The organism is Siccibacter turicensis LMG 23730 (assembly GCF_000463155.2).
Classification (GTDB): Bacteria; Pseudomonadota; Gammaproteobacteria; order Enterobacterales; family Enterobacteriaceae; genus Siccibacter; species Siccibacter turicensis.
This window is the reverse complement of record NZ_AWFZ01000028.1, coordinates 453,881-508,349: the sequence shown is the minus strand read 5'-3', so window position 1 is coordinate 508,349 and position 54,469 is coordinate 453,881. Positions and strand designations below refer to the sequence as shown.

The window sequence follows — 54,469 nt, the reverse complement described above, 5'->3', positions numbered from 1 at the left end:
CCCGCAAAACCGCCGGTGTAGGAGAAGCAGTTCAGCACGCGCTTATCCTTAACGTAGCGGCGGGTGGCGAAGCGGCTGTCGCGCTGGTCAAGGTAGTAGCCGGTTTTATGGCCCGCCTTGATATCCACCAGCAGCTTCATGCCGTGCTCTTCAATCGGCAGCAGATCCGGCGGCAGCTCGCCGCTAATCGGACCCTGCGTCAGCTCCATGCCCTCTTTTTTACGTACCGCCACATCGGAGCGATCGTAGATGGCACACTCCGGGTAGAGGTTGCCCAGCGCGCTGAGCAGGGCCGGACGCTGGTATTCCGCACCGGCGGAGAGCAGTTGCAACACCAGGAAGTTGCCAAAGCGGTCAATGGTGACGCCCGGCAGGCCGTCGGATTCGCCGGCGATAAGACGGTAGCTGTCCAGACCGTCCTGGGCTGCGAGCCAGTCGCGCCACTGCTGGGCCTGCTGTAACCGACGGGTAAAGAAATCGATATCAATGGTTTCATCGCGGTTGAAGGTCCAGACGCGGGCCCGGATCTGCGACGCGGGGGAGTAAGCGCCGCGTGCCAGCCACTTACCCTGATGGTCAACGATATCGACGGTCTCACCGAGGCCTGCTTTACCTTCCAGACGGGTGACGGCACCAGAAAATACCCACGGGTGACGGCGCAGTAACGACTTTTCGCGCCCTTTGGCTAACACTAAACGTACACTCATAATTTGCTATGCTGCTCTTTATCGAAAATGGGCGCCATTCTCCCGAGTTCAGCCGGGAAATGCAACGCAGCCCGACAATCGGGAGGAAACGAGATGTCTACAGTATGCACTATTGCATGGGTTCATGGTCGCGTGCAGGGCGTGGGGTTTCGCTACAGCACCCAGCACGAAGCAAAGCGGCTGGGTCTGACCGGCTACGCCAAAAATCTGGATGACGGTAGCGTCGAGGTGGTGGCCTGCGGTGCGACGGATAAGGTGGACCAGCTTATCGCCTGGCTTAAGGCTGGCGGGCCGCGCAGCGCCAGCGTCGATAAGGTGCTAGCCGAGCCGCACTCACCGTCAGAGACCTGGCGCGACTTCGGCATTCGCTATTAAATGCACTTCACCGGCTTGGGCAGGCCCGCGATTTTGGTGGCCTGTTTTGCCGGCCCTTTAGGGAACAGGCGATACAGATAGCGGCTGTTGCCTTTCTCCTCGCCAAACTTCTGCGCCATCGCTTTTACCAGCATACGGATCGCCGGCGAGGTATTGAATTCCTGATAAAAATGACGCACGAAGCGCACCACTTCCCAGTGCTCCGGCGTAAGCTCAATCGCTTCTTTCGCAGCGATGACTTCAGCCAGACCTTCGCTCCACGCGTTAAAATCCTTGAGATAGCCTTCGCCATCGGTTTCAAAGGTGTTGCCTTCAAACGTTAACATACGCACTCATCAGAATAAGAAAACTGGCGGGAGTGTAGCAAAAAGCGGATGGCAGAACCAAAACCCTGCAGAAACAAAACAGGCACTGGCTGATTCAGCGCAGTGCCTGTGGGGGGACGGTGAAACCGCTCAGGGATTAATCGCGGCTTGCGAAGCCCAGAATGCTCAACAGGCTGACGAAGATGTTGTAGATAGAGACATACAGGCTCACCGTAGCGCGGATGTAGTTTGTCTCCCCGCCGTTGATGATGTTGCTGGTCTCATACAGAATCGCCCCGGTTGAAATCAGAATGAACACTGCGCTGATAGCCAGGTGAAGCGCCGGCAGCTGCAGGAAGATGTTCGCCACCATCCCGATCAGCACCACCACGATACCTGCCATCAGCATACCGCCGAGGAAGGACATGTCTTTCTTCGTGGTCAGCACATAGGCCGAGCAGGAGAAGAACACCAGCGCCGTGCCGCCCAGCGCAAGGGCGATAACATCCCCCATGCCTGCAGACAGGAAGCTGTTCAGCATCGGCCCCAGGATATAACCGAGGAAGCCGGTGAAGGCGAATGCCGCCAGAATGCCGGTAGGCTTATTGGCCAGGCGGTAGGTCAGGAACATCAGACCATACATCCCCACCAGGGTAACGATCAGCCCCGGTGCTGGCAGCGCCAGCAGGGTGCTTGCAGTTGCCGTCATGGCCGAGAAGGCCAGCGTCAGGCTCAGCAGAAAATAGGTGTTACGCAGAACTTTATGCGTGCTCAGTAGCGATGTGCGGTCGCGCGAGGAAGTAATAATGCGATCCATTTCGTCACTCTCTCATTACAGGTGTAGTTAGTCTGTGAGAATAGAGGCACCAGGGCAACGGTAAAAGGGCTTTTACCCATCTTTACTCAGTGACTTAGCGAAAATGTCACCCGCTGAAATTGTCCTGCCAGCCCTGCAGCAACATTTTTTCGTTTATCAGATCAACCTCTTATATGCCTATGAAATGCATTGCTTTTGTGTAGTTAGCGGTCTAAGAGTTTAAGCAGACCTCAACACAACAATAAAGGCATGCTATGAAAGGAAAACGCAGGGCAGGGGTGGCGTCGTTACTGGCGATGAGCGTAATAGCGAGCTGCGCGAACGCCGCGGTGGTCCCGGAAGGCACCGCGCTGGCACCGACGCAGGAACTGGTCAGGAATAACGGCAGCGAGCCGGCCACTCTCGACCCGCATAAAGTCGAAAGCGACGTCGAGTTCAATATTATCAATGATACCTTCGACGGGCTGGTGGCGGTGCGTAAAGACGGCACCATCGAACCGCGGCTGGCCGAGCGCTGGGAAAATAAAGCGGACAACGTCTGGGTCTTTCACCTGCGCCCTGGCATCACCTGGTCAGACGGCGAACCGATCACCGCGGAAGATGTGGTCTGGAGCTGGCGTCGGCTGGTCAGCCCCGATATCGGTTCACCCTACGCCAGCTACCTCGGCAATATGCATATTGTGAACGCGGCTGAGATCGCCGAAGGGAAACAATCCCCGGATACGCTCGGCGTTAAGGCGCTGGACGATCAGACGGTGGAGATCACGCTCACTCAGCCCACGGCTGCGTTTCTGAATATGCTGGCGCACCCTACGCTGGTCCCCATCGATAAAACCGCCGTGGAGCGCTTCGGCGATCGCTGGACGCGGCCAGAGCATTTCGTCAGCAGCGGCGCCTACCGGGTAACCGAGTGGAAGGTAAATGAGCGTATCGTTGGTGAGCGTAACAAGCGCTACTGGGATAATGCCCATACCGTGATCAACAAGGTGACATGGCTGGCGGTGACCTCTCAGACTGCGGATGTTAACCGCTATAAAGCCGGCGAGATTGATATCACTTACACCATTCCGCTGAATCAGTACGCCCAGCTTAAAAAAACGCTCGGTGGCGAAGTCTACACTGAACCGCAGCTGGCAACCTACTATTACGAGTTCAACACCACCAAAGCCCCGTTTAACGATCCGCGGGTACGACGCGCGCTAAATATGGGTCTGGATAAAGACATTATTGCCGAGAAGGTGCTCGGGCAGGGGCAGCGCCCGGCATGGGTGGTTAGCCAGCCGGAAATTGGCGGTATCACGCTGAAAAATCCGGACTACGCCACCTGGCCGCGCGAGAAACGGTTGAGTGAAGCGAAACGTCTGCTGAGCGAGGCCGGCTTTACCGAGGCTCACCCGCTGACGTTCAGGCTGCTGTATAACACCCTGGAATCACACCAGCGCATCGCCATTGCCGCAAGCTCCATGTGGAAGAAAAACCTTGGCGTCGTGGCGACCCTGCAAAATCAGGAGTGGAAGACCATGCTGGATACCATGCATACCGGCAACTTCGATGTGGTGCGCTACGCGTGGATCGCCGATTATGACGACGCGTCCACTTTCCTGAACAACTTCCGTACCGGAAACAGCGAAAACACCGCGAAGTATAGCAATCCAGCCTACGACGAGGCGCTGGTTAACGCGGCTAAAGCGCCCGACAGCGCCAAGCGTGGTCACTATTATCAGCAGGCGGAGGATATCCTGAGCGAGGATGTCCCGGCGATTCCGGTCTATCACTACGTGCGCTCGCAGCTGGTGAAACCGTACGTGGGCGGATTCAGCCCTAATGCGATGGGATTGTTCTCGACCAAAGACCTGTGGATTACGGCGCATTAAGCGGCTGACAGGCATGTAAACCTGCCTGTTCTGTCGGGAAACTGAGCATGTTGTTTTAATTTCAGCCGATTAATTCTGATTTGGCTGTTTTTGAAGCGATTGAACGTTTTCGGGCTTTACAGGCAGGCGAGGGATGTTTATAGTTCGCGTCATTCCGGAAGTGTGGCCGAGCGGTTGAAGGCACCGGTCTTGAAAACCGGCGACCCGAAAGGGTTCCAGAGTTCGAATCTCTGCGCTTCCGCCATATATGGAATAGGGCCTGACGTAACGTCAGGCCCTTTTTTCATTCTGAAATCCCACTCTTGTCTGACTGCCCCTCATGTCCTTTTGTTAACGTCTTACTCTGCCGTTCAGGCACAACCGTCTATAAGCACAAGAATATATCGTCTTATTATGTGTCATCCATCACTGAATTAAATTAACAAATATGTTTCATCCAATTTTTATATTCATTAGCACCGGTTAATTAGTTGACTGCCCGCTGCGCGATATAAATCATCTCCGATGAGTTTCCAGGTCTGTCGCACAATGCCTGTCTTTCAGTATTCATAAAATGAATCTGAATGTTCAGTTGATACATAATAACGGCATTGTTTTTGCCAGGCCTCCAGGTTATCTTTTGCGGTGAAGTAACTGCCTGAATGTTATATGTTTGTATGCCACTAATAAGCATTATGGATTTCAATAAGTTAGCTGGCTAAAAAATCTGATGTTGCTTTTCATTCACAGCTGCGCTTTACGCAGCTGTGTATCTTGCGTCTTTGCAAATAGAAGGTTGAAGGGACCATTCTGATTATGAAAATTAAAATGCTTGCGGTGGTGCTGGCTTTTGCGGTGACGGGATGTACTCAGACAGGCAGCAGTACGTCATCTGCCTCCCGGCTGTCTGCACCAAAACCTGCAGTAAATAATACGTCTTCTGGTGCAGTGCAAAATACAACGACCACCGCGTCGTCAACATCGCTTTCTCAACCCGCGGTTCGTTCCGACAGTGACAACAGCGCCCAGGCCGATCCGGCGATGAAAGCCCGGCTTAATAGCTGCCTCGTGGAAGCTAAACAGCTTGCGAAGCTGCGCAACGGCGCTTACCGCGCCTCGGTTGACGAACTGTATCGTAATCTTCGCGCTACGCAGTCCTATGCCAGCATTGCGGGTGAACTTTCAACCTCCACAACCGATCTTATGACGCCGCTTTATCAGTATCGCGTTAACGACAGCTGCAACACCATTTCGCAACTGCTGTTAAAAGAACTGAAAAAAGGCGCGATGATAAACGGTAATTAACTCGACTTTTCGCAACAACATGGTCTGGAAGACCGCAGCAGGAGCAGGGAATGAAAATCTTGAGTTGGCAGATCAGGCTTATATTAGTAGGCGCACTTGTTGCGCCTGCTTTCACTTTAGAACAGGCCATCGCAGCATCCAGCGATTCATTTCTGTCGACGGTACAGGGGCTGGATACCCAGGGAATGGACGTCCCACCTCCGGCGTCTGCACCTGCCTCGCCTTCCTCCAGGCCGCAAGAGCTACAGCATCTGCGTAACCAGAACGCCAGCCTGAAAAAACGCATCTCTTCACTCGAAGCGCAGACGACGGAAAATAACCGTCAGGATGACACGCAAGCGGCGCGCGCTGAACGCGATACCCTGCGGGCTGAAATCGTTGCGTTAAAGCGCAAAGTGAAACTCAGTGAAGACGCTGCACGCCAGCCTGCGCCACGTAGCGCCGATAAAACGGTACTGATGCTTCAGCTTGAAAACCGCTCCTTACAGGCGAAGCTGGACACCCTTGCACTGCAAAAAAGCGACGTCGTCGGCCTCAGAAAACAGCTGGCGCAGCTGCAAAAAGAAAATGACCGGCTTACCGCCTCGCTTGCCCAGTCCGGCAGTGATAAAACGCGCCAGGAGGCGTTACGCCAGTCGTTGACCGCAACGACTGCGGACAACGCGGCGCTGCGGAAAAAACTGGCTTCGCTGGAAGAGAGCCTCGCACAGCGGCAAAAAACGGGCGATACCCGTCTGCGCGACCTGGAAACTGCACTGAAGAATGAACAGGCAAACAGCCAGTCTCTTACTGCTCAGCTTGCCAAAACCCGTAACGAATTGAAAAAGGGCGGCAGTACCGTTGAGCAGCTTGAAAGCCGGCACAGCGATCTTGAGGAAGCCTTGCAGACCGCGCAGGAAGAGAATCTCTCGCTCACGAATAAGCTCGCCGCTCTGCAGGAACAGTATAAGAACGCGTCCACCGGTACCGAACAGCTAGAGCTAGGGCGCCGCGAAATGGAAAAATTGCTCGCTAAAGCTGAGAGCAACAACAAATCCCTGACTGCGAAGCTAAAAGAGACCGAGGCACAGCTCACCGCCGGCAACAGCGGGACGAAGCAGCTTGTAGCCCAGCGTGATGAGATGGAAAAATCCCTCGCTAAAGCCCAGGGCGACATCAAATCCCTGACTGCAAAGCTGAAAGAGACCGAGGCGCAGCTTACCGCCGGGAACAGCGGGGCGCAGCAGCTGGTGACCCAGCGTGATGAGATGGAGCAATCGCTCGGCAAAGCCCAGGGTGATATCAAAACTCTCACCGCAAAGCTGAAAGAGACCGAGGCCCAGCTCACCGCCGGCAACAGCGGCGCGAAGCAGCTGGCGACGCAACGTGATGAGATGGAAAAATCGCTCACCAAAGCCCAGGGCGATATCAAAACTCTGACCGCGAAACTGAAAGAAACCGAGGCGCAGCTCACCGCCGGGAACAGCGGCGCGAAGCAGCTGGCGGCGCAACGTGATGAGATGGAAAAATCGCTCGCTAAAGCCGAGAGCGACAACAAGTCCCTGACCGCGAAGCTGAAAGAAACTGAGGCACAGCTTACTGCCGGGAACAGCGGGGCGCAGCAGTTGGTGGCCCAGCGTGATGAGATGGAAAAATCGCTCACCAAAGCCCAGGGCGATATCAAAACTCTGACCGCGAAACTGAAAGAAACCGAGGCACAGCTTACTGTCGGCAACAGCGGCGCGAAGCAGCTGGCGGCGCAGCGTGATGAGATGGAAAAATCGCTCACCAAAGCCCAGGCCGACATCAAAACTCTGACCGTGAAACTGAAAGAAACCGAGGCACAGCTTACTGCCGGCAACAGCGGGGCGAAACAGCTGGCGGCCCAGCGTGATGAGATGGAGAAGTCCCTCACCAATGCCCAGACCGACATCAAAACTCTCACCGCGAAGCTGAAAGAGACCGAGGCCCAGCTCACCGCCGGAAACAGCGGGGCGAAGCAGCTGGTAGCCCAGCGTGATGAGATGGAAGAATCCCTCGGCAAAGCCCAGGCCGACATCAAATCCCTCACCGCGAAGCTGAAAGAGACCGAGGCCCAGCTCACCACCGGCAACAGCGGGGCGCAGCAGCTGGTGGCGCAACGTGATGAGATGGAGCAATCCCTCACCAAAGCCCAGGCCGACATCAAAACTCTGACCGTGAAACTGAAAGAAACCGAGGCCCAGCTCACCACCGGCAACAGCGGGGCGCAGCAGCTTGCGGCCCAGCGTGATGAGATGGAAAAATCCCTCGCTAAAGCTCAGGCCGACATCAAATCCCTCACCGCGAAGCTGAGAGAGACAGAAGCGCAGCTCACCGCCGAAAACAGCGGGGCGAAGCAACTAGTGGCCCAGCGCGACGAAATGGAAAAAGCTCTGGCCACCACCCAGCAGACCCTGACGGCGGCGCAGGCCGAAGTGACGCGCCTGAAGCAGCAGGAGCAGACGCAGCAGGCCTCACAGCGTGAGGCGCAGAGCCTAATCGAGGATAAGAATAAGCAGCTTACCGCGTTGACGGCCCGGCTGGCTGAGATCGCCCCGCGCCTCGATACCGCGCAGAAAAATCAGCAGTCCGCCACCCAGCAGCTGGACGATCTGCAAAAGCAGCTTGCTGACAGCAAACAGCAGAATAGCGACATGCAGGCGAAGCTCGACGCACAACAGCGCACCCAGCAGAGCGGCATCAAAACTCTGCAGGATGAGAACACGGCGCTTAAATCCGAGCTCGCCGCGCTTAAAGAGGTCAACACCCAACCCGCGGCGACGGCTGCACCGGCCGCTATCCAGACGCCGCTACAGCGCCACTCCTATGCGGCGGGCATTATTCTCTCGGAAGGGATTGAGAAATCGCTCCGGCTACAGAAATCGCTCGGACTGGAGGTCGATAAAAATGCCTTGCTGGCGGGGGTAAACGACAGTATTGCCGGCAGCCGTAAAATGGATACCAAACAGCTGAATGAGAACTACGAGGCGCTGGCGGAGAAGATGTCTGAGAAAGAGAAGGCCGCCTACGATCGTGGCTTCGCTACCCTGCAGTCAACGCTGTCCGGCAAGACGGTGCTGAAACAGAACCAGAGCATGTTCTTTGTCGAGAAGAAGAAGGGCGGGGCGGCGATTAAAAACGGGGACAAGCTTACCGTGCGCCTGACCCAATCGACGCTGGACGGCAAAGCGGTAGCGCCGCAGAAGTCGTTCCCCATCGTTTACGGCAACTCAATACCTTATGTGCTCAACCAGGCAATTACCCTGGCGAAGAAGGGCGGGACCGTGGAGGTGTACTGTTTTGCTTCTGACATGTATCCGGCGGAGATGCTGCCGTCAAGCCTGGTCGGGTTCGATCTGCTGAAGTACACCTTCAGCGTCAGCAAATAAAAAAAGCGGGGCATGCCCCGCTTTTTTTGTCTCTCATCAAACGTTTTTGCGCTCGATGGTTTGTTCGCCCCAGAACAGCGAATCCTTATCGGTTTTTTCAAAGGCTTTGATCAGCACTTCATCGCTGCCTTCTTCCCAGATTTTTTCGGCCAGCGCTTCATCGTAGTCGGCGACTTCGAAGATCGCTTCCGCAATTTCCGGCGAGGTGTTGCGAAGCGTTGCCCATTCACCGACGTGGTGTGCTTTAGATTCTTGTGTTGGCATGTTTACTCTCCTGTAAAAGTTGATTAGCCATTCAGTTTAACGGCAAGACCGGCGACGTATTCGCCCTGATAGCGTGCGATGGCCAGCTCTTCCTGGCTCGGCTGACGGGAACCATCACCACCGGCAATGGTTGTCGCGCCATAAGGTGTGCCGCCTCTCACCTGAGAAATATCAAACAGCTCTTGCGCCCCGTAACCAATCGGCACAATCACCATTCCATGATGTGCAAGCGTAGTCCAGGTTGATGAAATTGTATGTTCCTGACCGCCGCCGGTTCCGGTTGAGCTAAAGACGCTGGCGAGTTTTCCGTACAGCGCGCCGGATGCCCACAGACCGCCGGTCTGATCAAGGAAGGTGCGCATCTGCCCGGCCATATTGCCAAAGCGGGTAGGGGTGCCGAAGATAATCGCATCGTAATCCGCAAGCTCCTGTGGCGTGGCGACCGGGACGTTTTGCGCTTTGCCGCCCGCTTTGCTGAACAGATCCTCCGGCATGGTTTCAGGCACGCGTTTTACCGTGACGTCGGCGCCTGTCACCTTGTTTGCGCCTTCTGCTACCGCCTGCGCCATCGTTTCAACATGCCCGTACATGGAATAGTAAAGCACCAGTATCTTCGCCATGACTCACTCCTGCTGTGGATTACATGATGCAGCCGTTCGCTGCGCTCTTTTAAAGATATGACGTTACCTCATGAGTGCCAAAAAAATGGCGCAGGAAATGTAAGAAATGAGGCGATTCTGTATCTGACGGGCTGTTGCACCCTGAAACATTTTCAGCAGCCGAAAATTTTTCTGAGATAAGAAATGCTTATCAATTACCAGGCCGATAATGGCCGTTTTTGGCGAGTTTGATGTTGCAGAATATTAATGTCAGCTGGCGTATCACGCGGGTTGTACCAGGATTAAGTCACGTGGCGGCGATAACCACATTCGCTTCGGGCCACGAGGTGAAAGGAACATCTTTTACTGAATGCAATATGATGACTAATGTTTCACACAACCGGAGGTACGAAATGGCAAACCATCGTGGTGGTTCAGGTAATTTCGCTGAAGATCGTGACAGAGCATCAGAAGCAGGCCGTAAAGGTGGCCAGCAGAGCGGCGGTAACTTCAAAAACGATCCGCAACGCGCCTCAGAAGCGGGGAAAAAAGGGGGCAAGAGTAGCCACGGCGGGCGGAGTGAGTAGTACGCCAGCACGAGGTGAAATGCGACATTCTGTAGTGTAGCATCCGCGAATGTCCGCCCCAGCCGCCGGGTTTCCCCGGCGGTTTTTTTTGTCCGCTCGCCGCTAAACCTTTCCCTCACGGCACCACACCGATCGCGATTGTCGCCGCTTCCTGCCGCACTCAAAAGTCCCTACGTCCCGCATAACGGTTCGTCTCCCCGTCTGGCTTTTGCTATGCTTTGCAAAACATCGAGGAGTGAGCGCATGGTTCAACGCGCGGTAACAGCAGGCACGAAACGTGGCGCAGCCACGGCGGCAAAGCGACAGGCGATTCTTGACGCCGCGCTCTGTTTTTTTTCCCAGTTCGGCATCCACGGCACCAGCATCGAGCGCGTCGCCGAGCGGGCAGGCATTTCCAAGACCAACCTTCTGTATTACTACCCCTCTAAAGAGGCGCTCTACGTCGCCGTTCTGAAGCAGATCCTGGATATCTGGCTGGCACCCCTGAAGGCCTTTCGCACCGATCTTCAACCGCTGGCGGCGATTGGCGAGTACATCCGGCTGAAGCTAGAAGTGTCGCGCGACTACCCGCAGGCCTCACGGCTGTTCTGTCTGGAGATGCTGCAGGGCGCGCCATTGCTGATGGCGGAGCTGACCGGGGATCTGAAAGCGCTGATTGATGAAAAGACGGCCATCATTGATGGCTGGGTGAAGCGCGGACAGCTTGGCGCGGTGGATGCCCACTCGCTCATCTTTATGATCTGGGCGACGACCCAGCACTATGCGGATTTCGCCACCCAGGTCGAAGCGGTAACCGGGGCGACGTTGCAGGACGAGGCGTTTTTCAGCTGCACGGTGGAGAACGTGCAGCGGATGATCATTGAAGGTATTCGCGTGCGCTGATCAGCCCTGAGGCGGCAGCGGGCAGCTGACGTCACCCTCTTCACACTGGGTGAGGGATTCGAGATACGCGCTACGATCGTTGGTTTTGTCGGCCAGACACTGGTTATGGACCATCGGCTGGACGCTACCGCCTTCCACGCCCGAACTGATAAACGCACAGTCCGCATCGCGCACTTTCAACCAGGCATTTTGCGCCTCTTTGAGCATATCGCGCTGAGGAGCGCTGGCGCGTGCCATCACTTTCTTATAGGTCTCATTCAGGATCTTATCCGCTTTCTGGTATTCACCGGCGGAGCACTGGTTGAGCTCAAGCTGGGTGGTGGCCTGGTCACAGTCGTCGGCCAGCGCCGTGCCGCTGCACAGCAAACCAGCCAGCAGAAGGGGGGCGATTTTTTTCATTGTTATCCTCCATAAAAAAAGGCTCCGTCACAGGAGCCTTTCCAGAGTAGCGAAGCCTTAGCCGATTGTCATCAGGCTCGCGTTGCCGCCTGCGGCGGCGGTGTTGACGCTCAGCGACCGCTCCAGGTAGAGACGCTCCAGCAGCAGGTTAGTTTCCCCGCGTGCGAAGCCCTGCACCGAGACAATCGCCCCCTCGCGGGCGGCAATCTGCTCACAGAGAACGCGCAGCTGATCCGAGTCACCGTGATAGATGGCCGCATCAAAGGTGGCCGCCTGAAGCACATCCGGGCGCGCGAAGGTGATGCGGGCACTGACCGCTGACGGCAGCTGCTTCGCCAGCTGACGATGCAGTTCGTCGTCCGGCCACAGCACCTGGCTGCCTACTGCGCAGCACGCTGCGAGCTGCACCAGCGCATCCTCTTCATTGTCGGCAAGACAGAGTACCCTCTCGCGCGGCAGCAGAGTAAAGGTGTTGCGCTCCCCGGTGGGACCCGGCAGCACGCGCTGGGTGCCGGCCTGAGCCAGCTCGCCGAAGCGGGCGCACAGGGCTTTCAGCGCCGGGCGATCCGCAGCCCAGCCCGCCAGCGCCTCCAGCGGCTGTTGCAGCACTGCTTTCACCTGCGCATCTACGCTACGCTGGCGATCGTGGCGGCTGAAGGTGGTTTGCAGCGCATCGTCCGGTCGGCTGGCCAGCAGGCGATAGAGATAGAGCGGCCCCCCGGCTTTCGGCCCGGTGCCCGACAGTCCCTCGCCGCCGAACGGCTGTACGCCCACCACCGCGCCAACCATGTTGCGGTTGACGTAAAGGTTTCCGACGTGCGCAGACCCGGTAACCTGGGCAATGGTTTCGTCGATGCGGGTATGCACACCGAGCGTCAGGCCGTAGCCCGAGGCATTGATCTGGCGGACCAGATCGTCCAGCTGGCTGCGGGTGTAGCGCACCACGTGTAGCACCGGCCCGAACACCTCTTTCTTCAGCTCGTCGAAGCTCTCCAGCTCAATCAGCGTCGGTGGCACAAAGGTGCCGGTCTGCCACTCTTTCGCATCGCTGCTGTTCTCGCGCACGCCCTGGAACACGGTGCGGCCTTTGGCGCGCATCGCCTGGATATGGCGTTCGATATTGGCCTTCGCCTCGGCGTCAATCACCGGCCCGATATCGGTGGTGAGACGGCCAGGGTTGCCCATCCGGCATTCGGCCATCGCGCCGCGCAGCATGGTCAGGGTGTGATCGGCAATCTCCTCCTGCAGGCAGAGCACGCGCAGCGCGGAGCAGCGCTGGCCTGCGCTGTCGAAGGCCGAGGCTACCACGTCCACCACCACCTGCTCGGTCAGCGCCGAGGAGTCCACCACCATGGCATTCATGCCGCCGGTTTCGGCAATCAGCGGCGTCGGACGGCCCTGAGGGTCGAGGCGGGTGGCGATATTGCGCTGCAGCAGGGTGGCCACTTCGGTGGAGCCGGTAAACATCACGGCCCGCACGCGGTCATCCCCGGTGAGCGCGGCGCCAACGGTTTCGCCGCGGCCCGGCAGGAGCTGAACCACACCCGCCGGCACGCCGGCTTCCCGTAAAATCGCCACGCCCTGAGCGGCGATCAGCGGCGTCTGCTCTGCCGGTTTCGCCAGCACGGTATTACCCGCTGCCAGCGCGGCAGCAATCTGGCCGGTAAAGATTGCCAGCGGGAAGTTCCACGGGCTGATGCACACCACCGGGCCCAGCGGGCGGTGGGTTTCATTGTCAAAGTCGGCGCGCACCTGCGCGGCGTAGTAGTGCAGGAAATCCACCGCTTCGCGCACTTCGGCAATGGCGTTGCTGAAGGTTTTTCCAGCCTCGCGCACCAGAATACCAATCAGCGTCTGCATCTGATCTTCCATCAGCACCGCAGCGCGCTCAAGGATCGCGGCGCGCTCCTGCGGCGGGGTGGCGAACCAGATCGGCGCATTGTTCACCGCGTTATCCAGCGCCAGGCTCACTTCCGCCTCGCTGGCCTCACGGGTGTAGCCGACGATATCCCCCGGCTCGGCAGGGTTGATAACCGGCGTCATCCCGGCGTCGTCCGCCGGCAGCTCCAGCATTGGCTTCGCCTCCCACTTTTGCGCCGCGCTGTTCAGCAGGGCAGAAGAGAGCGAGGCCAGACGGTGCTCGTTCGCCAGATCCAGACCGGCGGAGTTGACGCGCTCGCTGCCGTAGAGGTCGCGCGGCAGTGGGATTTTAGGATGCGGCAGGCCGGCCTGGCCCTCCTGGGCCGCCAGTTTTTCCACGGCCTGCACCGGATCGGCTACCAGCTCGTCCAGCGGCAGCGTGGCGTCGGCGATGCGGTTAACGAACGAGGTGTTGGCCCCGTTCTCCAGCAGACGCCGGACCAGATAGGCCAGCAGCGTTTCGTGGGTGCCAACCGGGGCGTAAATACGGCACGGGCGATTGAGTTTGCCATCCGCCACTTTACCCACCACCTGCTCGTACAGCGGTTCCCCCATGCCGTGCAGGCACTGGAACTCATACTGCCCCGGGTAGTAGTTCTGCCCGGCGAGGTTATAAATAGCCGACAGCGTATGGGCGTTATGGGTGGCGAACTGCGGGTAGATCAGGTTGGGCACCGCCAGCAGCTTTTTGGCGCACGCCAGATAGGAGATGTCGGTATAGACCTTGCGGGTGTAGACCGGATAGCCCTCCAGCCCCTCCATCTGGGCGCGTTTGATTTCGCTGTCCCAGTAGGCGCCTTTCACCAGACGGATCATCAGGCGGCGACGGCTGCGGGTGGCGAGATCGATCAGATAATCAATCACCAGCGGGCAGCGCTTCATATACGCCTGGATCACAAAACCAATACCGTTCCAGCCCGCCAGTTCCGGCTCGAAGCAGAGTTTTTCCAGCAGATCGAGGGAGATCTCCAGTCGGTCAGCCTCTTCGGCGTCGATGTTGATACCGATATCGTACTGGCGCGCCAGCAGGGTGAGGGATTTAAGGCGAGGATAGAGCTCCTCCATCACGCGATCGTACTGCGCACGGCTGTAGCGAGGGTGCAGGGCAGAGAGCTTGATGGAGATCCCCGGCCCCTCATAGATACCCCGCCCGTTGGAGGCTTTCCCGATGGCGTGGATCGCCTGCTGATACGAGACCAGATAGGCCTGGGCGTCGGCGGCGGTCAGGGCCGCTTCACCGAGCATGTCGTAGGAGTAGCGGAAGCCTTTCTCTTCCAGCTTGCGGGCGTTAGCCAGCGCTTCGGCGATGGTTTCCCCGGTGACGAACTGCTCGCCCATCAGGCGCATCGCCATGTCCACACCTTTACGGATCAGCGGCTCGCCGCTTTTACCGATGATGCGGTTCAGGGAGCGCGACAGGCTGGCTTCGTTGTGGGTTGAGACCAGACGCCCGGTAAACAGCAGGCCCCAGGTCGCGGCGTTAACGAACAGCGATGCGCTGCGCCCGATGTGTGACTGCCAGTTGCCGGTGCTGATTTTGTCGCGGATCAGCGCATCGCGGGTGGCTTTGTCCGGAATACGCAGTAGCGCTTCGGCGAGGCACATCAGGGCCACACCCTCCTGGGAGGAGAGCGAAAACTCCTGGAGCAGGCTCTGCACCATGCCGGCACGGCCGGTCGCGGTTTTCTGGCTGCGCAGCCGGTCGGCAAGCTGCCAGGCAAGCTTGTGGGTTTTCTCGGCCACGTCCTGAGGCAGGCGCGCCTGCTCAAGCAGCATCGAGACCGCATCGGTTTCAGGGCGGCGCCAGGCGGCGGTAATGGCGGCACGGGTAACGGACTGCGGCAGGATCTGCTCGGCAAAGTCGAGGAACGGCTGGGAAAGCTCTTCCGGGGCCGCCTGGGTGGCGTCGTCACCGTCCGCGCCCGTCAGCAGCGCAGGCAGCTCGGGCAGGGTTTCGCTGTTTTCAAGTCGTTCAAGATAATTGAAAATGGCCTGTTTGATCAGCCAGTGCGGGGTACGGTCAATTTTTGATGCCGCCGCTTTGATTCTGTCGCGCGTCGCGTCATCCAGCTTAACACCCATGGTAGTGGTGCCCATGCCTTTAGCTCCTGTTATTCATGCTCTTCAACCCCGAAGAGGTGGGATAACAGGCAATATCTATCATGTTGCAACTTTGTGCAACCAATGGAAGTGTGACCGGGATAACAAGGTGAAAATTGAATGAATTGTTAACGGATTAACCAATCGTTCACTGACCGCAAAATGGCCTGAATGCCAGAACTGCCGGGCAGTTAACACTTTCTCAAGGTGCAACCCTGAAAACTGTGAGCGGGTACAACCTATAGGAAACTCATATCGTGTTGAGGATGTCTTTGTTGTGAATGGTGTGTTAAATCGATTGTGATTAAAAAACGCATCCGGCAGGATACGGCCCCCAACAATAACAACGACAACAACACCGCTCTGATTCAGAGAGTGAAAAACCGACGCCGGCAACGGAACGGGATAATAACGCTGGAGAACCTCCATGACTGCAAGCACACCGATGACGGTGACTTTCCTTGTTTATATCGTAGGCATGATCCTGATTGGCTTTATCGCCTGGCGATCAACCAAAAACTTTGATGATTATATTTTAGGCGGTCGTAGCCTTGGGCCTTTTGTTACCGCGCTGTCAGCGGGTGCCTCTGACATGAGCGGCTGGCTGCTGATGGGCCTGCCCGGCGCGATCTTCATCTCCGGTATTTCGGAGAGCTGGATTGCTATCGGCCTGACCCTCGGGGCGTGGATCAACTGGAAGCTGGTGGCGGGGCGCCTGCGCGTGCATACCGAAGCCAACAACAACGCTCTGACGCTGCCGGACTACTTTACCGGCCGCTTCGAAGACAAGAGCCGCATCCTGCGCATTATCTCCGCGCTGGTGATCCTGCTGTTCTTCACCATCTACTGCGCATCAGGGATTGTTGCCGGGGCGCGTCTGTTTGAAAGCACCTTCGGCATGAGCTACGAAACGGCGCTGTGGGCCGGGGCTGCCGCCACCATTCTCTACACCTTTATCGGCGGTTTCCTGGCAGTGAGCTGGACCGATACCGTGCAGGCCAGCCTGATGATTTTCGCGCTGATCCTGACCCCGGTCATCGTGGTGATCTCGGTCGGCGGCTTCGGCGATTCGCTGGAAGTGATTAAGCAGAAGAGCATTGAGAACGTCGATATGCTCAAGGGCCTGAACCTGGTAGCGATTATCTCGCTGATGGGCTGGGGACTGGGCTACTTCGGGCAGCCGCACATTCTGGCGCGCTTTATGGCGGCAGATTCCCACCACACCATCGTCAGCGCGCGTCGTATCAGCATGGCGTGGATGATCCTCTGCCTCGCAGGTGCGGTGGCGGTGGGCTTCTTCGGTATCGCCTACTTTGAAACCCATCCGTCACTGGCCGGCGCGGTGAGCCAGAACAGCGAGCGCGTGTTTATCGAACTGGCGCAGATCCTGTTTAACCCGTGGGTGGCCGGTATTCTGCTCTCCGCGATCCTGGCGGCGGTGATGTCTACCCTGAGCTGCCAGCTGCTGGTCTGTTCCAGCGCCATTACCGAAGACCTCTACAAGGCATTCCTGCGTAAAAACGCCAGCCAGCAGGAGCTGGTGTGGGTGGGCCGCGTGATGGTGCTGGTGGTGGCGCTGGTGGCCATCGCCCTGGCGGCAAACCCGGAAAACCGCGTGCTGGGTCTGGTGAGCTACGCCTGGGCCGGTTTCGGCGCCGCGTTTGGACCGGTGGTGCTGTTCTCTGTGCTGTGGTCGCGCATGACCCGTAACGGTGCGCTGGCCGGGATGGTCATCGGTGCGGTGACGGTTATCGTCTGGAAGCATTTCGAGCTGTTTGGCCTGTACGAAATCATTCCGGGCTTCCTGTTCGCCAGCCTTGGCATCGTGGTGGTGAGCCTGATGGGCAAAGCGCCGTCAGCCTCAGTTCAGGCGCGGTTTGAAGAGGCCGATGCCCACTACCACAGCGCGCCGGTGGATAAAGCGCTGGTGCGCTAACTCCTTCTGTGACGCACACAAGCCCGATGACAGGTTCATCGGGTTTTTTTTGCCGCCCGATCGGCCATTTCACGTCTATCCTGCTTAATACCCTTCCTCACGCTAACCCCCTTTTTCTGTCATAGCAGTAACGTTAAGGATGATATGAGTCACTACGCGATAGTCGTTCCCCCGTTGTACAGCCACATCAGGGCGATGGAGGCGCTGGCCACAGCGCTCAGCGCACGCGGGCATCGCCTGACGTTTGTCTTACCCCCGGATGCCCTGACGCCGGACGACGCGCGCGTGCAGCTCTGCCCCGGCCTGCCGGAGGCCATTCTCCAGGCCCAGCGGCGGATGCAGAGCCCCGCCAACCGCGCCCTGTGGCGTATCGCCAACACCATGGCGGCTCTGACCGACGCGCTGTGCCATGAGCTGCCCGCGCTGCTGCGTACGCTGCGCGTGGACGGGGTGATTGTCGATCAGATGGAGCCTGCCGGTAGCCTGGTGAGCGAGAGCCTCGGACTGCCGTTCGTGTCGGTGGCCTGTGCTCTACCCATTAACCGCGAGCCGCACCTGCCGCTGTCGGTGATGCCGTTCGCCTGGGGTGAAGATGAGAAAAGCCAGCGCCTTTATCGCGGCAGCGAGCGGGTCTATGACCTGATTATGCGCCCGCTCTACCGCGCGCTCGACGCGCACAGCCGACGGCTCGGCCTGACGCCGCGCGACCGACCGGATCGCTTTCTGTCGCCGCTGGCGCAGATTGCCCAGTGGGCGCAAAGCCTGGACTTTCCCCGCTATGCGTTGCCGGAGAGCTTCCACTATATCGGGGCGCTCAGGGGACCGGCGGTCGGCACCGCGTCGGCGCTGGCGGAGGGGGCGCTCAATGTCTCTCCGCTGGGGTATGCCTCGCTCGGCACCCTGCAAAAGCATCCTTACCTGCAGCTACGGCGTATGGCCGCGGCCTGCCGCCGGGCCGGGGTCAACGTGATGATCACCCACTGCAACACGCTCTCCCCGGATGAGATCGCGGGCCTGTATCGCAGCGGGGCAACCTGGGTGGAGGCGTTTATCGATCAGCCGGCGTTTATTCAGCATGCCGACGTGGTGGTCAGCCATGCCGGTCTGAATACCGTGCTGGAAACCGTGGCGGCCGCCAGACCGCTGCTGATGGTGCCCATGGCGTTCGATCAGCCTGCCATCGCCGCCCGAATCGTGCATCACGGGCTTGGCAGACGCGTTTCGCGCTACGCCGCTTCGGCCACCATGGCACGGCAGATCGGGGCACTGCTGGACGATGAGGGCGCGCACGCCCGGCTTCAGGCGGCGAGCAGGGCGCTGGCGGCCTGCGGCGGGGCCGCACGCGGGGCGGAGATTGTTGAACAGGCGCTGACCACCGGACGACCGGTGCTGCGTGCAGCCGACAGTTGAAAAGTGAGGGAAACCAGGGTGTTATCAGGGGACAATAACACGATAAGGACCGCAATTGATGATACGCCCCCTGACACTCAGCCTGACGCTGGCGCTACTGCTGGCTGGCTGCGCCCGTACGCCACACCCGCACAGCGAACCGGCGCGCTGCGCCGCCGACAGTGCCATGACGCAGACCACGCTCTATTTTGGCCTGAATCGCCCGTCCGGGCCGGGGATCACCCCGCAGGAGTGGCAGCAGTTCGTTGACCGCGACGTCACGCCGCGTTTTCGCGATGGCCTGACGGTGTTTGATGCCCACGGGCAGTGGCTGGGGAAGGACGGTACTGTCGCGCGTGAGCCGAGCAAAGCGCTGATGCTGATCCACACGCAGGATGCCAACAGCGAAGCGGCCATCGAGGCGCTGCGCGGGATCTATACCTCACGGTTTGCGCAGGAGTCGGTGATGCGCGTCGACCAGCCGGTATGCGTTAAGTTCTGATAAAAAAACGGCGGGGTTTACCCGCCGTTTTGTTGATAAGCACACCGCGGTCGCAGACGGGCGCTACAGCACCAGCCCGGCAAAGGTCGCGGAGAGCAGGCTCACCAGCGTCGCGCCGTAGACCAGACGCAGGCCGAAGCGGGATACCGTATTACCCTGGGATTCGTTCAGCCCTTTGATGGCCCCGGCGACGATGCCAATCGAGGCGAAGTTGGCAAACGACACCAGGAACACCGACAGAATACCGAGACCGCGCGGCGTCATCTGGCCGGCAATTTTCTGCAGCTCAATCATTGCTACAAACTCGTTAGCAACCAGCTTGGTGGCCATAATGCTGCCCGCGTGGAGCGCGTCCGCCAGCGGGATGCCAATGAGCCAGGCGAGCGGATAGAACACGTAGCCGAGCATCGCCTGGAAGCTGATGCCGAACAGGCTGGCAAACAGGGCGTTTACCGCGCTGATCAGGGCAATAAAGCCGATCAGCATCGCCAGAATAATCATCGCTACTTTGAAACCGGCCAGAATGTATTCGCCGAGCATCTCAAAGAAGCTCTGGGATTCATGTAGCTTCTCAAGCGTAATATCCGGCTCGGCGTCCGGGCGCGTCGGATTAATAATCGAGAGAATGATAAAGGTGCTGAACATATTCAGCACCAGCGCTGCCACCACGTATTTCGCATCCAGCATCGTCATATAGGCCCCGACGATCGACAGCGATACCGTCGACATGGCCGTAGCGGCCATGGTGAACAGACGGCGCGAGGAGAGGTCGGCCAGCACCCCTTTGTAGGCAATAAAGTTTTCCGACTGCCCGAGGATCAGGGAGCTGACGGCGTTAAACGACTCCAGCTTGCCCATGCCGTTTATTTTCGACAGCGCCGAGCCAATCAGCCGAATAAAGATCGGCAGAATACGCCAGTGCTGAAGAATACCGATCAGTGCGGAAATAAAGATAATCGGGCACAGCACGCCCAGGAAAATAAAGGCCAGACCTTTATCGCTCATCCCGCCAAATACAAAGCCGGTGCCTTCCGCGGCAAATTTCAGCAGGGATTCAAAGAAGCCGGAGACGTACGTAATAACCGACAGGCCGCTCTGTGCATGCAGGAAAAACCAGGCCAGCGCGGCTTCAATCACGATTAATTGCAGGATATACCGCACGCGGATGGTGCGGCGGTCAAAGCTTGCCAGCCAGGCGAGGGCCAGGATCACCGTCAGGGCCAGCAGGAAATGCAGGAAAGTCATCATCACATAAACATTACGCAGCAAAAGGGGGGCGTCATTTAGCCACAAGCGCAGCGCCGCGTAAACGATTGCTTATCCATAAGTTACTTCGTTGCATAATCATTAGCCCACTCAGGTCTTACATCCTGTCACGCTTCTTCGCGAATTTTGCTTGTCTTTCTCTTCGCCGTAATGATAATCACTATCAATTCATCTTTACCTATCTTTGCACCACTTGACTTTGATTCACATTGAAGGATGCACGACATGTTTGTTCCCTTTCTCATTATGCTGCGCGAAGGGCTGGAAGCGGCGCTGATTGTCAGCCTGATTGCCAGCTACCTCAAGCGCACCCAGCGCGGGCAGTGGATGGGCGCCATCTGGGGCGGTGTCATGCTGGCCGCCGGGCTCTGTCTGGCGCTCGGGATCGTCATCAACGAAACCACCGGCGAGTTCCCGCAAAAAGAGCAGGAGCTGTTTGAAGGGCTGGTGGCGGTTATTGCGGTCATCATCCTCACCTGGATGGTGTTCTGGATGCGTAAGGTGGCGCGCAACGTCAAGGGCGAGCTGGAGCAGGCGGTGGATAACGCCCTTGCGCGCAAGGGAAATCACGGTTGGGCGCTGGTGCTAATGGTCTTTTTTGCCGTGGCGCGTGAAGGCCTGGAGTCGGTGTTCTTCCTGCTGGCGGCGTTTCAACAGGACGTGGGTATCTGGCCACCGGTGGGGGCGATGCTGGGGCTGGCCTGCGCCGTTATCCTGGGCTTTCTCATCTACTGGGGCGGCATCCGCCTTAACCTTGCGCGTTTCTTCCAGTGGACCAGCCTGTTTATCCTGCTGGTTGCCGCAGGCCTCGCCGCTGGCGCAATCCGCGCTTTTCACGAAGCGGGGCTGTGGAACCAGTTTCAGGATATCGCCTTCGACATGAGCGGCGTGCTCTCCACGCATACCCTGACCGGCACCCTGCTTGAAGGGATTTTCGGCTATCAGGAGAGCCCGACAGTGAGCGAGGTTGCGGTCTGGTTTCTCTATCTTATTCCGGCCCTGGTGGCATTCCTGCTGCCCGCGCGCCTGGCTGGCCATCCGCAGCGCGAGCTGTAACGGACGGCAACATTTGGCTTTGTAGTGACAACATACTAATGAGTGGGATGGACTATGAAACACAACTTCCGGATGAGCGCCCTGATGCTGGCGCTGGCAGGCAGCATGGCAGCGCAGGCGGCAGAGATGCCGAAGGTCAACGTGACCGTCACCGATAAACAGTGCGAACCGATGGCGCTCACCGTCGAGGCCGGGAAAACCCAGTTCATCATCAAAAACCAGAGCCAGAAAGCGCTGGAGTGGGAGATCCTTAAGGGCGTGATGGTGGTGGAGGAGCGCGAAAACATTGCGCCGGGCTTCACCCAAAAGATGACCGCGAACCTGGAACCGGGCGAGTATGAGATGACCTGCGGGCTGCTGAGCAATCCGAAAGGCAAGCTGGTGGTAAAAGCGGCGAAAGGCAGCGCGGCGACCGGGCAGAGCGAGGTGCTGGCGCTGACCCAGCCGATCACCGACTACAAACGCTACGTCACCGCCCAGGCCGCCGATCTGGTCGCCAGTACCAAAGCCTTTACCGAGGCTATTAAGGCTGGGGACATCAACAAAGCCAAAGCGCTGTATGCCCCGACGCGTCAGTATTACGAGCGCATCGAGCCGGTCGCCGAGCTGTTCTCCGATCTCGACGGCAGCATTGATGCCCGTGAAGATGACTATGAGCAGAAGGCCGCCGACCCGAAATTCACCGGTTTTCACCGTCTGGAAAAAGCGCTGTTCGGGGATAACACCACTGAAGGCATGACGGACTACGCCGACAATCTCTACACCGACGTGGTCGAGCTGCAAAAACGCATTGATGCGCTGGCGTTCCCGCCGTCAAAAGTGGTGGGCGGCGCGGCGGGCCTGATTGAAGAGGTGGCAGCCAGTAAAATCAGCGGGGAAGAGGATCGCTACAGCCACACCGATCTGTGGGATTTCCAGGCCAACGTTGATGGATCGCAGAAGATCGTGAATCTGCTGCGTCCGCTGCTGCAGAAGGCCGATCCGGCGCTGCTCGGCAAGATCGACGCCAACTTCAAAAAGGTGGACGCCATTCTCGGTAAATACCGTACCGCCAACGGATTTGAAACCTACGACAAGCTGACCGAGGCCGACCGTAACGCGTTGAAAGGGCCGATTACCGCCCTGGCGGAAGACCTCTCGCTGCTGCGCGGCGTGCTGGGGCTGGACTAACGGCGATGGCGGTAATGAAGCGTAATTCCGGCGTGAGCGAGCCCTCGCGCCGTCAGCTGCTGAAGGGGCTGGGCGCGCTGGGCGGCGCGCTCGCGGTGACCGGGGGCTGCCCGATGGCCCACGGTACCGTGCCCGCCACCTCGCCCGGCACGCTCTCCCCGGAGGCGCGCCAGCAGCGCCAGCCGTTTTACGGGCCGCACCAGGCCGGGATCCTCACCGCGCAGCAGGCGGCGATGATGCTGGTGGCCTTTGATGTGCTGGCCACCACCCGTGAGGATCTGGAGCGTCTGTTTCGGCTCCTCACCCAGCGTATCGCGTTTCTCACCGAGGGCGGCCCGGCACCCGAGACGGCAAACCCGCGGCTGCCGCCAGCGGATTCCGGCATCCTGGGCGCGTATATCGCGCCGGACAATCTCACCATGACGGTCTCACTCGGCGCCTCGCTGTTTGACGCGCGCTTCGGTCTCGCAGCGCTGAAACCGAAAAAGCTGCAAAAGATGACGCGTTTTCCCAACGACTCGCTGGACGCGGCGCTCTGTCATGGCGATCTGCTGATTCAGATCTGCGCCAACACCCAGGATACGGTGATCCACGCCCTGCGCGACATTATTAAGCAGACGCCGGATCTGCTGAGCGTGCGCTGGAAGCGGGAAGGGTTCATCTCCGATCATGCGGCGCGCAGCCGGGGGAAAGAGACGCCGATCAATCTGCTCGGTTTCAAGGACGGCACCGCCAACCCGGACAGCCAGAACGCTGCGCTGATGGAGGAGATCGTCTGGGTCACTCCGGATCAGGGCGAACCGGCATGGACACACGGCGGAAGCTACCAGGCGGTGCGTCTTATCCAGTTCCACGTCGAGTTCTGGGACCGCACCCCGCTGAAAGAGCAGCAGACCATTTTCGGGCGCGACAAGCTGAGCGGTGCCCCGCTTGGCATGCAGCACGAGCACGATGAGCCGGACTACGCCGCCGATCCGGATGGTGAGGTGATTGCCCTCGATGCGCACATCCGTCTGGCAAACCCGCGCACGCCGGACACCCGCAGCGGGCTGATGATGCGTCGTGGTTACAGCTATTCGCTGGGCGTCACCGCGGCCGGGCAGCTGGATATGGGCCTGCTGTTTGTCTGCTACCAGCACGATCTGGAGAAGGGCTTCCTGACCGTGCAGCAGCGGCTCAACGGCGAAGCGCTGGAGGAGTACATCAAGCCCATCGGCGGCGGCTACTTTTTTGCTCTGCCTGGCGTGGCGCACAAAGAGAGCTGGCTCGGCGAGGCGCTGCTTCGTGCCTGATGACTCGCCCGTAAGGGCGGGTCACTCCCTCACGCGGTATCATTTGCTAACATTTTGATTCACGGTTTTGCCATCAAAATTAGCTATGCCAGATGGCTGATATATTTCTGTAATATTTCTCTGTCATAACCAACAGCAGCGGAAGAAACCCGATCTCGTTATCATAAAGTAAAAATGATGTTGCATTTTTGCTAACGTTTGTTGTAATTACCGTGATAGCGCTGTTTCCCCGGCTGTGGTCGTTCACGATGGAGATTGCGAATGGTAGCGTCCTTACCTGGACTACGCAGAACCAAAACCCGCACCACCCGGCGTGGAGGAGTTTCCTCCGGCAGCGATATTCTCACCCCTGATATTTCTCACGCTTTAAAAACCAGCGTTCCAACCGATATGGCTGACCCCGCCTGCGGTGGTTCCGTCATGTCCGCTCAACCGGCAATACATGGCTTACAAGGAAGCCAAACCTCACATGTTCGTGCGCATAAGCGCGTCGCGATGGGCGACGCGTACGATGTAAACCAACTTATCAAGGTGCCATCCATGGGAAGACAGAAAGCAGTGATCAAAGCTCGCCGTGAAGCCAAACGTGTGCTGAGACGGGATTCGCGCAGCCATAAGCAGCGCGAAGAGGAATCGGTCACATCGCTTGTGCAGATGAGTGGAGTTGAATCTATCGGTATGGCGCGGGACAGTCGCGACCATACGCCGATAGTGGCGCGTACCGACGCTCAGGCGCACTATCTCAAGGCTATTGAGACCAAACAGCTTATTTTTGCAACCGGTGAAGCAGGGTGCGGTAAGACCTGGATCGCGGCGGCGAAAGCGGCTGAGGCCCTGATACATAAGGACGTTGACAGGATCATCGTCACCCGTCCGGTCCTGCAGGCCGATGAAGATCTCGGCTTCTTGCCCGGCGACATTTCGGAGAAGTTCGCGCCCTATTTCCGCCCGGTGTATGACGTGCTGGTGCGACGACTCGGCGCGTCTTTTATGCAGTACTGCCTGCGTCCTGAGATTGGTAAGGTTGAGATTGCGCCGTTCGCCTATATGCGCGGACGTACCTTTGAAAATGCGGTTGTGATTCTGGACGAGGCTCAGAATGTGACCGCTGCGCAGATGAAGATGTTCCTGACACGCCTCGGGGAGAACGTAACCGTCATCGTCAACGGCGATATCACTCAGTGTGACCTGCCGTCCGGCGTGAAATCCGGCCTGAGCGATGCCATGGCACGTTTTGAAGAGGATGACCTGGTAAGTCTGGTCACGTTTGGTAAAGAAGACTGCGTGCGCTCGGCACTCTGCCAGCGCACGCTGAACGCCTATAGCTGATATTTCACCTCTGACCGGCGCACGATGGCGCCGGTCGCACCTACCAATATTTGCCTTACCTCAGCCTCACTTTCTCTGTGGTTTTGCCGATAACGCATGAACAAACGGTCGCAGCCTCTTACAGACCGTAATTTTTAGCTTATTGGTAAGGATCGCTCTGATGAAATTCCCCTTTTACTGCTCCCTGTTGATGGTGACTGTTGCGCTTGCAGGCTGTAGCAATAAACCGGCTCCCCCTACTGAAAAAGAAGTCTCTTCGAAAGATCTTCACTTGGGTAGTGGCAGCGTTGTGACCATCAAAGGTTACGAACAGCTCCGCACTGACACTGATGCCCCAACGGATGTTTCGCTACGCTATATCACCCGCGGTGATACGGGAAATATGGTGGCCCTTAAGACGTTAGGCTTTGTGGCGCAGGCATTGTTGGGAAGCGCCCAGGCCACCGGATTCGACAAATTTGATCTGGTGGGCACACCCATAATCACCATGCCAAATCCAACGCTGGAATACCTGTCTAAGGGCATTGAAAAATCGCTCCAGGCGCAACCTGCGGGAACGAAAAGCATCGCCCCGCTTCAGCCGGTGGAAATCAGGCCCTATACCTGGATGCTGGTGTACGAAAATCTCTCCGGGGGCGACAGCTATGAACTCTATTATCATGCCAGTATCATCCATACGGCGAACGTTGCATTGAAAGATAACTCTACGCTCGCGTTAGTGTCGTGCCATCCGACGGCCGTAAAAGCGCCGCTAGCCCAGTGGCAGGCTAACGGATATGAGAAAGTCACTGAGGTCACGCGTGAGTATATGGATAGCTGCCTTAAAGATTTTGAGGCGCATAAAACGGAGTTTTTACTCTGAGCCTTTCTCGTGAGTGCAACATGCGAAAAAAAAGCCTGAACGTGAGTTCAGGCTTTCTCTTTTGATATGGCGGTGAGAGGGGGATTGACTGGCTGCGCCAGTTGTCGAACCCCGGCGGGTGTTCTCATCACCCCTCTTGTGAGTGCAACATGCGAAAAAAAGCCTGAACGTAAGTTCAGGCTTTCTCTTTGAAGATGGCGGTGAGAGGGGGATTGACTCGCTGCGCTCGCCCTGCGGGCAATCCATCTCGCAGGCTCGATGGCTTGTCCAACTGGCTGCGCCAGTTGTCGAACCCCGGCGGGTGTTCTCATCACCCCTCTCTGAGGTGCAACATGCGAAAAAAAAGCCCGCATAGAAATGCGAGCTCTTCTTTTAATATGGCGGTGAGAGGGGGATTCGAACCCCCGATACGTTGCCGTATACACACTTTCCAGGCGTGCTCCTTCAGCCACTCGGACACCTCACCGTATTGTCGTCCCGCTGGCGGGACGGGCGCTAATGTAGGGAAAATCCGCCGTAGCGTCAATGGACTTTTAACGCGAATCAGCGCGTTTAGCCAAACTTCACGCAACTTGCTCGGGAAAAGAACAAAATGACGCTTTTTCTTTATGATGAAAGGGTTGCAACACCTCGAGGATCGCGTAACGTTGGGCAAAAAGGAGACGCTATGGACATCATTTTTTATCACCCGACGTTTGATAACGCGTACTGGCTGACGCACCTGCAACAGCACCTTCCCGAGGCGCGTGTCCGCGTCTGGCAGCCGGGCGATAACCAGCCCGCGGATTATGCGCTGGTCTGGCACCCGCCGGTGGAGATGCTGGCCGGACGCCAGTCGCTCAAAGCCGTGTTCGCCCTCGGCGCCGGCGTGGATGCCATCCTCAGCCGCCTGAAAACCCATCCCGACCTGCTGCCGCAGGGGGTGCCGCTCTATCGCCTCGAAGACACCGGCATGGCGCGTCAGATGCAGGAGTACGCTGTCAGCCAGGTGCTGCACTGGTTCCGCCGCTTCGATGACTATCAGGCGCAGAAACAGCAGGCCCAGTGGCAGCCGCTCGACGAGTACCAGCCCGACCAGTTTACCATTGGCATCCTGGGCGCGGGCGTGCTCGGCAGCAAGGTGGCAGAAAGCCTGCGGGCATGGGGCTTCCCGGTGCGCTGCTGGAGCCGCAGTCGTAAGGCCTGGCCGGAGGTGCAAAGCTTCGCCGGACAGCAGGAGCTGGACGCGTTCCTGCACGGCACGCGGGTGCTGATTAACCTGCTGCCCAATACCCCGGAAACCGAGAACATTATTAATCGTGCGCTGCTCGACAAGCTGGCGGACGGAGCGTATCTGCTCAATCTGGCGCGCGGCGTGCATGTGGTGGAGCAGGATCTGCTGGATGCGCTGAACGAGGGCACCCTGAAAGCGGCGATGCTGGATGTGTTCCGTCAGGAGCCGCTTCCGCAGGAGAGCGACCTGTGGCGCCATCCGCGCGTGGCCATCACCCCGCATGTGGCGGCGGTGACGCGTCCGCTGGAGGCGATACGCTATATAGCGGAGACCATTAACGCGCTTGAGCGCGGCGAGGCCACCCGCGGTCAGGTCGATCTGGCACGCGGCTACTGATTCGCGCCGGGCATCAGGCTAAAAATGCGGGTCGATACCTGTTATTCTTGAGGCAAATCACAAAAGGAGCGCCTTATGTATCCCGTTGACCTGCACATGCACACCGTTGCCAGCACCCACGCCTACAGCAACCTGCACGACTACATCGCGGCGGCGAAGCACAAAGGTATCAAGCTGTTTGCGATTACCGATCACGGCCCTGACATGGCGGATGCCCCGCATCACTGGCACTTTATTAATATGCGCATCTGGCCGCGCGTGGTGGATGGCGTGGGCATCCTGCGCGGTATCGAGGCGAATATCAAAAACACCGCCGGGGAAATAGACTGCACCGGGCCGATGCTGGATTCGCTGGATCTGATCATCGCCGGTTTTCATGAGCCGGTATTTCCGCCGCAGGATCGGGCCACCCATACCGAGGCGATGATCGCCACCATGGCAAGTGGCAACGTCCATATCATCAGCCACCCCGGCAACCCTAAGTTCCCGGTCGATATTCCGGCCATTGCCGAGGCGGCGGCACGCTATGATGTGGCGCTGGAGATCAACAACTCCTCCTTTATTCATTCGCGCAAGGGGAGCGGCCCGAACTGCCGCGCCATTGCGGAAGCGGTGCGCGATGCCGGCGGGCGCGTGGCACTGGGCTCGGACTCCCATACCGCCTTCACCCTCGGCGAGTTTGATGAGGCGCTGAAGGTGTTACGCGACGTTGAATTCCCGGAGGATCGCATCCTCAACGTCTCTCCCCGTCGCCTGCTGGATTTCCTTGAATCTCGCGGCATGCCGGCCATCCCTGAACTGAACGATTTTTGAGTCACACCTTACTGGAATGTTTATGAACGAGTTTTCGATGATTTGCCGCGTACTGGGCTCCCTTTACTATCGTCACCCGCAGGATCCGCTGCTGGCACCGCTGCTGGAGGCGATCCGTGAAGGGAAGCTGGCGCAGGGCTGGCCGCTGGAGCAGGATGCGCTGTTTGAGCGTCTGCAAAAGAGCGTGAACGATCCGGCGGTCGCCGCCGACTACGACGCGCTGTTTGTTGGCGAGGCGTGCAGCGTGCCGCCATACCGTTCTGCCTGGCTGGACGGTACGTCGGAAGCGGACGTCCGCGCATTTCTGACCGCGCGCGGTATGCCTGTCCCCAGCGGGCCGGCGGATCACTTCGGCTTCCTGCTGCTCGCCGCCTCCTGGCTTGAGGATAATGCCGCTGAGGATGAAAGCGAGGCGCTGGATACCTTGTTCACCGAATACCTTCTGCCGTGGTGCGGCACCTTCCTCGGGAAGGTAGAAGCGCACGCCACCGGTGCCTTCTGGCGTACGCTGGCGGAGCTGACCCGCGAGGCCATCGGCGCCATGCTGGATGAGCTGGAAGAAGAAGCCGACGACGCGTCGGCAGAGTAGCCATTTGCGTGTGATTCAGCTCACAAATAAAATGTAATGACCGGTGCGTTATTACAAATAACGTGCTCTGAATCACACTCATTCGGGCGGCGTTCGCTATCATACGCCGCTATGAAACGATCACTCTCCCTTGCATTCACTACCGGCCTGATCTCCGCCATTTGGGCGTGGGTCGCTGTTGCGCTGGCGCTGCCTTCCTGGGCCGGCTTTCTCGGTTGCACCGCGTTTTTCGCCTGTCCACATAAGGATCGCCGCGGGCTACTTATCACCTTCGCAACGCTCTCCAGCGGCGTGGCGTGGGCGCAGATCATTCTTCATCTCAGTACGCTGACCACGGGTTCCCTGGCGGGATATGCCCTGACCGGCGTAGTGGCGTTCCTGATGTGTATTCAGGCCCAGCGTCGGCTGCTGGCGTTTATCCCCGGTACCTTTATCGGTGCCTGTGCCACCTTTGCCGCTCAGGGCGACTGGCAGAGCGTGCTGCCCGCCCTGTGGCTGGGGATGCTGTTTGGTGCAGCGATGTTTGTCAGCGGTATGTGGCTTGGCAGAAGCCCGGATGAGAAAGCGCCGGGCGGTGCCCGGCAGCCAGACTAACCCTCACGACTCCGGGGGCAGGTTAAGGTTTTTATACTTCGCCAGCACTGGGTCGTTGATATCCGCGGCGTTGCGCAGCGACCACAGCCCGCGCTCGATGCCGTCGTTCACCAGGAAGATCACCCCGGTTTCAATGGCCGACATCAGACACAGCATCACCGGTTCATTAGCGGTATAACCGATCTCTCCCTCAAGCAGCCGCTGGTAGTCGACGAAGCGGAATACCCCGGCCTGCACTTCATAGGAGAGAATGGTTTTGCTGGTGTTGACCGAGGAGAGGATCTCACCGGTGCTGACGTTGACCACCCGCAGGTTCACCGCCACCTGATCAAGCTGATACTGGGTGTCGCCCCCGATCCCGAAATAGCGTGCGCCAACCCCACCCGATTTGACGTTGCTGTCATACCCGATAATCGACCCTTCGATCATGACGTTTGCCGCCACCAGTGACGGGAGCGGCACGCGGTTGTTCTCCGCAACCGTGCCGTTTTCCTGCGCCGCACGAATGATTTTCCGTTCGTTGAGCAGGTTTTGCAGGCCCTGACGCTCAAGCGGAATAAACCAGCGCGAGTCCTTCAGCGCCGTTACCAGCATCGCCGTGGCGCTCTGCGGCACCGCAGTGGAGAAGTTGCTTGCCGGATAGGGCTTAAACTGCCCGGTTTCGTCCTGAATGTTGTATACCGAGACAAACAGTTTGCCGGTGGGGCTGGGCAGGTGGGTGAGATCACGATAGCTCTGCGCGCGGGGCATCAGCGTAGGGCTGGCGGCTTGTTTCGGCGGCGCGGTAAGACAGCCGCTGAGTAAACATATCGAGAGGATCAGGAGCAGGCGCTGCATGATGTGTTTCCTTTATGCCCGAACTTCAGAAGTCAGCCGCGTTGGCCTGTAAACCCGACACCTCAATGGTGGAGGTTCTGCCGGTTTTACGGTCGGTGACGTTAAGGACTAGCTGCCCGTCGCGGTTGGCGATATCGACAATAAAGTCGGAGGTCACCATGCGGCCTGGCTTGCCGGTATTGATATTGGTCAGCAGACCACCCAACAGCTGCGACTGAATCGACTGGGTGAAATTATCCAGCGCCGAGGGCGTTTCAATGCCCAGATCGTCTTTCCATGACGGGTCTTTATAAGAATTTTGTGCCTGGGCGCTATTCAATAAAAACGCGCCGTTGTTGGGGTTACCGCCGAAATTAGGGTTGCGAAACTGAAAGGTCATATTTCCTGCCCAGCTTAACGGGCAGACGAGCAGCAACGTAACAACCGCATGAGTGATACGCATGGCAGACTCCTGATATCGCGAGTTAAAATTCGTCGTGGGCTAAATCACCCGTGCTCAGTAATGTTTTATCAATCTGGCGGCGCCGAATCGCCGCGTCGGTATTAATAAGCGCAACATCCACATTCCTGTCGAAATCGCGTCTGCCAGGGTATAAAAACGCCTGATAAATAATATCCTGATCGACGGTAATCGTTATCCAGCTACCCCAGCGGGCGCTGGGCCTTTCATTAATCGTTAAATTTCCCGTGAAATCACTTTCCCATTTGTCGCTGAACGCCCGATAAAACTCGTGACCAACGGACGTCACGGTATGGTCGGTCAGCAGACCGGGAATTTCGACCTCCACGGCACGCGCAACGTTAGCGGCGCACAGCAAAACCGCCCCCAGCAGCCAGACTGAACGGAGAGTCATGATATTATCGTCTGAGGTTATCGTTGGCCCAGGAAACGGCCTGAGTCCGGTTCTTTACCGCAATCTTTTTGAATAAATTATAAAGATGGGTTTTAACGGTGTTTTCGCTAATAAACAGCGACTGGGCTATCTCATTATTGGACGCACCAATACGCAGTTTATTAAGGATCTCTTTTTCACGATGGGTGAGGAGCGCCGATTCATGACAGTTAAAACGGTAGTGCGCGGAACGGGTAATTAAATAGCTGGCCAGCTTCTGTGAAAAGCAGCATTCGCCGCGCATCACGCTCTGTAATCCCTCCGCGACCCGAACTTCATCATCACCGACATAAAACACGCCGTTAATATGCGGCCAGCTTTCGATGTCGCGATAGGGATACTCATCGGGCGTGTTAAGCAGCAGCAGTTTTATCTGGCTGTGGTGATGAACTAACTTATCCTGCCAGTAATGGATTACCTTTTTATCCGCTTCCATCATATCCAGCAACACCACGGTACCCGGCGGGATGGTATCCACAGTTCGCTGAATATTATGCAGTTTCCCGCTGACGGCGAGCGCGAAAGTAAACTGTTGTAACAGGGCACTGGCCTGCAAAGAGGGCCGGGTAATCAGCAAAAGCCGTTCACCGCGCCAGGTATGGACTTCATTAAACATGATGAAACCCCACTGTTTTTGGATCGCCTGTCAGCGGGTCCGACGCAGGCGTCGGACCCCCAGAAGCACTGACAGAAGCCGCACTGCTGTGTATATAAAATAAATAAAAGTCATTCCCGGGGCGGGTAATGAAAAGGAATTCAGAAATTACATACTGCTTATTTCAATCTAACTATTACCCTGCGTAAATCAAGTGCGTAACATGTAACAAAATGTAATATGGAATATTTAAATGTTTCCTTGCTGTTTTTTGATTATTTTAAGATTAATGAATGGCGCTATTTCCAGGCGGCAAAAGTAAGGCGATTAGCTATAACGTGATATTTTATCATTATGTATTAAAAGCGATATATCCTTTGCAACTAATTGCGTTGCTTATCTGGGCGGTAAAGACCACATGCGTTATCACGCCTTGCCGCTGCGCTTAGGAATGCGTATCGCGGTGACAGGATTTTCTGTCAAATTTGTAATTGATCTCTCAAATGCGCTGCATCGCGTAGAGATGCCAGACAGCCTGGCCTGCCCGATAGGCTTTTTCGTCATTTGCACAGTCTTTATCTGCCACGCAACGCTAAGCGCATGAATTAACGTTACGACTTTGGTATGAGTCGGTGAAATAAAATCCCCCGCGCGGGTGAGATATTTTATTTTTCTTGCTGAACATACTCTGTCTCGTAACACAGCGATAACACATGCGGCGTTATGCAGGGAGAGAGACGGTCACGTTTATTCTCCGGGATCACAACCCAGGTGCAGGTGACAACATGAAAAGCAGCACGTTATTTGCGGTGTTGGCATTGCTGAGCGTGCCTGGTATGGCCGCGGCCGGCGATATGGCTGCGGCAGAGTATAACTTTGCGGTAAATGAATTAAGCCAGGCCTCTTTTAATCAGGCCGCCATTATTGGTCAACAGGGCAATCTGAATAACGCCCGTATTCGCCAGGATGGTCAGAAAATGCAGGCGGTGATTTCCCAGAACGGGAACGGCAACCGGGCAAACGTGGATCAGAGCGGCTATTACAACCTGGCTTATATCGCGCAGGACGGCCAGTCCAACAGCGCATCCATTACCCAGGCAGCATGGGGTAATACGGCGATGATCCTGCAAAAAGGTGCAGGAAACAGAGCCAGTATCACCCAGTACGGCACCCAAAAAACCGCAGTTGTAGTGCAAAAGCAGTCGCAGATGGCTATTCGCATCGTACAGCGTTAGGCAGACAGCGACCCGTAAATTCAATCCGATGGGGGTTTCACCATGAAATTGTTTAAAGTGGCAGCATTATCAGCACTGGTTGTTTCCGGCAGCGCACTGGCATTTCCTTTTCATCAGGCTGATGAAAATTCACAGCTGAAAATCTATCAGAACGGCAGTGCAAACCATGCCCTGGCCCTGCAGTCCAACGCCATGGACTCAAAAACGGATATTAAACAGCTCGGTGCCAACAACGGTGCCGATGTCGGACAGGGGTCGGACGACAGTTCAATTGACCTGCTGCAAAGCGGCTATGCCAACAATGCCACGCTCGATCAGTGGAACGGTGAAGACTCAAAAATTGACGTGCGCCAGTACGGCAGCGGCAACGGTGCGCTGGTGGATCAGACCGCCTCGGGATCTACGGTTGAAGTACAGCAGGTTGGCTACGGCAACAACGCCTCCGCCTTCCAGTATTAAGCAACCTCTCGCACTCGCAGGGCAGAGCAGGGCTTCGGCCCTGCTTTTTTTATGGGGAGAAGATTATGCCCGGCTGGATGTTGCTGGCCGCGCTGGCCAGCCAGATTAGCTTTCACGCCAGTCAGCAAGGGGCGGAGTATATTCTGCGCCCGGAGGTCGTGGTGGCGCGCGACTGTCGATGTGCAGTGACGCTCGAGGTGATTCGCCACGGGCAGGGGGGCGAGATCCACTCCCGACAACAGCGTCAGCTGCTGCTTTACGCGCAGCGGCCACAAACCCTGGCGCAGCTGCGCCTGACGCTCGAGGCGGACGACGAGACGCGGGTCATCGTCACGGTATCGGACGGTGAATCTATAAATATCATCAATGAATGGCGGCCCGCACGGCCTGATGTCAGCGCGCCTGCGGGCAATAAATTGTGAGCAAGGTACTGAAAAACAGAAATGTAATGGCGCGACGTGGCGAAACGCAGCGGCTGTGCCAGGGTGAATGAGACAGGATGTACATCACTTTCATGGATGAGTTGACCGCGAGGAGCCAGCCATGAAATCTATTCCTTCCACGCTTGCGCTGTGCGCAGCGGCAGTCGTCTTCAGCAGCCACGCCGACGCGTCCGGCGGGGGCGTCGTTCACTTCCGCGGCAGCATTGTGGAAGCACCCTGCGAAGTCAATCAGGCGGCCACCGCATCCCGCGTACAGCTCAGCTGCTTTCAGCATGGCAAGGTTACTGAGCAGACTATCCCGCTCAACACGCTGAAAACCCACCCCGTTAAAAGCGATGCCCCCGTCGCGATGGACGTCCACTACCTCAATCCGCAGAAAACGCTCGCAGTGGTCACGCTGCGCTATAACTGATGTTTCGCGCCTGAAGACCACCTCGGGCGCACCCCTCACGACTCCCTGTCTGAAACACCGGTTTATCTTTTAATACGGATGATGATTAATTCTTGCAAATCCTTACAGGCTAATGATAATCACGATCAAAATGATAATCGTTACCAACAATGACGCAGGGATCCCTCATGTCTTCTCGCTTTGTTCACCGACCGGCTTCACGTCCGCGCCTGCTGGCGCTGGCCGTGAGCGTTGCCGTTTTACCCGCCGCCTGGGCGGCAGAGACCCAGAACGATACCATCACCGTTACCGCCACGCCGGAGGCACCGTTCCGCGCCGGCGGGGACGAACTGGTGCCGGCCTACCTTGACGGGCAGGTCGCCAACGGTGGTCGACTCGGCATGCTCGGGGAACAGGATGCGAGCAGCGTGCCGTTCAACGTGGTCGGCTACACCGCAAAGATGATTGAAGACACGCAGGCGAATACCCTGAGCGATGTCCTGCGCAATGATGCCGGCGTGCAGCCGGTACGCAGCTACGGCAACTTCGGCGAGTCATACCGGGTACGCGGCTTCCTGCTTGACGGGGACGATGTCTCCTTCGGCGGGCTGTACGGCGTGCTGCCGCGTCAGGTGGTCAGCACCCAGATCGCCGAGCGTGTGGAAGTGATTAAGGGGTCAACCGCGTTTCTCAACGGCGTGCCGCCGGGCGGGTCCGGCGTGGGCGGTGCGGTGAACATTGAGCCGAAGCGTGCCGGCAGTGAGCCGCTTACCCGCGTCACGGTGGACTACGCCCAGCGCGGCGAAGTGGGAGGGGCCATCGACACCGGCCGCCGCTTCGGGGAGGACGACCGGTTCGGGGTGCGCGTCAACCTGCTGCACCGGGAAGGCGAAACAGAAGTGCATCATCAGAAATCACGCACCAGCCTCGCGTCGGTGGGGCTGGACTATAAAGGCGATCGCTTCCGATCCTCCCTTGATGCCGGCTGGCAGAAGCTGAGTATGCATTACGGGCGGATCGGCGTGGCAATGGGGGCTATCACCGAGCTGCCGGCGGTGCCGGATAACCGCACCAACTACGGTCAGCCGTGGGTCTACAGCGATATGTCCTCCCGCTTTGCCGCGCTGCGCGGCGAGTATGATATCGCGCCGGACTGGACGTTTTACGCCGGCGTGGGCGGGAACGATAACGATGAGTGGGGCGCGTACAGCTCCTCGACGCTAAAAAGCAGCGACGGCAGCGCCACCATGCGCCGCATGGATACCCACTATGTCTCGGACAGCTTCTCCGGCATGACCGGGGTGCGCGGCAAGTTCGCCACCGGTGTCATCAACCACAGCGTCAACCTGGGCTACTCCGGGGTATATCGTAAGACCGGTTCGGCCTACAACCTGTCGGCCACCCAGTCCGGGCTGAACATCTATCACCCGGTGGTGATCCCGCGCCCTGAGACGATAAGCGTCACCGGCGACATGGGCGATCCGCATACCCGCAGCCGCACCCGCACCGGCGGCGTCTCGCTGTCCGACACGCTCTCGATGCTTGACGATCGGGTGCTGGTCACCGCCGGGCTGCGTCGTCAGGAGATCACGGTCCACAACTACTCCTGGGAAGGGGTGGAGGACCGGAACGCGACGTTCGACAGCATGAAGGTCACCCCGGTCTACGGCGTGGTGGTGAAGCCCTGGCAGCACGTTTCGCTTTACGCGAACCACATTGAAGCCCTGCAGCCGGGCCCAACCGCCAGCAGCAAGGCGACCAACGCCGGGGAAGTGGTGGGGATTGTCAAATCCACCCAGAACGAAGTGGGTGCGAAGTTTGACTATGGCCGCATCGGCGGTAGCCTGGCGCTGTTCGAAATCGAGAAGCCGGTCGGGATGATGAACAGCAGCGGCAACTACGATCTCTACGGTGAGCAGCGCAACCGCGGCATGGAGCTGAACCTGTTCGGCGAACCGGTGTACGGCGTGCGCCTGATGGGTAGCGCCCAGTGGCTTGCCCCTGAACTCACCAAAACCGCCGAGGGTGCGAACGATGGCAACGATGCGCCGGGCGTACCGCGCTATCAGCTGCGGCTGGGCGGCGAATGGGACCTGCCGTCGGTGGAGAACCTGACGCTGAACGCCACGGTAATGCGCACCGGCTCGCAGTACGCTAACGCGGCTAACAGTCTGAAAGTGGATGCCTGGACGCGGCTGGATCTGGGCGCGCGCTACAGCATGAAGGTGAACGAGCAGACCCTGACCTGGCGTGCCACGGTGGAGAACGTTACCGACGAGAAATACTGGGCTTCGGTGGATGATTCCGGTTACTACCTGACGCAGGGCGACCCGCGCACGCTCAGGCTGTCGATGTCCGTTGATTTCTGACCTTACACGCCCGGCTGATGCCGGGCGTGTTGTTTCTGCCGCTTCCCTTGCGCGTGATCTACACTGATAGCAGGCCTCATTAAGGAGATTGCCATGCAATCGCGAATTCAGATCGTGCAAGGGGATATTACGACGATAAGCGTGGACGCTATTGTCAATGCCGCCAACCCGTCGTTACTGGGCGGTGGCGGTGTGGACGGGGCCATTCATCGCGCTGCGGGACCGGCGCTGCTGGCGGCCTGTAAGAAGGTGCGGCAGCAGCAGGGCGAGTGCGCCCCGGGCCATGCGGTGATCACTGAAGCAGGTGAGCTACCGGCCAAAGCCGTGGTGCATACCGTTGGCCCGGTCTGGCGAGGGGGAGAGGCGCAGGAGGAGCGGCTGTTACAGGATGCCTACCGCAACAGCCTGCAGCTGGTGACGGACAACGGCTACCGCAGCGTGGCGTTTCCGGCCATCAGCACCGGCATCTATGGATACCCTCGGGCGGCGGCGGCGCTTATCGCGTTCAACACCGTTTCAGACTATCTGACAACGCACTCGCTACCGGAGCAGGTATACTTTGTCTGCTATGACGACGAAAACACCAGACTTTACCAGCGGTTACTTGCCCAGCACGCCCTCTGATAACGCGCCCGCGACGCGCCTCGGGCGGGCGATCGCCCCCACGCGTCGCGCGCATCCCGACCTGTGCGGGCTGCATACGCTCGCCGATAGCCTCGACGCGTTCGCGGCGCGCTATCTGCTGGCTGGCATGGCGGAGCAGAGCCTGGACGTGCAGTACTATATCTGGGAAGACGATATGTCCGGGCGTCTGCTGTTTCAGGCGCTGTTCGATGCCGCCCAGCGCGGGGTGCGGGTGCGCCTGCTGCTGGATGACAACAACACCATCGGCATGGACGACACCCTGCGGGCGATGAACGCTCACCCCAATATCGAAGTCCGCCTGTTTAACCCTTTTTCCTTTCGTACCCTTCGCGCGCTCGGCTATCTCACCGACTTTGCTCGCCTCAATCGCCGGATGCACAACAAAAGCTTTATCGTTGACGGTGAAGCGACGATTATCGGCGGGCGCAACGTTGGCGACGCCTACTTCGGGGCCGGGGAGCAGCCGCTGTTCTCCGATCTCGACGTGCTGGCCATTGGCCCGGTGGTGGAGGACGTCACCCGCGACTTTGAGCGCTACTGGAACAGCCGCTGCGTCTCGACGCTGCAGGACGTGTTGCAGCTGGATGCCGAAGATATTAACGAGCGGGTGAGGCTGCCCAAAGCCTGGGAAGATGATCCGGTGACGCAGCGCTATCTTGAGCGACTGGACTCCTCTACCTTCGCCACAAATCTGGAGGCCGGCACCCTGAAGCTGGTCTGGGCGCGCACGCGGCTGCTCAGCGACGATCCGCGCAAAGGGATGGGCAAAGCCCGCAGCCATACGCTGTTGCCGCAGCGTATGCTCGACGCCATCGGTCAGCCGCAGGAGGAGATAGACATTATCTCCTCTTATTTTGTCCCGACCCGCGCCGGGGTGGCCTGGCTACTGGGCCTGGTGCGCAAGGGCGTGAAGGTGGCGATCCTGACCAACTCGCTGGCGGCCAACGATGTGGCGGTGGTGCACGCCGGCTACGCGCGCTGGCGTAAGAAGCTGCTGCGTCACGGCGTAGAGCTGTACGAGCTCAAGCCCCAGCACCCGGCGGGCGCGCTGCCCCACGACCGCGGCCTGACCGGGAACTCCGGCTCCAGCCTGCATGCCAAAACGTTCAGCGTCGATCGGCACAAGCTTTTTATCGGCTCGTTTAACTTCGATCCGCGTTCGGCGATGCTCAATACCGAAATGGGATTTGTGATTGAAAGTAATGAGCTGGCGGGCAAGATTCACACCCGTTTCGCCCAAAGCCAGCGCGAGGCGGCCTGGGCGCTGCGTCTCGATAAATGGGGACGTATCAACTGGGTGGAGCAGCAGGAGGGCAACGAAATCGTCTGGAAAAAGGAGCCGAAAACGCGCCTGTGGCAGCGTGTGCTGGTGCGTCTGGTCTACCGTCTGCCGATTGAGTGGCTGCTGTAAGCGGCTCTCCTTTATTGATACGCGATAAAGGAGAGCACCTGCCTCAGGCGCTGGCGGCGACCACCGGGCGTTTCTGCGGCTTGCCGGAGAACAGGAAGCGCAGCAGCGGCACCCGCAGATGCAGCTCGTAAAGCACGATCGCCAGCCCTACCACAAACACCAGTCCACACAGGAAACCCAGCGTATTCGAGGCGATATGCGGCGTGATGTAGGCCCCGAAGAACAGCGTCAGCGGATGGTGCACCAGATAGATAAACAGCGACGCGTTAACGAAGTAGGTCACGCGCGGCGAGTGGGAATTGAGCAGGCGATAGCCGAGTGCGAATACCACGTTGACCATGCAGATCCCCATCACCATGGTGATGACGCTTTCGGTTTCGTACATCCAGCCTTCACCGCTGCCGTAGCGCTGATTAAGCAGGTAGGCCGCGAACGACAGCGCCGCACCCGCACAGTACGTGGGGGAGAGGGTGAGGAATTTCGCTTTCAACGCCGGATACTTAAACACCAGCGCGCCCAGTAAAAAGAATGGCAGGTAAAACAACGTCTGCATCACCGTAAAGTTAAACAGACCATCGCGCAGTACCGGTTCGCACAGCAGCAGCAGCGTGCGGCGCAGTGCGCCATAGAGTACGCCGGCGCAGGCAAAGAGCAGGATAAACCGCAGCGGCGTCAGCGAGGCGTAGAAATCGGCCCGCGGCGAGCGCACGCTGGCGCGCATCTTCTGAAACAGCACCAGGCTCAGGGTGGTGAGGATCACCAGCACCAGCAGGAACCAGAGATGAGAAATCAGCTCCCAGACCAGGGTGTTGTATTTATCGTAGAACGAGAGCGCGGCCCAGCCGTCGGTTTTACCTTTGACGTATTGCAGCATCATAAACTGCGGCAGCGTCAGCAGCGGGATGGCGGTGAGCATCGGAATACCGACGCGCTCGACCCGCACTTTCCACCACTTCGGGCGCGCGTAACGTAAAAACAGCATGTACGAGAAATAACCCGAAATAACGAAAAATACCTGCATGCGGAAGGCGTGTATAAAATCGTTAAACAGCGTCAGCCACCAGGTCGGTGTGGCGCTGTTGACATGCCAGACGTGGCTCGAATAAATGAGGGAAATGTGAAAGGGGATCCCCAGCAGCATTAACCATGCGCGAATGGAGTCGAGGAAATATTCGCGCTGGGCAGGTGTGTCAGTCATATAACTCCGGATATTCTCGGACTAATCGTCTTATCCCTGTGACAGTTTCTGTCTACATTCGGTGGCAACCCTACACGAAGGAGCGCACACTGTCTCCAGGACAAAGGCGTAAAGTGAAAACCATTCGCTTTCATTTGCTTATTCTGCTTAATCCCTGAACCGGTGCGCTGAACAAAGCGGGGATTGTGTTGTCGGAAAGCGCAAGTTTCCATTAAAATGGATTGGATTGATTTAAGCACACAAAGGGGGAAGTGCTTAGTTATATGAAACATAAAACACAGATTATGAAAATGCGCTGGTTGGGCGCCGCAGTGCTGATGTCCCTTTATACCACTTCGGTTTGGGCATTCACTATCGACGATGTCGCAAAACAGGCGAAATCCATGGCAGATAAGGGCTACGAAGCGCCCAAAAGCAATCTGCCGGCCGTATTCCGCGACATGAAATATGCGGACTACCAACAGATCCAGTTTAATCACGATAAGGCTTACTGGAGCGCACTTAAAACCCCATTCAAGCTCGAATTTTACCATCAGGGTATGTACTTCGACACGCCGGTCAAAATCAATGAGGTGACCAGCACTACGGTAAACCGTATCAAATACAGCCCGGATTACTTCAATTTTGGCAACGTCCAGCACGATAAAGACACCGTAAAAGACCTCGGCTTTGCCGGCTTTAAGGTGCTCTATCCCATCAACAGCAAAGACAAGAACGACGAAATCCTGAGCATGCTCGGCGCCAGCTACTTCCGCGTCATCGGCGGTGGTCAGGTGTATGGCCTGTCGGCGCGTGGACTCGCGATTGATACTGCTCTGCCGTCCGGCGAGGAGTTCCCCCGTTTTCGTGAGTACTGGATTGAACGTCCGAAGCCAACCGACAAACGTCTGACCATCTACGCGCTGCTGGATTCCCCGCGCGCCACCGGTGCGTATCGCTTTGTGATTACCCCCGGCCGCGACACCACCGTCGATGTGCAGTCGAAAGTCTACCTGCGCGACAAAGTCGGCAAGCTCGGCGTAGCGCCGCTGACCAGCATGTTCCTGTTCGGACCGAACCAGCCGTCACCGGCCACCAACTTCCGTCCGGAGCTGCACGATTCCAACGGTCTGTCAATTCATGCCGGCAACGGCGAGTGGATCTGGCGTCCGCTGAATAACCCGAAACATCTGGCGGTCAGCACCTTCGCGACCGAGAACCCGCAGGGCTTCGGTCTGCTGCAGCGTGGCCGTGAGTTTGCGCGCTTTGAGGATCTCGACGATCGCTACGACAAACGTCCAAGCGCGTGGATCACACCGCATGGTCAGTGGGGCAAAGGGAAAGTCGAACTGGTAGAGATCCCGACCAACGACGAAACCAACGATAACATCGTGGCCTACTGGACGCCGGACCAGCTGCCGGAAGCGGGCAAGGAGATGAACTTCAAGTACACCATCACCTTCAGCCGTGACGAAGACAAGCTGCACGCCGCCGATAACGCATACGTGACCCAGACCCGTCGCTCTACCGGCGATGTGAAACAGTCGAATCTTATCCGTCAGCCTGACGGCACCATCGCGTTTGTCATTGATTACGCGGGCGCGGCGATGAAAAAGCTGCCGGAAAATACCCCGGTCACCGCCCAGACCAGCATTGGCGACAACGGTGAAATCGTCGAAAACAGCGTGCGCTACAACCCGGTCACCAAAGGCTGGCGTCTGACGCTGCGCGTGAAGATCAAAGATCCGAAGCAGACGACCGAAATGCGTGCTGCTCTGGTGAGCGGCGAGCAGCCCCTGAGTGAAACCTGGAGCTATCAGTTACCTGCCAATGAATAAGACAACTGAGTATATTGACGCGCTCGCCCTGCCTGCCGGGCAGAAAGCGACGCTGGCGGGCGCGGAGGATCTCCGCGCCGTGCATCAGGCGCTGAGCGGTGAGGGGCAGACCTACGCCCGTGAGGATGATTCTCCGCTCGGCTCGGTAAAAGCACGTCTCGAGCAGAGCTGGCCTGACTCCCTCGGCGGCAACCAGCTGATCGAAGACGACGAAGGGCGCACCCAGCTTCAGGCGATGCCGAAGGCGAAGCGTTCCTCGATGTTCCCGGACCCGTGGCGCACTAACCCGGTGGGCCGCTTCTGGGATCGTCTGCGTGGTCGTGACGTCCCGCCGCGCTACCTGCGTCTCTCACAGGAGGAGCAGGCCGCTGAGCAGAAGTGGCGTATCGTCGGCACCATTCGTCGTTACATCCTGCTGCTGCTGACCCTGTCCCAGACCGTGGTCGCCACCTGGTACATGAAAACCATTCTGCCGTATCAGGGCTGGGCGCTGATCGACCCGGCTGACATGATGAATCAGGATCTGCTGGTCTCCTTCATGCAGATCCTGCCTTACATTCTGCAAAGCGGCATCCTGATCCTGTTCGCCATTCTGTTCTGCTGGGTGTCGGCAGGTTTCTGGACCGCGCTGATGGGCTTTTTACAGCTGCTGATCGGGAAAGATAAGTACAGCATCTCCGCCTCGACGGTGGGGGATGAGCCTATCGATCCGGCGCACCGCACGGCGCTGATCATGCCTATCTGTAACGAAGACGTGGATCGCGTGTTCGCCGGCCTGCGTGCCACCTGGGAATCGGTGAAAGCCACCGGCCAACAGGCGCACTTTGACGTCTACATCCTGAGCGACAGCTACAACCCGGATATCTGCGTGGCCGAGCAAAAAGCCTGGATGGAGCTTATCGCCGAAGTCGAAGGGGAAGGGCAGATCTTCTATCGTCGCCGCCGCCGCCGCGTAAAACGCAAAAGCGGTAACATCGATGACTTCTGCCGTCGCTGGGGCAGCCAGTACAGCTACATGGTGGTGCTGGACGCTGACTCGGTGATGACCGGTGACTGCCTGACCGGCCTGGTGCGTCTGATGGAAGCGAACCCGAATGCCGGGATCATCCAGTCCTCGCCGAAGGCTTCCGGAATGGACACGCTCTACGCGCGCTGCCAGCAGTTCGCGACCCGCGTGTATGGTCCGCTGTTCACCGCCGGTCTGCACTTCTGGCAGCTTGGTGAATCCCACTACTGGGGCCATAACGCCATCATCCGTGTGAAGCCGTTCATCGAGCACTGCGCCCTGGCGCCGCTGCCGGGTGAAGGCTCGTTCGCCGGGTCGATTCTGTCGCACGACTTCGTGGAAGCCGCGCTGATGCGTCGTGCTGGCTGGGGCGTGTGGATTGCGTACGATTTGCCGGGTTCCTATGAGGAACTGCCGCCGAACCTGCTGGACGAGCTGAAACGCGACCGTCGCTGGTGTCACGGTAACCTGATGAACTTCCGCCTGTTCCTGGTGAAAGGGATGCACCCGGTGCACCGTGCGGTGTTCCTGACCGGCGTGATGTCCTATCTGTCGGCGCCGCTATGGTTCCTGTTCCTCGCGCTCTCCACGGCGTTGCAGGTGGTTCACGCCCTGACCGAGCCGCAGTACTTCCTGCAGCCGCGTCAGCTGTTCCCGGTGTGGCCGCAGTGGCGCCCCGAGCTTGCCATCGCGCTGTTTGCCTCGACCATGGTGCTGCTTTTCCTGCCAAAGCTGCTGAGCGTGATGCTTATCTGGTGTAAAGGGTCAAAAGAGTACGGCGGCTTCCTGCGCGTCACGCTCTCCCTGCTGCTGGAAGTGCTGTTCTCGGTGCTGCTGGCCCCGGTACGTATGCTGTTCCACACCGTCTTCGTGGTGAGCGCGTTCCTTGGCTGGGAAGTGGTCTGGAACTCACCGCAGCGCGATGACGACTCCACCCCGTGGCTGGAAGCGTTCAAGCGTCACGGCTCGCAGATGCTGCTGGGCCTGGTGTGGGCCGTTGGCATGGCGTGGCTCGACCTGCGCTTCCTGTTCTGGCTGGCTCCGATCGTCTTCTCGCTGATCCTGTCGCCGTTTGTATCGGTGATCTCCAGCCGGTCGACCGTGGGTCTGCGCACTAAGCGCTGGAAGCTGTTCCTGATCCCGGAAGAGTACAACCCGCCGCAGGTGCTGGTGGATACCGACCGCTATCTGGAGATGAACCGCGCACGTTCGCTGGAAGATGGTTTTATGCACGCCGTATTTAACCCGTCGTTCAACGCGCTGGCCACCGCCATGGCAACCGCCCGTCACCGCGCAAGCCAGGTGCTGGAGATTGCCCGCGATCGCCACGTTGAACAGGCACTCAACGATACGCCGGATAAACTGACCCGCGATCGTCGTCTGGTGCTGCTGAGCGACCCGGTCACCCTGTCGCGCCTGCACTACCGCGTCTGGTCGTCCCCGGAGCGCTACTCCTCATGGGTGAGTCACTACCATGAGCTGCAGATGAATCCGCACGCCTTACGCAGTCACAGCTAAACGCGGCATCCGCATCAATACCGGCCTTCTGGCCGGTATTTTTTTATCCGCATAAACCGTCGTTATAATTAACGATAAACAAGAGGGGGAAGGGATGTGAAAGCCGTAGCGCTGATAGTAATAGCCTGTTTGCTTTCGGGGTGTGGCAGCATTGTCAGCCGCACGATACCGGGGCAGGGGAAGGGTAATCAGTATTACCCCGGTGTACAATGGGACGTGCGCGACTCCGCCTGGCGGTACGTGACGATTCTCGATCTACCTTTCTCGCTGGTATTCGATACGCTGCTGTTGCCGGTGGATATCGCGCACGGCCCTTACGAGTAGCGCGGCGGAATTAGCGCTCGTCCCACTCGTCCGCTGCCGCTTTACCTTCTTCGGTGTCCAGCGGCTGTTCGAGCTGGAATTCACCCTCATCCCATTCGTGCAGCGTGTTCTCCTCCATCCACTCCTGGCGCAGTTCGATTTCATCATAGTCGTCATCGAACACGCTCTGGGCGGCTTCTCCGCTCAGGATCGGCAGACACTCACCGGCATCTCCCTCATCGGCGAAAAACTCGGCCTGCCACATAATGTCGCCATCCTGTAACACGAATTTCTGGATGTTGAGCTGCTGGATGTTGGCATCCTCCTCTTCAACGCCCGGGTTGTTGGCGATGAATTCTTCACGCGCAGCGTCGATTGCTTCTTCAAGCGTGGCATACATGGTCATAGGTTTCTCCCTGATGTCAGACGTGTGTTTTCAGGAAAGGATAGCTGAAGATTGGAAAGGGCAAGCGGGAGGGGAGAAAAAATTACCGGTGAAGGGTTTGATTTCAGGCGCGAGCGCCGCAACGGTATGAAAAATAACGCCCTCTGCCGGGAGCAGAGGGCGAAAACTCAATAGCGATCCGGTACGCCTTCTGGACGGGTCTTGAAGCGGCGGTGCAGCCACATGTACTGATCCGGGGCCATCATCACGCAGCGTTCTACCACTTTGTTCATCCAGGCCGCGGTGGTTTGTGCGTCGTCCACGGGCGGATTGAACTCCGGCTCCATCAGGATCATTTCGTAACCGCTGCCGTCCGCTTTACGACGCGGCACAAACGGCAGGATCGCCGCCCCGGAGGTCTTGGTCAGCATCCAGGTGCCTGCGGTGGTCGCGGCCTGCTCAACGGCAAAGAACGGCACAAACACGCTGGCGCGCGGGCCGTAGTCGTGATCCGGCGCGTACCAGACCACTTCCCCTTTCTTGAGCGCCTTGATCATGCCCTTGAGATCTTTGCGGTCGATCATCGACTTGTTGGAGCGCATACGACCCCAGGTTTGCAGCCAGTCGAGCAGCGGGTTGTCATTCGGACGGTAGACGCCAATCCCCGGCTCGTTGATGCCGAAGATGCGTGCGCCCAGTTCCAGCGTCAGGAAGTGAACCCCGAGCAGCAGGATGCCGCGATGCTGATCCTGGATCGCTTTGATATTCTCCAGCCCTTTAACGGTAAACCAGCGCTCGATACGCCAGTTCGGCCAGAACCAGGCCATGCCGGTTTCCAGAAAGCCCATGCCTACCGACTCAAAATTCTTTACCACCAGTTCGCGACGGGCTTTTTCATCCAGCTCGGGGAAACAGAGCTCAATGTTACGCGCGGCGATGCTGGCGCGGCGTTTCATTACGCGCAGCGCGAGATGCCCGATAAGGCGGCCAATGCGCAGCAGCAGCGGGTAGGGGAGGAGGACCACCAGCCAGAGCGCGCCGATGCCAAGCCAGGTCAGCCAGTAGCGTGGATGAAGGAGCGCAGGGGTAAATCGAGGTAGTTGCGTCATGAAAGTCCTGTTATATGAGCGGAAGCAGTGCTGTCGGCTATTGTGACATTATTTGTCGCCGCACCAAAATCACTGCGCGATGAGTGCGCAAAGAATGGGCAATTTTTACAGCTATATCGTCAAAGTGTTGCAAATGTAGCGCAAAAAGCGGGGATGTAAATTATTGATAATTGCTATATCATCCTGCCCGATTCATTTCATTCACGATTGCAGGACGACGTACACCATGCCAGTGTTACATAACCGCATATCGAATGAGGCGCTGCGTGAGCGTATGCTCGCCGAAACCGAACCGCGCACGACCATCTCATTCTATAAGTATTTTACCATCGCCGACCCAAAAGCCACGCGTGACGCGCTGTGGCAGACCCTTACCGCGCTCGACGTATTTGGTCGCATTTACCTTGCGCATGAAGGCATAAACGCCCAGATTAGCGTTCCCCAGAGCAAGTTCGAAGCGTTTCGCGCCGCGCTGTATGCGTTTGACCCGGCGCTGGACGGCCTGCGTCTGAACATCGCGCTGGATGATGACGGCAAATCCTTCTGGGTGCTGCGCATGAAAGTGCGCGACCGCATCGTCGCCGACGGCATCGAGGACCCGGATTTCGACGCCAGCAACGTCGGGGACTACCTCAAGGCTGCGGAAGTGAACGCCATGCTGGACGATCCGGAGGCGGTGTTTATCGACATGCGCAACCACTACGAATACGAAGTGGGCCATTTTGAAAACGCGCTGGAGATCCCGGCGGACACCTTCCGCGAGCAGCTGCCGAAAGCGGTCGAAATGATGCAGGATCATAAAGATAAAAAAATTGTGATGTACTGCACTGGCGGCATTCGCTGCGAGAAAGCCAGCGCCTGGATGCGGCACAACGGCTTCAATAAAGTATGGCACATTGAAGGTGGCATTATTGAGTACGCCCGTCGCGCCCGTGAGCAGGGGTTACCGGTCCGCTTTATCGGTAAAAACTTCGTGTTTGACGAGCGTATGGGCGAGCGCATCTCGGATGACGTGATCTCCCACTGCCATCAGTGCGGCGCGCCGTGCGACAGCCACACCAACTGCAAAAACGACGGCTGCCATCTGCTGTTTATTCAGTGCCCGCAGTGTGCTAAGAAGTTCAACGGCTGCTGTAGCGAGCTGTGCGCGGAAGAGTCGGTGCTGCCTGAAGAGGAGCAGCGTCGCCGCCGTGCGGGCCGTGAAAACGGCAATAAAATCTTCAACAAGTCCCGTGGTCGTCTGAATACCAAACTGGGCATTCCGGATCCGGAATAACCTGCGGCGATAAAAAAGGGCAGCGAGGATTTCCCCGCTGCCCTTTTTTTATGTCTGGCGTATTACTTCTGACGCACGCCTTCCACAGAGATGATCAGCTCCACGTCCTGCGAGGCCGGGCCCAGATCGGTGGTGATGTTAAAGTCTTTCAGGTGGATTTTGCCTTCGGCTTCAAAGCCGGCGCGCACGCCGCCCCACGGATCGTCACCCTGACCAATCAGCTTCGCTTCCAGAGTGACCGGTTTGGTAACGCCATTCAGCGTCAGGTTACCGGTGATGTCCAGCTCGTCACCGTCTTTCTTCACGGCGGTAGAGGTGAAGGTAGCCTGCGGGAATTTCGCCACGTTCAGGAAGTCAGCGCTGCGCAGGTGCTTGTCACGCTCGGCGTGGTTAGTGTCCACGCTGGTGGTGTTGATGGTGACGTTCACTTTATCCGCTGCCGGATTCTTTTCATCAAAGGTAAAGGTCCCGTCGAAGTCGTTAAACGTCCCGTACAGCCAGCTGTAGCCCAGATGCTGAATGCGGAAGTTGACGAAGGCGTGCTGGCCCTCTTTGTCGATTTTGTAGTCAGCAGCAACGGCTGAGCCGGTCGTGAACAGCAGGGCACCTAAAGTAACCCCCAGCAGGCTTTTTTTCATGTTTCGCTCCATGGTTAACGTGATGCTTTCCCGAGCATGCGCTTGAGAGTGACATCTTTATCGATGAAATGGTGTTTTAAGGCGGCCAGACCGTGCAGCACGGAGAGGATAACCACGCCCCACGCCAGCCAGAGATGCACCTGACCTGCCAGATCGGCCTGCACGCCGGCATCGCTCAGCGTCGCAGGGACCTCAAACAGGCCAAAGACAGAGATCGGTTTCCCGTCGGCGGTGGAGATCAAATAGCCGCTGACCAGAATAGAGAACAGTACCAGGTACAGCAGAACATGCGCCGCCACGGCGCTGAGGCGCGTCAGCCTTGAGTAGCTCGCCAGTGCGGTGGGAGGACGGGAAATAAAACGCCAGAGGATGCGCACCACCATCACCATCATCAGCAGGATGCCGATGCTTTTGTGGATTTCCGGTGCCTGATGATACCAGCCGTCGTAATAGCTCAGCGTCACCATCCACAGGCCAAGGGCAAACATGCCGTAGACCGTGGCCGCCACCAGCCAGTGAATAACCACCGAGACCACGCCATAGCGCTCTGGAGAATTACCCCACTGCATAACTATTCTTCCGTTAATAAAAAGTAATGGAAATAACAATGGCGTGTGAAAATATGAAAAGCAATAAAAAAAACGGTATTAGCGTATGAAGATTTTTTATTTCTAAAATTTTGATGTTGTAATGGGTATCAGTATCAAAGGTGTCGATTAACAATGCGGGGATGTTAGTTAGCACGCTGATATATGAGATTTTTTCAGCATCAGTTTTTTCCTGTCACGTTCTAATAAACTGTTTGAATATTCAGGGAAATTCAGCTGAATGTCAATTTATGTCAGTTAACGTCAACGGGAAAATATCAGCGCATCAGCAGATAAATAACATCCAGCGCGGCAAGTATCAGCCAGAAAACGATATATAGCATCAGGTGCTCACGCACATTATTGATTAAAAAGTGAATAACGCGGCGCATGAAGGGTTACCCATGAACAAGATGTCGCGATGCCGTAGGGCGTGTGGGTGAAACCCCGGCGCGAGGCCGGGGAGGGGATTAGCGGAAGCGTGCCAGTGAGAATGCAGAGAGATCGACATCCTGCGTCTGGCCTGCGGCGAACCGGGCGGCAATCTCGCCCAGTACCGCGGCAAACTTGAAGCCGTGGCCGCTCAGGCCGGTGATGACCATCACCGCAGGCCGATCCGGCAGCGTATCGATGATGAAGTCCTCGTCCGGCGAATTGTCATAGGTGCAGGCGGCACCGTACAGACAGCCGCCGATGCCGGGCAGATGCTGGCGCAGGAACGGGAAGGCTTCCGAACCATCGCCCGGATAGCCGCCGAAGGGCTTGCGTTCCTCTTCGCGCTGGATAGGCTGGCCGCCGTTGTGCTTGCCAATTTTCAGGGCATCGTCTTCCGCCGGGAAGCCGTAGTACTGGTCGCCGTTTGCCATCTCGGCGGTAAAGGCCGGAAATCCGTTTTTCACGCTGTAGCGACCATCGGCCTGGAACCAGGCAAACACTTTGCGTACCGGAGCCACAGGCAGGTCGGGCAGCAGCTTGCCAACCCAGGTTCCGGCGCTGACCAGCATTTTCGCACCGGTGTAGACGCCGTCGCTGGTGGTGATGCTGACGCCGTCGGCATCGGTATGGATAGCCGTCACCGGGCAGTTAAACAGCTGGGCGCAGCCGGCTTCGCGGGCGAGGCGGATCCACTCTCGGATCGCGTTTTCGCTGTGCAGCACGCCGGAGGCTGGTTCGTAGAGCCCCACGTAGTTCTCCGGCACGCTGATTTCCGGCCAGCGGGCCGCCATCGCCGCCGCATCAAGACGCTCCAGCGTCAGCTGATACTGCTGCGCACTCCGGACGACGTTGGTCAGAAAGTCGGAGTCCGCCGGCCCGAGGTTGACCACCCCGGTGCGTTCGAAGATGCGCTCTTCGCTCAGCGACTGAAGTTCATCCCACAGCGTCTGGGCGCGCAGCACCAGCGGGACATATTTCTCCCCTTCGCCGTAGGCATGACGGATAAGACGGGTGTCGCCGTGGTGGCTCCCCTCTTTGTGAGGTGGGTGGAAGCTGTCCACCATCAGCACCTTCAGCCCGGCACGGGTTGCATAGTATCCGGCCGCCGCGCCCGTTGAGCCACTGCCGACGATGATTAAGTCATAGTGCATGAATTTTTCTCTGTGGATGAGCGGAGGAGTAGCAGAGTAATTAAGCCGCCTGCGATTCTCAAGGGTTACCTGAAAAGGGGATTATATATTGTTACCGCTGCGAGAATGAAATCGTTCCCGAAATGAGACGGCACGGGGAATAAATAACCCTGCAAAGTGAAGTGTTATATGGCGATAGCGGAACGCGCAGCGGGGTAATATTAATGCGGAACCCAGAAATAAGTCAGGCACCCGAAAGGGTGCCTGGAGGTGGAAGAGAGCATGCACGCGTTAGTGCTTACGATAATCATTTTCCTGGTATTCACCGGACTCAATTTTGGCAATCCCGGCTTCAAGGATGGAGATAAATTGTCGTGCTACATCGGTGGTTAGCCACAGGGTGCTACCTACTTCCGTTTCGTCGTGATCGTCTTGCGGGGCTGCCAGGTAGTGCAGGCGCAGCATCAGCGCATCGTAGCTATCTACGGTGCTGATGTCCCATCCAACGAGGGGATGAGTCTGGATTACTTCATTATTCTTTACCATTATAACCCCCTTAATGCGTGTTTAAAGACAACGACTTTCGAGGTTCAATGCGTTTTTCATATTTATTGAAGCAGGTTAAGTATATCAATACTTATACGAAAAACGGTAGTAATTAAATACCTTGCAACATAAAAGCGGCGTTTTTTGAGTTAATTGCACATTTAAGCGGCAGGATAGCCAAAATAATTTGCGAAAGGGAAAGGATCAATCAGAGTAGCGCTGAAAATAGCGGCAGGACTGGAAAATAAAAAAAACCGGGTGGCGTACCCGGCAAACATCAAGGGGGCCCGAACGGCTCTGCGCAACGGCGGCGGCCAGGTCACTCTTTGTCAGGGCGGTTAGCCCCGACGCGACCGGCGCATCACGCGCTGTGGAGAACGTCCGGGTGAGGGTTAACTGGCAGTAAACCAGTCGTCGGCGCTTTCCCAGGTTTCTTGCAGAATTTCACTGACACGCTCTTTGTCTTCTTTCGCGCCACCAAATACGGAGAGGTTATTGGCGGACGCATAGCGCACCGTAACCTGATTGGTCAGGTCCGGATAATGGTTGTCGATACGACGGGACAGTTCACAGGCCAGCGCGTCAGCCGCACCGGGTGGAAGTTGAGTCAGTTTCGAAATGGTGACTTCTACACGCATAATAGCCCCCTGTTTAATATACTGTATATGTATACAGTTATAATCGGTGCGTTGCAACAGGGGGCAACAACTATTTTTTTGCGTTACGCTTTGACGCGCCAGCGCACGGTTTCCCCGGCGAGGAACGGGATGATGCTGTCATCACCAAGCGCGATGCTCTCCATGACGCGGCTTTCCTCGCGCACCAGCGAGATCGTCTCCTCGTTCACCGGCAGGCCATAGAAGCGCGGGCCGTTCAGCGAGCAGAAGGCTTCCAGGTGTTCCAGGGCATTCATCTCTTCAAATACCGTGGCATAGGCACCCAGCGCCGTCGGGGCGTTAAAGCAGCCGGCACAGCCGCAGCTCGCCTCTTTGCGCAGACGGGTATGCGGGGCCGAGTCCGTACCGAGAAACGCGCGGGTAAAGCCGCTGGCTACCAGTTCACGCAGCGCCTGCTGGTGGATATTGCGCTTGAGCACCGGCAGGCAGTAGAGGTGCGGACGCACGCCGCCAACCAGCATATGGTTGCGGTTAAACATCAGGTGCTGCGGCGTAATGGTGGCGGCAAGCAGGGCGTTGCCCTCGCGCACATAGTCGGCGGCATCTTTGGTGGTGATGTGTTCGAACACCACTTTCAGGCCCGGCAGACGCTGGCGCAGCGGCTCCATCACCGTTTCGATAAACCGCGCTTCCCGATCGAAAATATCAATATCCGCATGGGTCACTTCCCCGTGCACCAGCAGCGGCATGCCAAGCTTCTCCATGCGCTCAAGCACCGGCATGATGGCGTCAATGCTGGTTACGCCATGGCTGGAGTTGGTGGTGGCGTTTGCCGGGTAGAGCTTGGCAGCGGTAAACACCTTCTCCTGAAACCCGCGTTCGATTTCGTCCGGGTCGAGGGAGTCCGTCAGGTAGCAGGTCATCAGCGGCTCGAAGCGCTGCCCGGCGGGCACCGCATCCAGAATACGCTGGCGATAGGCGCGTGCGGCCTCAACGGTAGTAACCGGCGGCACCAGGTTAGGCATCACGATGGCACGGGCGTAGGTGTTGCTGGTCCAGGGAACCACGGTTTGCAGCATCTCGCCGTCGCGCAAATGAACATGCCAGTCGTCGGGACGGCGAAGAGTAATTACCTGGGGTTGTGCAGTCATGATGTGCTCCGGCTAGAGGGGATCAGTCAGTAATGGCTGGATTTGCGCCGGGCACTAAGCATAGAGGGAAACGTTTTCGTTTGCACTCTTTTCCTGATGCGCGGGAGCACGCGGCCCCCGCGCGGAACGATCTCAGAGCGAGAACGGGATGACGATTTCGCCCGGCTTCACTTCGATGCCGGTGGCGTGTTTTTTCGCCAGGGCTTCACCCTCGCTGCGGTCCTCGCTGAGCACGTAGGCCGGATTCTTGTTGAAGTAGTCGCGCAGGCTCTGGTTGAGCCACGGCAGAACCGACTTCACCGCAGACTGCATTTTCTCCGGCTTAACCGTGGCGTCCACGATGTCCATATCCTGCAGGTAGATCGCGCCTTTCTCTTTATTGAACACCGGCTGCGCTTTGAGCTTCAGCGTGATATCCGCTTTCTGGTTACCAAACAGCGACGTCATATCCAGTGCCGCATCGCCGGAGAGCACGATCTTGTTCGGCTCTTCGCGCCCGATCTGGCTTGCCAGCCTGGTCAGCACGATATGGGCATCGGCAAGGCCGGGCAGGCCGATGTCTTTTGAGAAGTTGTTACGCTTTTCCAGCGCCTGATTGATTTCCTGCTCGCTGACGGTGTACTGGGTCAGCTGGTTACACCCGACCACCAGACCACACAGCACCAGCGCGGCGGCAATAATAATTTTTTTCATGAGGTTCCTCGATGCACGGCCATGTCATTTTCTGACGTGGCCTATCATCGTGGAGCAGAGGGGCAATTACCAGCGGAATTGGCTTAAAAAGCCGGTGCGGACACCGGCTGGAGAGTCAGATGGCGATGGATGACAGCAGATTTACCTGGGTCTGTTTCGCCATATTGTCGCGATAATCCGCCACGCGGGTAGGGAAGTCGACCCCGGCCACCAGCGTCAGGTTGCGCAGCAGCGGGAACAGGTGAATGTCATCTTCAGACAGCTCGCCGTTAACCGCATTCGGCTGCTGGATAAGCTTGTCGAGGTTTCGCAGATCGTCGCTGATGTTTTTAATCAGCCCGGCGGAGTGCGCCATGTGCTCCTCGAACGAGCCGATAGAGGCTTCCTTCTTCTTCGTGAAGTAGGCCCGGGCCTCGGGGGTGGAAAACTCATCGAACGGCGCTTTGGCAATGCGCGGCAGCAGCAGACGGTTGACGTAGCCGTTGACCTTGCGCAGCCACTCTTCAATCGCCGGGTTACGCGCCCCGGTCAGCAGCGGCTTATGATCGAGGTTATCGACGTAGTGGACGATGTCCATGCTTTCAGGCAGATAACGGCTGTCATCTTTTTGCAGAATGGGGGCTACTTTCTGACCCACCATGCGGGTCGGGGTTTCTTCATCATCATTGAGCAGAACCACCAGCTCAACCGGGATATTTTTCAAGCCAAAAATCATGCGCGCCTTCACGCAAAACGGGCAGTGCTCATAGATATATAGCTTCACGTTCTCCTCCAGTTGATCGCTTTCGGACTTTCAGTATGGAAGAGAACGCGGCAGGCGGCAAATCAGGTGCCGGGTTCCAGCATGGTCGGCTCCGGCCGTTTATGGCTGAA

At 57.8% G+C, this 54,469-nt stretch carries 54 protein-coding genes and 2 tRNA genes (1 of these 56 only partly in view); 30 read left to right on the top strand and 26 right to left on the bottom strand.

Going from position 1 to position 54,469, the window contains the following annotated elements; all coding sequences use genetic code 11:
• Nucleotides 1–707 (bottom strand): class I SAM-dependent methyltransferase (locus DW58_RS21350; protein ID WP_035894738.1); only part of this gene is annotated, 707 nt, incomplete at its 3' end.
• A gap of 93 nt (nt 708–800) precedes the next feature.
• Between DW58_RS21350 and yccX the strand changes: the two genes are divergently transcribed.
• Nucleotides 801–1,082, top strand: a complete 282-nt coding sequence (gene yccX, locus DW58_RS06815) for an acylphosphatase (protein WP_024550625.1) — start codon at nt 801–803, stop codon at nt 1,080–1,082.
• Here the strand turns inward: yccX and tusE are convergent.
• Both tusE and yccA read right to left on the bottom strand, forming a co-directional pair.
• Nucleotides 1,079–1,408: a sulfurtransferase TusE gene (gene tusE / locus DW58_RS06810; RefSeq protein WP_024550626.1), complete on the bottom strand. Its 330-nt coding sequence runs from the start codon at nt 1,406–1,408 to the stop codon at nt 1,079–1,081. The genes yccX and tusE overlap by 4 nt on opposite strands.
• Nucleotides 1,409–1,544: 136 nt before the next feature.
• The gene (gene yccA / locus DW58_RS06805; RefSeq protein ID WP_024550627.1) at nt 1,545–2,204 is read right to left on the bottom strand and encodes an FtsH protease modulator YccA; all 660 of its coding nucleotides are present in this window, start codon (nt 2,202–2,204) and stop codon (nt 1,545–1,547) included.
• Between the two features lie 296 nt (nt 2,205–2,500).
• On the opposite strand from yccA, the gene DW58_RS06800 reads away from it, so the two are divergent.
• From DW58_RS06800 to DW58_RS06780, 4 genes are all read left to right on the top strand, one after another.
• A complete protein-coding gene (locus DW58_RS06800) occupies nt 2,501–4,078 on the top strand; it encodes an ABC transporter substrate-binding protein (RefSeq protein WP_409371880.1) in 1,578 nt (525 codons plus the stop codon).
• A gap of 156 nt (nt 4,079–4,234) precedes the next feature.
• A tRNA-Ser gene (locus DW58_RS06795) sits at nt 4,235–4,322 on the top strand.
• Between the two features lie 551 nt (nt 4,323–4,873).
• Nucleotides 4,874–5,362 (top strand): hypothetical protein, encoded by a 489-nt coding sequence (locus tag DW58_RS21345; protein ID WP_235047732.1) that lies wholly within the window; start codon nt 4,874–4,876, stop codon nt 5,360–5,362.
• A 50-nt stretch (nt 5,363–5,412) separates the two neighbouring features.
• Nucleotides 5,413–8,751, top strand: a complete 3,339-nt coding sequence (locus tag DW58_RS06780) for an FKBP-type peptidyl-prolyl cis-trans isomerase N-terminal domain-containing protein (protein ID WP_152977157.1) — start codon at nt 5,413–5,415, stop codon at nt 8,749–8,751.
• A gap of 36 nt (nt 8,752–8,787) precedes the next feature.
• Here the strand turns inward: DW58_RS06780 and DW58_RS06775 are convergent, their stop codons facing one another.
• Complete coding sequence (locus DW58_RS06775; protein ID WP_024550970.1) at nt 8,788–9,015, bottom strand: YccJ family protein; 228 nt, start codon at nt 9,013–9,015, stop codon at nt 8,788–8,790.
• 23 nt (nt 9,016–9,038) lie between these two features.
• Entirely contained in the window at nt 9,039–9,635 is a 597-nt protein-coding gene (gene wrbA / locus DW58_RS06770; RefSeq protein ID WP_024550969.1) for an NAD(P)H:quinone oxidoreductase, read from the bottom strand.
• 392 nt (nt 9,636–10,027) lie between these two features.
• Here wrbA and DW58_RS06765 point away from each other — a divergent pair, with 392 nt between their 5' ends.
• A complete protein-coding gene (locus DW58_RS06765) occupies nt 10,028–10,201 on the top strand; it encodes a con-10 family general stress protein (protein ID WP_024550968.1) in 174 nt (57 codons plus the stop codon).
• A gap of 243 nt (nt 10,202–10,444) precedes the next feature.
• Nucleotides 10,445–11,083 (top strand): HTH-type transcriptional regulator RutR, encoded by a 639-nt coding sequence (gene rutR / locus DW58_RS06760; RefSeq protein WP_024550967.1) that lies wholly within the window; start codon nt 10,445–10,447, stop codon nt 11,081–11,083.
• Here the strand turns inward: rutR and DW58_RS06755 are convergent, their stop codons facing one another.
• Nucleotides 11,084–11,482, bottom strand: coding sequence for a lysozyme inhibitor LprI family protein (locus tag DW58_RS06755; RefSeq protein WP_024550966.1), 399 nt, complete (start codon nt 11,480–11,482; stop codon nt 11,084–11,086).
• A 57-nt stretch (nt 11,483–11,539) separates the two neighbouring features.
• Nucleotides 11,540–15,499, bottom strand: coding sequence for a trifunctional transcriptional regulator/proline dehydrogenase/L-glutamate gamma-semialdehyde dehydrogenase (gene putA / locus DW58_RS06750; protein WP_024550965.1), 3,960 nt, complete (start codon nt 15,497–15,499; stop codon nt 11,540–11,542).
• Between the two features lie 430 nt (nt 15,500–15,929).
• Here putA and putP point away from each other — a divergent pair, with 430 nt between their 5' ends.
• The 3 genes from putP to DW58_RS06735 all read left to right on the top strand — a co-directional run bounded on the left by putP (nt 15,930) and on the right by DW58_RS06735 (nt 19,329).
• Nucleotides 15,930–17,438 carry a sodium/proline symporter PutP gene (putP, locus tag DW58_RS06745; RefSeq protein ID WP_029696529.1) on the top strand — a complete coding sequence of 503 codons (1,509 nt, stop codon included), beginning with the start codon at nt 15,930–15,932 and terminating at the stop codon, nt 17,436–17,438.
• A 144-nt stretch (nt 17,439–17,582) separates the two neighbouring features.
• The gene (locus tag DW58_RS06740; protein WP_024550963.1) at nt 17,583–18,848 is read left to right on the top strand and encodes a glycosyltransferase; all 1,266 of its coding nucleotides are present in this window, start codon (nt 17,583–17,585) and stop codon (nt 18,846–18,848) included.
• A gap of 58 nt (nt 18,849–18,906) precedes the next feature.
• The gene (locus tag DW58_RS06735; RefSeq protein ID WP_029696530.1) at nt 18,907–19,329 is read left to right on the top strand and encodes a DUF3574 domain-containing protein; all 423 of its coding nucleotides are present in this window, start codon (nt 18,907–18,909) and stop codon (nt 19,327–19,329) included.
• A 63-nt stretch (nt 19,330–19,392) separates the two neighbouring features.
• On the opposite strand, the gene DW58_RS06730 is transcribed toward DW58_RS06735, so the two are convergent.
• Entirely contained in the window at nt 19,393–20,577 is a 1,185-nt protein-coding gene (locus DW58_RS06730; RefSeq protein ID WP_024550961.1) for a NupC/NupG family nucleoside CNT transporter, read from the bottom strand.
• A 243-nt stretch (nt 20,578–20,820) separates the two neighbouring features.
• On the opposite strand from DW58_RS06730, the gene efeU reads away from it, so the two are divergent.
• The 5 genes from efeU to DW58_RS06705 all read left to right on the top strand — a co-directional run bounded on the left by efeU (nt 20,821) and on the right by DW58_RS06705 (nt 26,304).
• Nucleotides 20,821–21,651, top strand: a complete 831-nt coding sequence (efeU, locus tag DW58_RS06725) for an iron uptake transporter permease EfeU (protein WP_024550960.1) — start codon at nt 20,821–20,823, stop codon at nt 21,649–21,651.
• A gap of 54 nt (nt 21,652–21,705) precedes the next feature.
• Nucleotides 21,706–22,821 carry an iron uptake system protein EfeO gene (efeO, locus tag DW58_RS06720; protein ID WP_024550959.1) on the top strand — a complete coding sequence of 372 codons (1,116 nt, stop codon included), beginning with the start codon at nt 21,706–21,708 and terminating at the stop codon, nt 22,819–22,821.
• Nucleotides 22,822–22,835: 14 nt separating this feature from the next.
• Nucleotides 22,836–24,113: an iron uptake transporter deferrochelatase/peroxidase subunit gene (gene efeB / locus DW58_RS06715; protein WP_024550958.1), complete on the top strand. Its 1,278-nt coding sequence runs from the start codon at nt 22,836–22,838 to the stop codon at nt 24,111–24,113.
• A 540-nt stretch (nt 24,114–24,653) separates the two neighbouring features.
• Nucleotides 24,654–25,442, top strand: coding sequence for a phosphate starvation-inducible protein PhoH (gene phoH, locus DW58_RS06710; RefSeq protein WP_024550957.1), 789 nt, complete (start codon nt 24,654–24,656; stop codon nt 25,440–25,442).
• 160 nt (nt 25,443–25,602) lie between these two features.
• Entirely contained in the window at nt 25,603–26,304 is a 702-nt protein-coding gene (locus tag DW58_RS06705; protein WP_024550956.1) for a hypothetical protein, read from the top strand.
• 378 nt (nt 26,305–26,682) lie between these two features.
• On the opposite strand, the gene DW58_RS06700 is transcribed toward DW58_RS06705, so the two are convergent.
• A tRNA-Ser gene (locus DW58_RS06700) sits at nt 26,683–26,770 on the bottom strand.
• Nucleotides 26,771–26,971: 201 nt separating this feature from the next.
• On the opposite strand from DW58_RS06700, the gene ghrA reads away from it, so the two are divergent.
• The 4 genes from ghrA to DW58_RS06680 all read left to right on the top strand — a co-directional run bounded on the left by ghrA (nt 26,972) and on the right by DW58_RS06680 (nt 29,909).
• Nucleotides 26,972–27,913, top strand: coding sequence for a glyoxylate/hydroxypyruvate reductase GhrA (ghrA, locus tag DW58_RS06695; RefSeq protein ID WP_024549820.1), 942 nt, complete (start codon nt 26,972–26,974; stop codon nt 27,911–27,913).
• 75 nt (nt 27,914–27,988) lie between these two features.
• Nucleotides 27,989–28,726 (top strand): phosphatase, encoded by a 738-nt coding sequence (locus tag DW58_RS06690; RefSeq protein ID WP_024549821.1) that lies wholly within the window; start codon nt 27,989–27,991, stop codon nt 28,724–28,726.
• A 22-nt stretch (nt 28,727–28,748) separates the two neighbouring features.
• A complete protein-coding gene (locus tag DW58_RS06685) occupies nt 28,749–29,315 on the top strand; it encodes a TorD/DmsD family molecular chaperone (RefSeq protein WP_024549822.1) in 567 nt (188 codons plus the stop codon).
• Nucleotides 29,316–29,426: 111 nt separating this feature from the next.
• The gene (locus DW58_RS06680) at nt 29,427–29,909 is read left to right on the top strand and encodes a DUF1097 domain-containing protein (protein WP_024549823.1); all 483 of its coding nucleotides are present in this window, start codon (nt 29,427–29,429) and stop codon (nt 29,907–29,909) included.
• Nucleotides 29,910–29,912: 3 nt separating this feature from the next.
• Here DW58_RS06680 and csgG read toward each other — a convergent pair whose 3' ends face one another.
• From csgG to csgD, 4 genes are read right to left on the bottom strand one after another with little or no spacing between them, the layout of a single operon-like run.
• Entirely contained in the window at nt 29,913–30,746 is an 834-nt protein-coding gene (gene csgG, locus DW58_RS06675; protein ID WP_024549824.1) for a curli production assembly/transport protein CsgG, read from the bottom strand.
• A 25-nt stretch (nt 30,747–30,771) separates the two neighbouring features.
• Nucleotides 30,772–31,188, bottom strand: coding sequence for a curli production assembly/transport protein CsgF (csgF, locus tag DW58_RS06670; protein ID WP_024549825.1), 417 nt, complete (start codon nt 31,186–31,188; stop codon nt 30,772–30,774).
• A gap of 22 nt (nt 31,189–31,210) precedes the next feature.
• The gene (csgE, locus tag DW58_RS06665; RefSeq protein WP_024549826.1) at nt 31,211–31,600 is read right to left on the bottom strand and encodes a curli production assembly/transport protein CsgE; all 390 of its coding nucleotides are present in this window, start codon (nt 31,598–31,600) and stop codon (nt 31,211–31,213) included.
• 4 nt (nt 31,601–31,604) lie between these two features.
• Nucleotides 31,605–32,255, bottom strand: a complete 651-nt coding sequence (gene csgD, locus DW58_RS06660) for a biofilm master transcriptional regulator CsgD (RefSeq protein ID WP_024562410.1) — start codon at nt 32,253–32,255, stop codon at nt 31,605–31,607.
• Nucleotides 32,256–33,019: 764 nt separating this feature from the next.
• Between csgD and csgB the strand changes: the two genes are divergently transcribed.
• The 7 genes from csgB (at nt 33,020) to DW58_RS06625 (ending at nt 39,187) form a co-directional block, all read left to right on the top strand.
• Entirely contained in the window at nt 33,020–33,469 is a 450-nt protein-coding gene (gene csgB / locus DW58_RS06655; protein ID WP_024549158.1) for a curli minor subunit CsgB, read from the top strand.
• Between the two features lie 42 nt (nt 33,470–33,511).
• Nucleotides 33,512–33,928 (top strand): curli major subunit CsgA, encoded by a 417-nt coding sequence (gene csgA / locus DW58_RS06650; RefSeq protein WP_024549157.1) that lies wholly within the window; start codon nt 33,512–33,514, stop codon nt 33,926–33,928.
• Nucleotides 33,929–33,993: 65 nt separating this feature from the next.
• Nucleotides 33,994–34,350: a curli assembly chaperone CsgC gene (gene csgC / locus DW58_RS06645; RefSeq protein ID WP_024549156.1), complete on the top strand. Its 357-nt coding sequence runs from the start codon at nt 33,994–33,996 to the stop codon at nt 34,348–34,350.
• 121 nt (nt 34,351–34,471) lie between these two features.
• Nucleotides 34,472–34,783, top strand: coding sequence for a type 1 fimbrial protein (locus DW58_RS06640; protein ID WP_024549155.1), 312 nt, complete (start codon nt 34,472–34,474; stop codon nt 34,781–34,783).
• 167 nt (nt 34,784–34,950) lie between these two features.
• The gene (locus tag DW58_RS06635) at nt 34,951–37,131 is read left to right on the top strand and encodes a TonB-dependent receptor (RefSeq protein ID WP_024549154.1); all 2,181 of its coding nucleotides are present in this window, start codon (nt 34,951–34,953) and stop codon (nt 37,129–37,131) included.
• Nucleotides 37,132–37,224: 93 nt separating this feature from the next.
• A complete protein-coding gene (gene ymdB, locus DW58_RS06630; protein ID WP_024549153.1) occupies nt 37,225–37,755 on the top strand; it encodes an O-acetyl-ADP-ribose deacetylase in 531 nt (176 codons plus the stop codon).
• Nucleotides 37,700–39,187 (top strand): phospholipase D family protein, encoded by a 1,488-nt coding sequence (locus DW58_RS06625; RefSeq protein WP_029696379.1) that lies wholly within the window; start codon nt 37,700–37,702, stop codon nt 39,185–39,187. The genes ymdB and DW58_RS06625 overlap by 56 nt, the downstream gene beginning before the upstream one ends.
• A gap of 43 nt (nt 39,188–39,230) precedes the next feature.
• Here DW58_RS06625 and mdoC read toward each other — a convergent pair whose 3' ends face one another.
• Nucleotides 39,231–40,385, bottom strand: a complete 1,155-nt coding sequence (mdoC, locus tag DW58_RS06620; RefSeq protein ID WP_024549151.1) for a glucans biosynthesis protein MdoC — start codon at nt 40,383–40,385, stop codon at nt 39,231–39,233.
• 281 nt (nt 40,386–40,666) lie between these two features.
• On the opposite strand from mdoC, the gene mdoG reads away from it, so the two are divergent.
• The 3 genes from mdoG (at nt 40,667) to DW58_RS06605 (ending at nt 45,050) form a co-directional block, all read left to right on the top strand.
• Nucleotides 40,667–42,202 carry a glucans biosynthesis protein MdoG gene (gene mdoG, locus DW58_RS06615; protein WP_152525613.1) on the top strand — a complete coding sequence of 512 codons (1,536 nt, stop codon included), beginning with the start codon at nt 40,667–40,669 and terminating at the stop codon, nt 42,200–42,202.
• Nucleotides 42,195–44,726, top strand: a complete 2,532-nt coding sequence (gene mdoH, locus DW58_RS06610; RefSeq protein WP_024549149.1) for a glucans biosynthesis glucosyltransferase MdoH — start codon at nt 42,195–42,197, stop codon at nt 44,724–44,726. The genes mdoG and mdoH overlap by 8 nt, the downstream gene beginning before the upstream one ends.
• 96 nt (nt 44,727–44,822) lie before the next feature.
• Nucleotides 44,823–45,050: a YceK/YidQ family lipoprotein gene (locus DW58_RS06605; RefSeq protein WP_024549148.1), complete on the top strand. Its 228-nt coding sequence runs from the start codon at nt 44,823–44,825 to the stop codon at nt 45,048–45,050.
• Between the two features lie 10 nt (nt 45,051–45,060).
• Here the strand turns inward: DW58_RS06605 and DW58_RS06600 are convergent, their stop codons facing one another.
• Entirely contained in the window at nt 45,061–45,435 is a 375-nt protein-coding gene (locus DW58_RS06600) for a MysB family protein (protein ID WP_024549147.1), read from the bottom strand.
• Nucleotides 45,436–45,602: 167 nt separating this feature from the next.
• Complete coding sequence (locus DW58_RS06595) at nt 45,603–46,523, bottom strand: Kdo(2)-lipid IV(A) acyltransferase (RefSeq protein WP_024549146.1); 921 nt, start codon at nt 46,521–46,523, stop codon at nt 45,603–45,605.
• Between the two features lie 226 nt (nt 46,524–46,749).
• Here DW58_RS06595 and trhO point away from each other — a divergent pair, with 226 nt between their 5' ends.
• The gene (gene trhO / locus DW58_RS06590) at nt 46,750–47,799 is read left to right on the top strand and encodes an oxygen-dependent tRNA uridine(34) hydroxylase TrhO (protein ID WP_024549145.1); all 1,050 of its coding nucleotides are present in this window, start codon (nt 46,750–46,752) and stop codon (nt 47,797–47,799) included.
• A 62-nt stretch (nt 47,800–47,861) separates the two neighbouring features.
• Here trhO and DW58_RS06585 read toward each other — a convergent pair whose 3' ends face one another.
• The 10 genes from DW58_RS06585 to mdtH form a co-directional block, all read right to left on the bottom strand.
• The gene (locus DW58_RS06585) at nt 47,862–48,437 is read right to left on the bottom strand and encodes a YceI family protein (RefSeq protein ID WP_024549144.1); all 576 of its coding nucleotides are present in this window, start codon (nt 48,435–48,437) and stop codon (nt 47,862–47,864) included.
• Nucleotides 48,438–48,451: 14 nt separating this feature from the next.
• Nucleotides 48,452–49,006: a cytochrome b gene (locus tag DW58_RS06580; protein WP_024549143.1), complete on the bottom strand. Its 555-nt coding sequence runs from the start codon at nt 49,004–49,006 to the stop codon at nt 48,452–48,454.
• A gap of 296 nt (nt 49,007–49,302) precedes the next feature.
• Nucleotides 49,303–49,416, bottom strand: coding sequence for a YceO family protein (locus DW58_RS19985; protein ID WP_071789258.1), 114 nt, complete (start codon nt 49,414–49,416; stop codon nt 49,303–49,305).
• 78 nt (nt 49,417–49,494) lie between these two features.
• The gene (solA, locus tag DW58_RS06575; RefSeq protein ID WP_024549142.1) at nt 49,495–50,610 is read right to left on the bottom strand and encodes an N-methyl-L-tryptophan oxidase; all 1,116 of its coding nucleotides are present in this window, start codon (nt 50,608–50,610) and stop codon (nt 49,495–49,497) included.
• Between the two features lie 270 nt (nt 50,611–50,880).
• Nucleotides 50,881–51,135 (bottom strand): biofilm formation regulator BssS, encoded by a 255-nt coding sequence (bssS, locus tag DW58_RS06570; protein WP_029696377.1) that lies wholly within the window; start codon nt 51,133–51,135, stop codon nt 50,881–50,883.
• Between the two features lie 392 nt (nt 51,136–51,527).
• Complete coding sequence (gene dinI / locus DW58_RS06565) at nt 51,528–51,773, bottom strand: DNA damage-inducible protein I (RefSeq protein WP_024549140.1); 246 nt, start codon at nt 51,771–51,773, stop codon at nt 51,528–51,530.
• 83 nt (nt 51,774–51,856) lie between these two features.
• The gene (pyrC, locus tag DW58_RS06560; RefSeq protein WP_024549139.1) at nt 51,857–52,903 is read right to left on the bottom strand and encodes a dihydroorotase; all 1,047 of its coding nucleotides are present in this window, start codon (nt 52,901–52,903) and stop codon (nt 51,857–51,859) included.
• A gap of 132 nt (nt 52,904–53,035) precedes the next feature.
• Nucleotides 53,036–53,596: a lipoprotein gene (locus tag DW58_RS06555; protein ID WP_024549138.1), complete on the bottom strand. Its 561-nt coding sequence runs from the start codon at nt 53,594–53,596 to the stop codon at nt 53,036–53,038.
• 115 nt (nt 53,597–53,711) lie between these two features.
• The gene (grxB, locus tag DW58_RS06550; RefSeq protein ID WP_024549137.1) at nt 53,712–54,359 is read right to left on the bottom strand and encodes a glutaredoxin 2; all 648 of its coding nucleotides are present in this window, start codon (nt 54,357–54,359) and stop codon (nt 53,712–53,714) included.
• Nucleotides 54,360–54,421: 62 nt separating this feature from the next.
• Nucleotides 54,422–54,469, bottom strand: partial view of a multidrug efflux MFS transporter MdtH gene (gene mdtH, locus DW58_RS06545; RefSeq protein WP_024549136.1) — the 3' end only. 1,161 nt of this gene lie beyond the right edge of the window; 48 of the gene's 1,209 nt are visible here — the last part of the coding sequence; the start codon falls outside the window, past its right edge; its stop codon occupies nt 54,422–54,424.

Bases quoted from the DNA above. Each gene is read 5' to 3' on its own strand.
- yccX (WP_024550625.1), top strand. From the start codon at position 801: ATGTCTACAGTATGCACTATTGCATGGGTTCATGGTCGCGTGCAGGGC.
- tusE (WP_024550626.1), bottom strand. From the start codon at position 1,408: ATGTTAACGTTTGAAGGCAACACCTTTGAAACCGATGGCGAAGGCTAT.
- yccA (WP_024550627.1), bottom strand. From the start codon at position 2,204: ATGGATCGCATTATTACTTCCTCGCGCGACCGCACATCGCTACTGAGC.
- DW58_RS06800 (WP_409371880.1), top strand. From the start codon at position 2,501: ATGAGCGTAATAGCGAGCTGCGCGAACGCCGCGGTGGTCCCGGAAGGC.
- DW58_RS21345 (WP_235047732.1), top strand. From the start codon at position 4,874: ATGAAAATTAAAATGCTTGCGGTGGTGCTGGCTTTTGCGGTGACGGGA.
- DW58_RS06780 (WP_152977157.1), top strand. From the start codon at position 5,413: ATGAAAATCTTGAGTTGGCAGATCAGGCTTATATTAGTAGGCGCACTT.
- DW58_RS06775 (WP_024550970.1), bottom strand. From the start codon at position 9,015: ATGCCAACACAAGAATCTAAAGCACACCACGTCGGTGAATGGGCAACG.
- wrbA (WP_024550969.1), bottom strand. From the start codon at position 9,635: ATGGCGAAGATACTGGTGCTTTACTATTCCATGTACGGGCATGTTGAA.
- DW58_RS06765 (WP_024550968.1), top strand. From the start codon at position 10,028: ATGGCAAACCATCGTGGTGGTTCAGGTAATTTCGCTGAAGATCGTGAC.
- rutR (WP_024550967.1), top strand. From the start codon at position 10,445: ATGGTTCAACGCGCGGTAACAGCAGGCACGAAACGTGGCGCAGCCACG.
- DW58_RS06755 (WP_024550966.1), bottom strand. From the start codon at position 11,482: ATGAAAAAAATCGCCCCCCTTCTGCTGGCTGGTTTGCTGTGCAGCGGC.
- putA (WP_024550965.1), bottom strand. From the start codon at position 15,499: ATGGGCACCACTACCATGGGTGTTAAGCTGGATGACGCGACGCGCGAC.
- putP (WP_029696529.1), top strand. From the start codon at position 15,930: ATGACTGCAAGCACACCGATGACGGTGACTTTCCTTGTTTATATCGTA.
- DW58_RS06740 (WP_024550963.1), top strand. From the start codon at position 17,583: ATGAGTCACTACGCGATAGTCGTTCCCCCGTTGTACAGCCACATCAGG.
- DW58_RS06735 (WP_029696530.1), top strand. From the start codon at position 18,907: ATGATACGCCCCCTGACACTCAGCCTGACGCTGGCGCTACTGCTGGCT.
- DW58_RS06730 (WP_024550961.1), bottom strand. From the start codon at position 20,577: ATGATGACTTTCCTGCATTTCCTGCTGGCCCTGACGGTGATCCTGGCC.
- efeU (WP_024550960.1), top strand. From the start codon at position 20,821: ATGTTTGTTCCCTTTCTCATTATGCTGCGCGAAGGGCTGGAAGCGGCG.
- efeO (WP_024550959.1), top strand. From the start codon at position 21,706: ATGAAACACAACTTCCGGATGAGCGCCCTGATGCTGGCGCTGGCAGGC.
- efeB (WP_024550958.1), top strand. From the start codon at position 22,836: ATGAAGCGTAATTCCGGCGTGAGCGAGCCCTCGCGCCGTCAGCTGCTG.
- phoH (WP_024550957.1), top strand. From the start codon at position 24,654: ATGGGAAGACAGAAAGCAGTGATCAAAGCTCGCCGTGAAGCCAAACGT.
- DW58_RS06705 (WP_024550956.1), top strand. From the start codon at position 25,603: ATGAAATTCCCCTTTTACTGCTCCCTGTTGATGGTGACTGTTGCGCTT.
- ghrA (WP_024549820.1), top strand. From the start codon at position 26,972: ATGGACATCATTTTTTATCACCCGACGTTTGATAACGCGTACTGGCTG.
- DW58_RS06690 (WP_024549821.1), top strand. From the start codon at position 27,989: ATGTATCCCGTTGACCTGCACATGCACACCGTTGCCAGCACCCACGCC.
- DW58_RS06685 (WP_024549822.1), top strand. From the start codon at position 28,749: ATGAACGAGTTTTCGATGATTTGCCGCGTACTGGGCTCCCTTTACTAT.
- DW58_RS06680 (WP_024549823.1), top strand. From the start codon at position 29,427: ATGAAACGATCACTCTCCCTTGCATTCACTACCGGCCTGATCTCCGCC.
- csgG (WP_024549824.1), bottom strand. From the start codon at position 30,746: ATGCAGCGCCTGCTCCTGATCCTCTCGATATGTTTACTCAGCGGCTGT.
- csgF (WP_024549825.1), bottom strand. From the start codon at position 31,188: ATGCGTATCACTCATGCGGTTGTTACGTTGCTGCTCGTCTGCCCGTTA.
- csgE (WP_024549826.1), bottom strand. From the start codon at position 31,600: ATGACTCTCCGTTCAGTCTGGCTGCTGGGGGCGGTTTTGCTGTGCGCC.
- csgD (WP_024562410.1), bottom strand. From the start codon at position 32,255: ATGTTTAATGAAGTCCATACCTGGCGCGGTGAACGGCTTTTGCTGATT.
- csgB (WP_024549158.1), top strand. From the start codon at position 33,020: ATGAAAAGCAGCACGTTATTTGCGGTGTTGGCATTGCTGAGCGTGCCT.
- csgA (WP_024549157.1), top strand. From the start codon at position 33,512: ATGAAATTGTTTAAAGTGGCAGCATTATCAGCACTGGTTGTTTCCGGC.
- csgC (WP_024549156.1), top strand. From the start codon at position 33,994: ATGCCCGGCTGGATGTTGCTGGCCGCGCTGGCCAGCCAGATTAGCTTT.
- DW58_RS06640 (WP_024549155.1), top strand. From the start codon at position 34,472: ATGAAATCTATTCCTTCCACGCTTGCGCTGTGCGCAGCGGCAGTCGTC.
- DW58_RS06635 (WP_024549154.1), top strand. From the start codon at position 34,951: ATGTCTTCTCGCTTTGTTCACCGACCGGCTTCACGTCCGCGCCTGCTG.
- ymdB (WP_024549153.1), top strand. From the start codon at position 37,225: ATGCAATCGCGAATTCAGATCGTGCAAGGGGATATTACGACGATAAGC.
- DW58_RS06625 (WP_029696379.1), top strand. From the start codon at position 37,700: ATGACGACGAAAACACCAGACTTTACCAGCGGTTACTTGCCCAGCACG.
- mdoC (WP_024549151.1), bottom strand. From the start codon at position 40,385: ATGACTGACACACCTGCCCAGCGCGAATATTTCCTCGACTCCATTCGC.
- mdoH (WP_024549149.1), top strand. From the start codon at position 42,195: ATGAATAAGACAACTGAGTATATTGACGCGCTCGCCCTGCCTGCCGGG.
- DW58_RS06600 (WP_024549147.1), bottom strand. From the start codon at position 45,435: ATGACCATGTATGCCACGCTTGAAGAAGCAATCGACGCTGCGCGTGAA.
- DW58_RS06595 (WP_024549146.1), bottom strand. From the start codon at position 46,523: ATGACGCAACTACCTCGATTTACCCCTGCGCTCCTTCATCCACGCTAC.
- trhO (WP_024549145.1), top strand. From the start codon at position 46,750: ATGCCAGTGTTACATAACCGCATATCGAATGAGGCGCTGCGTGAGCGT.
- DW58_RS06585 (WP_024549144.1), bottom strand. From the start codon at position 48,437: ATGAAAAAAAGCCTGCTGGGGGTTACTTTAGGTGCCCTGCTGTTCACG.
- DW58_RS06580 (WP_024549143.1), bottom strand. From the start codon at position 49,006: ATGCAGTGGGGTAATTCTCCAGAGCGCTATGGCGTGGTCTCGGTGGTT.
- DW58_RS19985 (WP_071789258.1), bottom strand. From the start codon at position 49,416: ATGCGCCGCGTTATTCACTTTTTAATCAATAATGTGCGTGAGCACCTG.
- solA (WP_024549142.1), bottom strand. From the start codon at position 50,610: ATGCACTATGACTTAATCATCGTCGGCAGTGGCTCAACGGGCGCGGCG.
- bssS (WP_029696377.1), bottom strand. From the start codon at position 51,135: ATGGTAAAGAATAATGAAGTAATCCAGACTCATCCCCTCGTTGGATGG.
- dinI (WP_024549140.1), bottom strand. From the start codon at position 51,773: ATGCGTGTAGAAGTCACCATTTCGAAACTGACTCAACTTCCACCCGGT.
- pyrC (WP_024549139.1), bottom strand. From the start codon at position 52,903: ATGACTGCACAACCCCAGGTAATTACTCTTCGCCGTCCCGACGACTGG.
- DW58_RS06555 (WP_024549138.1), bottom strand. From the start codon at position 53,596: ATGAAAAAAATTATTATTGCCGCCGCGCTGGTGCTGTGTGGTCTGGTG.